The sequence below is a fragment of the Streptomyces sp. NPDC048196 genome, from assembly GCF_040652715.1.
Classification (GTDB): domain Bacteria; phylum Actinomycetota; class Actinomycetes; order Streptomycetales; family Streptomycetaceae; genus Streptomyces; species Streptomyces siderophoricus.
In genome coordinates, this window is sequence record NZ_JBEZMM010000001.1 from 619,501 (window position 1) to 676,382 (window position 56,882).

Annotated in this window: 49 protein-coding genes and 2 pseudogenes (2 of these 51 only partly in view); 22 read left to right on the forward strand and 29 right to left on the reverse strand. The window is 69.7% G+C overall.

Going from position 1 to position 56,882, the window contains the following annotated elements; translation table 11 throughout:
* The 11 genes from AB0E02_RS02910 to AB0E02_RS02960 form a co-directional block, all read right to left on the reverse strand.
* Positions 1-2,690, reverse strand: partial view of an Ig-like domain repeat protein gene (locus AB0E02_RS02910; protein ID WP_362135252.1) — the 5' end (the start) only. It extends 6,946 nt beyond the left edge of the window; 2,690 of the gene's 9,636 nt are visible here — the first part of the coding sequence; its start codon is at positions 2,688-2,690; the stop codon falls past the left edge of the window.
* A gap of 1,039 nt (positions 2,691-3,729) precedes the next feature.
* Entirely contained in the window at positions 3,730-4,038 is a 309-nt protein-coding gene (locus tag AB0E02_RS02915; RefSeq protein WP_362135254.1) for a hypothetical protein, read from the reverse strand.
* A gap of 167 nt (positions 4,039-4,205) precedes the next feature.
* On the reverse strand, positions 4,206-5,117 hold the full coding sequence (locus AB0E02_RS02920; protein ID WP_362135256.1) for a hypothetical protein: 912 nt from the start codon (positions 5,115-5,117) through the stop codon (positions 4,206-4,208).
* Between the two features lie 238 nt (positions 5,118-5,355).
* Positions 5,356-7,059: a cholesterol oxidase substrate-binding domain-containing protein gene (locus tag AB0E02_RS02925; protein WP_362135258.1), complete on the reverse strand. Its 1,704-nt coding sequence runs from the start codon at positions 7,057-7,059 to the stop codon at positions 5,356-5,358.
* Between the two features lie 227 nt (positions 7,060-7,286).
* On the reverse strand, positions 7,287-8,645 hold the full coding sequence (locus AB0E02_RS02930) for an MATE family efflux transporter (RefSeq protein WP_362135261.1): 1,359 nt from the start codon (positions 8,643-8,645) through the stop codon (positions 7,287-7,289).
* Positions 8,642-9,460 (reverse strand): alpha/beta fold hydrolase, encoded by an 819-nt coding sequence (locus AB0E02_RS02935; RefSeq protein WP_362135263.1) that lies wholly within the window; start codon positions 9,458-9,460, stop codon positions 8,642-8,644. The genes AB0E02_RS02930 and AB0E02_RS02935 overlap by 4 nt, the downstream gene beginning before the upstream one ends.
* Positions 9,454-10,977 (reverse strand): class I tRNA ligase family protein, encoded by a 1,524-nt coding sequence (locus tag AB0E02_RS02940; RefSeq protein WP_362135265.1) that lies wholly within the window; start codon positions 10,975-10,977, stop codon positions 9,454-9,456. The genes AB0E02_RS02935 and AB0E02_RS02940 overlap by 7 nt, the downstream gene beginning before the upstream one ends.
* The gene (locus tag AB0E02_RS02945) at positions 10,974-11,330 is read right to left on the reverse strand and encodes a cupin domain-containing protein (RefSeq protein ID WP_362135267.1); all 357 of its coding nucleotides are present in this window, start codon (positions 11,328-11,330) and stop codon (positions 10,974-10,976) included. Before AB0E02_RS02945 ends, AB0E02_RS02940 begins: the two co-directional genes overlap by 4 nt.
* Positions 11,327-12,697 carry a SidA/IucD/PvdA family monooxygenase gene (locus AB0E02_RS02950; protein ID WP_362135269.1) on the reverse strand — a complete coding sequence of 457 codons (1,371 nt, stop codon included), beginning with the start codon at positions 12,695-12,697 and terminating at the stop codon, positions 11,327-11,329. Before AB0E02_RS02950 ends, AB0E02_RS02945 begins: the two co-directional genes overlap by 4 nt.
* Positions 12,694-16,191, reverse strand: coding sequence for an amino acid adenylation domain-containing protein (locus AB0E02_RS02955; RefSeq protein WP_362135271.1), 3,498 nt, complete (start codon positions 16,189-16,191; stop codon positions 12,694-12,696). Before AB0E02_RS02955 ends, AB0E02_RS02950 begins: the two co-directional genes overlap by 4 nt.
* 678 nt (positions 16,192-16,869) lie before the next feature.
* Positions 16,870-17,739: a TIGR03619 family F420-dependent LLM class oxidoreductase gene (locus AB0E02_RS02960; RefSeq protein WP_362135273.1), complete on the reverse strand. Its 870-nt coding sequence runs from the start codon at positions 17,737-17,739 to the stop codon at positions 16,870-16,872.
* A gap of 238 nt (positions 17,740-17,977) precedes the next feature.
* On the opposite strand from AB0E02_RS02960, the gene AB0E02_RS02965 reads away from it, so the two are divergent.
* The gene (locus AB0E02_RS02965) at positions 17,978-18,901 is read left to right on the forward strand and encodes an NADP-dependent oxidoreductase (protein ID WP_362135275.1); all 924 of its coding nucleotides are present in this window, start codon (positions 17,978-17,980) and stop codon (positions 18,899-18,901) included.
* Between the two features lie 134 nt (positions 18,902-19,035).
* Positions 19,036-19,962, forward strand: coding sequence for an AraC family transcriptional regulator (locus AB0E02_RS02970; RefSeq protein ID WP_362135277.1), 927 nt, complete (start codon positions 19,036-19,038; stop codon positions 19,960-19,962).
* Between the two features lie 313 nt (positions 19,963-20,275).
* On the opposite strand, the gene AB0E02_RS02975 is transcribed toward AB0E02_RS02970, so the two are convergent.
* Positions 20,276-21,022 (reverse strand): aminoglycoside phosphotransferase family protein, encoded by a 747-nt coding sequence (locus tag AB0E02_RS02975; RefSeq protein WP_362135279.1) that lies wholly within the window; start codon positions 21,020-21,022, stop codon positions 20,276-20,278.
* Positions 21,023-21,215: 193 nt separating this feature from the next.
* Between AB0E02_RS02975 and AB0E02_RS02980 the strand changes: the two genes are divergently transcribed.
* Positions 21,216-21,995, forward strand: a complete 780-nt coding sequence (locus tag AB0E02_RS02980) for an SDR family oxidoreductase (RefSeq protein ID WP_362135281.1) — start codon at positions 21,216-21,218, stop codon at positions 21,993-21,995.
* Between the two features lie 213 nt (positions 21,996-22,208).
* Here AB0E02_RS02980 and AB0E02_RS02985 read toward each other — a convergent pair whose 3' ends face one another.
* The 3 genes from AB0E02_RS02985 to AB0E02_RS02995 form a co-directional block, all read right to left on the reverse strand.
* Entirely contained in the window at positions 22,209-22,664 is a 456-nt protein-coding gene (locus AB0E02_RS02985) for a DUF5946 family protein (protein ID WP_362135283.1), read from the reverse strand.
* A gap of 63 nt (positions 22,665-22,727) precedes the next feature.
* Positions 22,728-23,963: an MFS transporter gene (locus AB0E02_RS02990; RefSeq protein ID WP_362135285.1), complete on the reverse strand. Its 1,236-nt coding sequence runs from the start codon at positions 23,961-23,963 to the stop codon at positions 22,728-22,730.
* Positions 23,964-24,245: 282 nt separating this feature from the next.
* On the reverse strand, positions 24,246-25,289 hold the full coding sequence (locus AB0E02_RS02995; protein WP_362135287.1) for a hydroxymethylglutaryl-CoA reductase: 1,044 nt from the start codon (positions 25,287-25,289) through the stop codon (positions 24,246-24,248).
* 340 nt (positions 25,290-25,629) lie between these two features.
* Here AB0E02_RS02995 and AB0E02_RS03000 point away from each other — a divergent pair, with 340 nt between their 5' ends.
* Positions 25,630-26,673: an alpha/beta hydrolase gene (locus tag AB0E02_RS03000; protein WP_362135289.1), complete on the forward strand. Its 1,044-nt coding sequence runs from the start codon at positions 25,630-25,632 to the stop codon at positions 26,671-26,673.
* A 128-nt stretch (positions 26,674-26,801) separates the two neighbouring features.
* On the opposite strand, the gene AB0E02_RS03005 is transcribed toward AB0E02_RS03000, so the two are convergent.
* Both AB0E02_RS03005 and AB0E02_RS03010 read right to left on the reverse strand, forming a co-directional pair.
* Positions 26,802-27,449: a response regulator transcription factor gene (locus AB0E02_RS03005; protein WP_362135291.1), complete on the reverse strand. Its 648-nt coding sequence runs from the start codon at positions 27,447-27,449 to the stop codon at positions 26,802-26,804.
* Positions 27,446-28,549 carry a sensor histidine kinase gene (locus AB0E02_RS03010; protein WP_362135293.1) on the reverse strand — a complete coding sequence of 368 codons (1,104 nt, stop codon included), beginning with the start codon at positions 28,547-28,549 and terminating at the stop codon, positions 27,446-27,448. Before AB0E02_RS03010 ends, AB0E02_RS03005 begins: the two co-directional genes overlap by 4 nt.
* A gap of 291 nt (positions 28,550-28,840) precedes the next feature.
* On the opposite strand from AB0E02_RS03010, the gene AB0E02_RS03015 reads away from it, so the two are divergent.
* The 3 genes and pseudogenes from AB0E02_RS03015 (at position 28,841) to AB0E02_RS03025 (ending at position 30,452) form a co-directional block, all read left to right on the forward strand.
* The gene (locus AB0E02_RS03015) at positions 28,841-29,680 is read left to right on the forward strand and encodes a hypothetical protein (protein ID WP_362135295.1); all 840 of its coding nucleotides are present in this window, start codon (positions 28,841-28,843) and stop codon (positions 29,678-29,680) included.
* 120 nt (positions 29,681-29,800) lie between these two features.
* Positions 29,801-30,194, forward strand: a pseudogene (locus tag AB0E02_RS03020) (DUF6234 family protein).
* Between the two features lie 90 nt (positions 30,195-30,284).
* Positions 30,285-30,452, forward strand: a complete 168-nt coding sequence (locus AB0E02_RS03025; protein WP_362135297.1) for a hypothetical protein — start codon at positions 30,285-30,287, stop codon at positions 30,450-30,452.
* Here the strand turns inward: AB0E02_RS03025 and AB0E02_RS03030 are convergent, their stop codons facing one another.
* Together AB0E02_RS03030 and AB0E02_RS03035 are read right to left on the reverse strand one after the other, a co-directional pair.
* On the reverse strand, positions 30,453-31,142 hold the full coding sequence (locus AB0E02_RS03030; RefSeq protein WP_362135299.1) for an SDR family oxidoreductase: 690 nt from the start codon (positions 31,140-31,142) through the stop codon (positions 30,453-30,455).
* Positions 31,139-32,032 (reverse strand): NAD(P)H-binding protein, encoded by an 894-nt coding sequence (locus tag AB0E02_RS03035; RefSeq protein ID WP_362135301.1) that lies wholly within the window; start codon positions 32,030-32,032, stop codon positions 31,139-31,141. Before AB0E02_RS03035 ends, AB0E02_RS03030 begins: the two co-directional genes overlap by 4 nt.
* Positions 32,033-32,100: 68 nt before the next feature.
* On the opposite strand from AB0E02_RS03035, the gene AB0E02_RS03040 reads away from it, so the two are divergent.
* Positions 32,101-32,910 carry a LysR family transcriptional regulator gene (locus tag AB0E02_RS03040; protein ID WP_362135303.1) on the forward strand — a complete coding sequence of 270 codons (810 nt, stop codon included), beginning with the start codon at positions 32,101-32,103 and terminating at the stop codon, positions 32,908-32,910.
* A gap of 41 nt (positions 32,911-32,951) precedes the next feature.
* On the opposite strand, the gene AB0E02_RS03045 is transcribed toward AB0E02_RS03040, so the two are convergent.
* Complete coding sequence (locus AB0E02_RS03045; protein WP_362135305.1) at positions 32,952-34,055, reverse strand: Lrp/AsnC family transcriptional regulator; 1,104 nt, start codon at positions 34,053-34,055, stop codon at positions 32,952-32,954.
* A 174-nt stretch (positions 34,056-34,229) separates the two neighbouring features.
* Between AB0E02_RS03045 and AB0E02_RS03050 the strand changes: the two genes are divergently transcribed.
* Together AB0E02_RS03050 and AB0E02_RS03055 are read left to right on the forward strand one after the other, a co-directional pair.
* Positions 34,230-34,946, forward strand: a complete 717-nt coding sequence (locus tag AB0E02_RS03050; RefSeq protein ID WP_362135307.1) for an SDR family NAD(P)-dependent oxidoreductase — start codon at positions 34,230-34,232, stop codon at positions 34,944-34,946.
* Between the two features lie 127 nt (positions 34,947-35,073).
* Positions 35,074-36,054 carry an amidohydrolase family protein gene (locus tag AB0E02_RS03055; protein ID WP_362135309.1) on the forward strand — a complete coding sequence of 327 codons (981 nt, stop codon included), beginning with the start codon at positions 35,074-35,076 and terminating at the stop codon, positions 36,052-36,054.
* Positions 36,055-36,161: 107 nt separating this feature from the next.
* Here the strand turns inward: AB0E02_RS03055 and AB0E02_RS03060 are convergent, their stop codons facing one another.
* The 3 genes from AB0E02_RS03060 to AB0E02_RS03070 are packed head-to-tail and all read right to left on the reverse strand — an operon-like array spanning position 36,162 to position 38,786.
* Positions 36,162-36,977, reverse strand: coding sequence for a class I SAM-dependent methyltransferase (locus tag AB0E02_RS03060; RefSeq protein WP_362135311.1), 816 nt, complete (start codon positions 36,975-36,977; stop codon positions 36,162-36,164).
* Between the two features lie 8 nt (positions 36,978-36,985).
* The gene (locus AB0E02_RS03065; protein WP_362135313.1) at positions 36,986-38,221 is read right to left on the reverse strand and encodes an MAB_1171c family putative transporter; all 1,236 of its coding nucleotides are present in this window, start codon (positions 38,219-38,221) and stop codon (positions 36,986-36,988) included.
* 4 nt (positions 38,222-38,225) lie between these two features.
* Positions 38,226-38,786, reverse strand: coding sequence for an ImmA/IrrE family metallo-endopeptidase (locus tag AB0E02_RS03070; RefSeq protein WP_078865754.1), 561 nt, complete (start codon positions 38,784-38,786; stop codon positions 38,226-38,228).
* 723 nt (positions 38,787-39,509) lie between these two features.
* Here AB0E02_RS03070 and AB0E02_RS03075 point away from each other — a divergent pair.
* The 5 genes and pseudogenes from AB0E02_RS03075 (at position 39,510) to AB0E02_RS03095 (ending at position 43,447) form a co-directional block, all read left to right on the forward strand.
* Positions 39,510-39,803 (forward strand): chaplin, encoded by a 294-nt coding sequence (locus AB0E02_RS03075; protein ID WP_362135316.1) that lies wholly within the window; start codon positions 39,510-39,512, stop codon positions 39,801-39,803.
* A gap of 246 nt (positions 39,804-40,049) precedes the next feature.
* A pseudogene (locus AB0E02_RS03080) lies at positions 40,050-40,450 on the forward strand (tyrosine-type recombinase/integrase); the annotation flags it as partial.
* Between the two features lie 502 nt (positions 40,451-40,952).
* On the forward strand, positions 40,953-41,369 hold the full coding sequence (locus tag AB0E02_RS03085) for a hypothetical protein (RefSeq protein WP_362135318.1): 417 nt from the start codon (positions 40,953-40,955) through the stop codon (positions 41,367-41,369).
* 349 nt (positions 41,370-41,718) lie between these two features.
* Positions 41,719-42,036 carry a hypothetical protein gene (locus tag AB0E02_RS03090; protein ID WP_362135320.1) on the forward strand — a complete coding sequence of 106 codons (318 nt, stop codon included), beginning with the start codon at positions 41,719-41,721 and terminating at the stop codon, positions 42,034-42,036.
* A gap of 313 nt (positions 42,037-42,349) precedes the next feature.
* A complete protein-coding gene (locus AB0E02_RS03095; protein ID WP_362135322.1) occupies positions 42,350-43,447 on the forward strand; it encodes a chemotaxis protein in 1,098 nt (365 codons plus the stop codon).
* A gap of 181 nt (positions 43,448-43,628) precedes the next feature.
* Here AB0E02_RS03095 and AB0E02_RS03100 read toward each other — a convergent pair whose 3' ends face one another.
* Both AB0E02_RS03100 and AB0E02_RS03105 read right to left on the reverse strand, forming a co-directional pair.
* Positions 43,629-44,498, reverse strand: coding sequence for a hypothetical protein (locus AB0E02_RS03100; protein ID WP_362135324.1), 870 nt, complete (start codon positions 44,496-44,498; stop codon positions 43,629-43,631).
* 118 nt (positions 44,499-44,616) lie between these two features.
* Complete coding sequence (locus AB0E02_RS03105; protein ID WP_362135326.1) at positions 44,617-44,997, reverse strand: peptidase inhibitor family I36 protein; 381 nt, start codon at positions 44,995-44,997, stop codon at positions 44,617-44,619.
* 130 nt (positions 44,998-45,127) lie between these two features.
* Between AB0E02_RS03105 and AB0E02_RS03110 the strand changes: the two genes are divergently transcribed.
* Entirely contained in the window at positions 45,128-46,063 is a 936-nt protein-coding gene (locus AB0E02_RS03110; protein ID WP_362135328.1) for a MerR family transcriptional regulator, read from the forward strand.
* Positions 46,064-46,374: 311 nt separating this feature from the next.
* On the opposite strand, the gene AB0E02_RS03115 is transcribed toward AB0E02_RS03110, so the two are convergent.
* Entirely contained in the window at positions 46,375-47,481 is a 1,107-nt protein-coding gene (locus AB0E02_RS03115) for a DUF5954 family protein (RefSeq protein WP_362135330.1), read from the reverse strand.
* Positions 47,482-47,849: 368 nt separating this feature from the next.
* On the reverse strand, positions 47,850-48,752 hold the full coding sequence (locus AB0E02_RS03120; protein ID WP_362135332.1) for a helix-turn-helix domain-containing protein: 903 nt from the start codon (positions 48,750-48,752) through the stop codon (positions 47,850-47,852).
* Between the two features lie 77 nt (positions 48,753-48,829).
* On the opposite strand from AB0E02_RS03120, the gene AB0E02_RS03125 reads away from it, so the two are divergent.
* From AB0E02_RS03125 to AB0E02_RS03135, 3 genes are all read left to right on the forward strand, one after another.
* Positions 48,830-49,687, forward strand: a complete 858-nt coding sequence (locus AB0E02_RS03125) for an alpha/beta hydrolase (protein WP_362135334.1) — start codon at positions 48,830-48,832, stop codon at positions 49,685-49,687.
* On the forward strand, positions 49,688-50,944 hold the full coding sequence (locus AB0E02_RS03130; RefSeq protein ID WP_362135335.1) for an FAD-dependent monooxygenase: 1,257 nt from the start codon (positions 49,688-49,690) through the stop codon (positions 50,942-50,944).
* A gap of 133 nt (positions 50,945-51,077) precedes the next feature.
* Positions 51,078-51,740, forward strand: a complete 663-nt coding sequence (locus AB0E02_RS03135; protein WP_362135337.1) for a hypothetical protein — start codon at positions 51,078-51,080, stop codon at positions 51,738-51,740.
* 139 nt (positions 51,741-51,879) lie between these two features.
* On the opposite strand, the gene AB0E02_RS03140 is transcribed toward AB0E02_RS03135, so the two are convergent.
* Together AB0E02_RS03140 and AB0E02_RS03145 are read right to left on the reverse strand one after the other, a co-directional pair.
* A complete protein-coding gene (locus tag AB0E02_RS03140; RefSeq protein WP_362135339.1) occupies positions 51,880-53,322 on the reverse strand; it encodes a cellulase family glycosylhydrolase in 1,443 nt (480 codons plus the stop codon).
* A 446-nt stretch (positions 53,323-53,768) separates the two neighbouring features.
* Positions 53,769-54,941, reverse strand: coding sequence for an epoxide hydrolase (locus AB0E02_RS03145; protein ID WP_362135341.1), 1,173 nt, complete (start codon positions 54,939-54,941; stop codon positions 53,769-53,771).
* A 103-nt stretch (positions 54,942-55,044) separates the two neighbouring features.
* Here AB0E02_RS03145 and AB0E02_RS03150 point away from each other — a divergent pair, with 103 nt between their 5' ends.
* The 3 genes from AB0E02_RS03150 to AB0E02_RS03160 form a co-directional block, all read left to right on the forward strand.
* Positions 55,045-55,620, forward strand: a complete 576-nt coding sequence (locus AB0E02_RS03150; RefSeq protein WP_362135343.1) for a CGNR zinc finger domain-containing protein — start codon at positions 55,045-55,047, stop codon at positions 55,618-55,620.
* Positions 55,621-55,900: 280 nt separating this feature from the next.
* A complete protein-coding gene (locus tag AB0E02_RS03155; protein WP_362135345.1) occupies positions 55,901-56,443 on the forward strand; it encodes a DUF4232 domain-containing protein in 543 nt (180 codons plus the stop codon).
* A 272-nt stretch (positions 56,444-56,715) separates the two neighbouring features.
* Positions 56,716-56,882, forward strand: the 5' portion of a protein-coding gene (locus AB0E02_RS03160; protein WP_362135347.1) for a hypothetical protein. 1 nt of this gene lie beyond the right edge of the window; only the first 167 of its 168 coding nucleotides appear in the window; it begins with the start codon at positions 56,716-56,718; only part of the stop codon is in view: it crosses the right edge, with 2 bases visible at positions 56,881-56,882.

Below are 56,882 nucleotides of genomic sequence, written 5' to 3' on the forward strand. Positions count from 1 at the left end.
GCCGTGACCGGCGGGCTGTCGTCACTGAACTCGAAGGTCACGGTGCCCGTCGGCGAACCGGCCGCCGGCGCCTCGGGGATGATTTTGGCGACGAAGGTCGTCGCCTGGCCCACCGAGGAGGGGTCGGGCACCGATGTCAGGGCCGTGGTGGTGTCGGCCGGCTCGACGGTCTGGGCGTCGGTGCCGGTGGACGCGGTGAAGTCGGCATCGCCCTGGTAGGTGGCGGTGACCTGGTAGGGGATGTCCGCGGCGGCGCCGTAGACGTGGGTGGTCTGCGCGGTGCCGTCGGTGAGGTGGGTGGTGACGGTGGGGGTGCCGTCGCCGAAGTCGAAGGTGACCGTCCCGGTGGGGGTGCCCGCGCCGGGCGGAACGGTGGTGACCGCCGCGCTGAACGTCACCTCCTGCCCCACCGCGGAGGCGTCGGGCGCGGAGGCCACGGCGGTGGTGGTGCCGGCCGGCTGCACCGCGAGGATGACGGTCTGCACGGACGGGGTGACATCGGCGTCGCCGTTGTAGGTGACGGTGACGGTGTACGGGCTCTGCGCGGCACCGGTGTAGGTGTGCGAGGTGGCGGCGGAGCCGTCGGTGAGGGGAGCGGTGACGGTGGGGGTGCCGTCGCCGAAGTCGAAGGTGACCGTTCCGGTGGGGATGACCGCGCCGGGCGGGACGGCGGTGACCGTCGCCACGAATGTCACCGGCTCGCCCACCGTCGCGGGATCGGGCGTCACGGTGACGGCCGTCGTCGAGGAGGCCGGGCCCACGGTCTGGGTGGCCGTCCCCGTCGAGGGGGCGATGTCGCCGTCGCCGCTGTAGGTGACGGTGACGGTGTACGAGGTGGCGGACGCGTCGGCGTAGGCGTGGTCGACGGACGCCGCCCCGCCCGTCAGCGGGGTGGTGACGGTGGGGGTTCCGTCACCGAAGTCGAAGGTCACGGTGCCGGTGGGGGGGCCCGCGCCGGGCGGGACGGCGGTGACCGTCGCGGTGGCGGTGACCGGCTGGCCGGCCACGGTCGGGTTGGGGTCGAGGCTCACGCCGACGGCGGAGGCGGCCTGTTGGACGGTCTGGGTGTCGCTGCCCGTCGAGGCGCTGAAGTCGGGGTCCCCGCTGTAGGCGGCGGTGATCGCGTAGGGGGTCTCGGCGGCGTCGGTGTAGGTGTGGCCGACCGTGGCGACCCCGCCGACCAGCGGGGCGGTGACGGTGGGGGTCCCGTCACCGAAGTCGAAGGTCACCGTCCCGGTCGGGGCCCCGTCCCCCGGTGCTACGGGAGTCACCCGCGCGACGAGGGTCACGGACTGCCCGGCCACCGACGGATCGGGGGCGGCCCGCACGGAGGTGGTGGTCGAGGCCGCCCCGACCACCTGGGTGTCGGTGCCGGTGGACGCGGTGAAGAAGACGTCGCCGCCGTAGGAGGCGGTGACCTGGTAGGGGGTGGCGGCGGCGTCGGTGTAGACGTGGCTGACCGTTGCGGTGCCGTTGGTGAGGGCCGCCGGTACGGGTGCCGAGCCGTCGCCGAAGTCGAAGGTGACGGTGCCCGACGGGGTGCCGGTGGTGGGCGGAACTCCCGTCACCACGGCGGTGAAGGCGACCGCTTGCCCCACCACGGAGGGATCCGGCGCGGAGCTGACGGTGGTCCGGGTGGACGCCTGGTAGCCGTAGCCGCCGGACACGGTCACGCTGCCGCCCGGCGTGGTGATGACGAGGTCGGCCGGGCCCGGCGTGCCCGGCGGCGTCACCACCAGGAGCAGCGTGTCGGAGAACGCCCGGAAGGACACCGCGGGCACCCCGTCGACGGTGACCGCGGTGACCCGGCTGAGGCCGGTGCCGCTCACGACCAGGGTGGTGCCGCCCTCGATCGGCCCGGTGCTCGGGCTGATGCCGGTCACCGAGGGCGCCGCGACATAGGTGTAGAGCAGCCGGTTGCTCACCCCGCCGAGGGTGGTCACGGAGACCGGGACGGTGCCGGGACCGGCGACGGGCGGAGCGGTCACCAGCAGCTGACTGTCGGAGACCGCGGTGGGGAAGGCCACCGCGTCCCCGAACCGCACCAGCAGCGCGGTGCGCAGATTGACGCCCACCAGCTCCACCACATTGCCTCCGCCGACCGGGCCGGTGGTGGGGATCAGCCGCGAAATTCTGGGCCAGTACAGGTAGAAGAAGTACCCGATGCGGGCGCTGCCGCCGGGAGTGGTGACGGTGACCGGGACCGCGCCGGCGCCCGCGGGAGTCACTGCCACGATGGTCCGGTCGTCGAGCACGGCGAAGCTCGCCGCCCGTCGGGTGCCGAAGTACACCGCGGTGGCACCGGTGAAGCGGCGCCCGATGATGGTCACCAACGTGCCGCCGCTGTACGGGCCCTGGTCGGGGAAGACCCCGGACAGGTTCTGCAGGCCGGGCGCCGCGGTCCGGCCGGTGAGGTCGGTCCGCCGCAGCGACGCCAATGCGGCGGCCGGCCGCTTCAGCAGCCCGGGCAGGCCGTTCAGCAGGGTGCCGCTGTCGAGCGCCCGCGGCAGGTCGGCGCGGTCCGCGGAGGTGCGCAGCACCAACTGGTCGGCCGCGCCCCGCACGGCGAGCGGGACCGGTGCGTTCAGGGTGGGCACGATCTTGCGGGAGGCCGGGTCGATGACGGCGAGGCAGTTCCCGTCCCGGTCGGTGATCAGAAAGGTCCCGGTCGGGCGCTCCGGCGTCAGCATGTGACCGTCCTCGCCCGGGTGGTCACTCCGGCGACCGCATCGACGCCTCCCACTGGGCGTCCCTCCATGGGAGGCGCGGTGGTCAGCACCGGGAGCCGGCCGCCTCTGACGACCACGGCCACGCCCTCGTGGCGCAGGCCGGTGCGGGACACGGGGCGAACATGACGGACTGCATGCATGACGGCTCCAGGCCAGCTCGCGGGCCTGTCACACCGCTCGGCGCACGCGGGGCGCCGAACGGCCCTGACCTGCATGCCTCAACGGAGGAGCGCGCTCGGGATGCCTCGTCAGCATGAGGCAACGAAAAAGGGCAGGACGCCTTCCACTCCCCCGGAGAGGATGGGCGGCCCGCCGGAATCGGACGGTCTCAGTAATCCATTCCGGTGACGATGGTGGCAACATTCCGCATTCGATATCACCCGAAGGGAGTAGCGTGCGCTCCGGGCGGGCGACGTCGAACCCCGGTGCGCGGCCGAGGGCGCGGCCACGCGGGCGCACCGATCATTGCGAGTGGTGTGCACGAGGGTTGCTGTCGTGCCTGCCCTTGTAAGGTCGAGGTGGGTCAACGCCGTGGCGTGTCCGCACGGGTCGTGAAGCATGGGAGGGGCACAGATGGGCTTGTCGTTGCTTTTGCTGTTGGTGGTCTTGGCCGTGTTGGGCGCGCTCGTGGCCGTCGTCGTGGTGGCGGTGAGCAAGCGCGGCAGGAGCGCGCAGCCCCAGGTCCCTCCCGGGGGTTGGGGTGCGGGCCCGGGCATGCCGAACCAGGCGCCGTATCCGCCTGCCCAGTACCCTGGCCAGGGGTACCCGCCCGCCCAGCACCCCGGCCAGGGGTACCCGCCGGCGCAGCAGCCGGGCGCGCAGGCGTATCCGCCGGTCACCCCTCCCGGGCAGCCACCGCACCCCGGACCGTACGGCGCCCCACCGCCGCAACAGCCGCCCTACCAGGGGCAGTAACCCCCCGAAGAACGCCAATGACCGGCCGCGGAGCCTCCGCGGCCGGTCGACGCGTTTTGGGGCGTGCTGCTACAGCTTGAGCGCACTACTCCACCGCATAGAGCAGCCTGTACTCAGCGCCGTTCGCCTTGAAGCGCAGACTGCGCTCACCAGGCGTATCCGTGATCCAGTGCTTCCCGAGCTTGTCATCCTCGTCCGGGCCGTCGTCCTCCCAGAGGGAGACGGCGATCCTGCCCGTGAAGTCGCAGTCGTACTTGACGGTGTACATCCGGTCGCCCAGCACCGTTCCGTTCCACACGGTGCCGCGATCCTGGACCACAAGCCTCGGCTCGTCGAAGCCGCTCCAGCCCTCAGTAGTGACGCACTTGAGCTTCTCCAGATACAGCTTGGCCATACCGTCCCCTGTGAAGGATCCTTCCCGACCCTGCGCATCCTGCCGAACCTCAATAAACGATCACTAAACGAAATCGACGGTGTGCGATCCGGGCGGGACGTACGGGACAGGAGGGAACGGGCGATGAAGACGGGTCAGGCGGTCGGGGCGCCGGCCTGTGGTTCTTCTCATGTGAGGGGACTGCTTGGGGATCCCTCGATTTCGGCCACGGCGAGCTGGAAGATGCGGTGCTGATCCTCGGTGACCGGTACGTCCGACGTCCCAGCCTGCTCAGCGGCCTCCACCCACTCGCGAACGATCACCTCGATGATGTCCGGCACGCCTGTGCCCAACAGCATCTCGATCAACTGCCAGGCGTGATCCGGGTGGGGAAACTTCGCCGCCAGATAATGCGCTCTGGCTTCCTGCCATATCTTCCGTGCCGCCTCCGGTCCGTCATTATGGGCGGCGTCGTGCAGCAGACGGCACCAGCCGGCACCGATGCGGTCGGAACAACCGCTGAACTCACTCTCCCAGGGGCTGATTTCCGCGACCTCACGGAACAACGCCAGGGCCGCGGCACGCTCGCCGGCAGAGTAAAGGTCATGCGCCTGCCCCAACTTCGCGTCCAGCCGCCCCCACGGCGTCGTCCGGTGCTTGGTCACATGGGCGTGCATTTCCGCCTCGTATTCGCTGAGCTCGGCTGCACGGCTCCGCAGGTCTTCGGAGTACCACCACAGCTCGGAAGTCTCCTCCTCGTCGACGCCGTTGGCTTCGGCCTGCCGTAGCAGCTCGACGGCCCGTTCGCCGGCCTCTTCCATGTCGTCCGGGTCCATGAAGTCTTCCTGGGAGGCCAGGCAGCCGTACGCCCCGGCGAGCGCCACGGCACCTCGCACATCCTCGTCCACCCCACCGGACGCCAGATATTCGTCCACGGATGACGCGACATGGGACCAGGCCGTCTCGTCGGTCAGCTCTCCGGCAGGGGTGAAGAGCGCCCTGAATTCCGGCGGCAGCTTCCCGGAGGTGAGGAATGTGGTGACGCTGGCGGGCACTGGCGGCAGGTCCATGCTTTTTTCTTCCTCAATTCGGTCGATCAACTACCCGCCCTTTCCTACCACTTGGAGGTTGACGCAAGCGGGGTGATGTGAGGCTGACGTACCGCTGACAGCGCTGGAAGAGGCACATCGTTGTCCGGCCGCGAGATGGCGTTCGGACGAGCCGGGGCGGCGCTCGGAAGGGCCCCGGCTCGGACGTGGGGAGCTGCCCAGGCTCACGCGCGTAGGCGGGCGTGCGTACGCGTACGCATAGGCGTGCGCGCAGTGCGGCAGCCGTGGCTCAAGGCAGCAGCGTGTCGAGGAAGGCGTTGGAGAACACCCGCGCCGGATCGTAGGAGTTCAGTGTGTCCTGGGCAGTGCGCCAGCCGTTGAACGCGGCCGGCACCGTGGTGCCCAGCGTGGCAGGGTCCGTCCATGGACCGCTGTCCGTGTAGGCCCAGCCCTTGGACCACTCGGGACGTACGGTCGCGTAGGAGCCGGTGTAGGTCTGCCAGATCCGTTGCTCCATTTCGCGGAAGAAGGGAGCCGCGCCGGGAGTGCCGGGGTAGGTGGCGAAGTCGAGCCACACCACGGTGTCCCACTCAGGGTGGTCGGGACGGGCGAGGGCCGGCGAGAGGAGGGGGCCGTCGTGCGGATCGGTGCCGGTGATGCGGAGCTCGATCGGGCCGTTGACGGGGTAGGAGCCACGACTCTGGTGCGCTGCCAGCACGCTCCTGTAGTGACCGTAGAAGTCGCTCACCACTCGCTGCACATTCGCCCGGGAGGTCAGTACCGCCCAGCCGGCCTCGACGATGCGCAGTGTCGTGGGTTCGACGTACAGCAGACTGTTCTTCGACCAGCCCCAGACGTCCCACGTGCCGGTGACGATCAGCCCGGAGCCGACGATGGACATGGCGAGCTTGGTGAAGTCGGGTGTCTTGTCGCCCCCGCCGGCGGCGATCTCTCCGAGCAACTTCGACATGTCCTCGGTGACACGGTTGGCGAAGGAGTAGGGGTAGGGCGCGTCGAGCTGTTTGGCCAGCCAGGGTTTGGCCGGTGCCACACTCCACACCTTCAGCCACGGCACATCGGTGAACGGGAACCAGATCGCCTCGACGCGTCCGGTGCCCTCCAGATAGGAGCTGATCGTCCGGCCGCCGGTGCCGGGAGGACCGAAGACGGTGGCGACGTTGACGTCGTACCAGTTGCGGCAGCGCAGACGGGTGTTGGCGGCGGCGGTCATGGTCACTTCGGTGAGGAAGGCGCGGCCCAGGTGGACGAGGAAGGCACGGATGTCGGGGTCGGAGCGGGTGAAGGTCCTGAGTGCGTAGCGGCCTTCCGCCGCGTTCCACACCACGGCAGTGAGAGAGGTGACCAGCGAGCTCAGGGTGCCGAAGCCGGAGCCGGCGGGTGGGTGTTCGCCGGCGGTGGGCAGCCCGGTGCCGTGACCACCGATGGCGAGCACCCCGCCGATGGTGAGGTCGCCGGGCGCAGTGGTCGCGGCGAGGCCGAGTCCCACCTCCTCCAGGCGGGTGAGGATGGTGTCGAGGGTCGCCCCGGCCTGCGCGGTGACGCTTCCGGGGTTGCCGCCGCGGACGCTGACCGCGGTGAGGTGGGAGGTGGTGTCGACGATGAGGGTGCGGGAGGTGTCGGCGCCGGCGGGTACCACCAGCGGCGACCAGGTGTGGCCCTTGCCCCGGGCGCGGAGACGGTAACCGTGCTCGTGGGCCCAGTTGGCGAGGGTCACCACGTCGTCGGGGGTACGGGCCGAAGCGGTCCAGAGGTCCTCGACCACGATCTCCAACGACCAGTTGCGAAAGGCCTGTTGGGAGAGCGGGATCCCGGCGGGGAAGCCGGGCGGTGGGGTGAGGGTGGCCGCGGCGCTGCCCACGGGGATGCGATGCGAGGGTGATAAACCGGCTGCCGCGGCGAGCCCGGCAGCGGCGGTCGCGGTCAGGAGTGTGCGGCGGGTGAGGGAAGTTCTTCGAGCGCTGTCATCGGACATGGCTGTCCCTCCGGCACGCGGCGCGCCGCCCCGCTGCACCGCGCACGGGATCGTAGGGGTGAGACCGTACGAGCGCCCCGGTGCGGTGGGGGTGCGGGGAGTGTAGGGTGACGGCCCGTCAGACGCAATGGCCGTGCCATGCCGTGCCGTGTCGTGTCGCGTGCCATGTCGCGCCGTGCCGTGCCTTGCCGTGACCGGCGGGTGCGCTGCCGTGGGGCGGCAGTCCGTCAGCTTCGTACCGCCCCCGTCACCAGCCAGGCCTCGCCGTGGGCGCGCCAGGCGAGTGTGGCGAGGCGGGCGAGCATCCATACGCCGATCGCGAGCCACAGGGCCACGAGTCCGCCGCCCGCCAGGTGGACCGCGCCGGCCGCCGGGAGGAAGACGAGGGTGGTAAGGACGCCGGCCACGGCGAGGAAGCGCATGTCGCCGGCGCCGATCAGTACCCCGTCGAGGACGAACACGGGTCCTGCCACGACTTGGATGACGGCCACCACGACGAGCGCGCTCAGCAGGAGGGACCGCACGTGCGGCGCCATGCCGAACAGTGCGGGCAGCCAGGGGCGGACGGCCAGGAGCAGGAGGCCGAGGCCCGTGCCGGCGACGAGGCCCCACTGGGTCATCCGCCAGGTCACCGCACGGGCCGCGGGCGCGTCGCCGGCGCCCAGGCAGCGGCCGGTGATCGCCTGCCCGGCGATGGCGATGGCGTCGAGGGCCAGTGCGAGGAACCACCACACCTGGAAGGCCACCTGGTAGGCGGCGATCTCGTCGTCGCCCATCGACGTGGCGACGACCGTACCGGCGACCAGGACGACGCGCAGGGTGAGCGTACGGACGACGAGGTTCACCCCGGCCGTCGCTGCGGCGCGGAGCCCCGCCAGGTCGGGGCGCAGCGGGGCCCCGTGGCGGTGTGCGGCGCGCAGCACCGTGGCCACGTAGACGGCGCCGCCGGCGGTCTGGGCGGCCACGGTGCCCCATGCGGAGCCGGCGATGCCCCAGTGGAGGCCGTAGACGAAGGCTGCGTTCAGCGCGGCGTTGCCCGCGAAGGTGGCCACGGAGACGGCCAGGGGCGTGCGGGTGTCCTGCAGTCCGCGCAGTACGCCGGTGCTGGCCAGGGCCACCAGCATGCCGGGTACGCCGAAGAGGCTGATGCGCAGGTAGGTCTCGGCGTGCGGGGTGACGGCCGCGGAGGCGCCGAAGGCGTCGACGATCGCGGGAGCCAGGGGCCAGCCGGCGAGGATGACCAGCAGGCCGATGCCGACGGCCAGCCAGATGCCGTCGAGGCCTTGGCGGATGGCCTGGTCGAGTCGGCCGGCGCCGACCAGTCGGGCCACGGCGGCCGTGGTGCCGTAGGCGAGGAAGATGCAGATGTTCACCAGGGTGCCGATCGCCTGCCCGGCGACACCGAGGCCGCCGAGGGGAGCGGTGCCCAGGTGCCCGACGATGGCGGAGTCGGTGAGCAGGAAGAGGGGTTCGGCCACGAGTGCGCCGAACGCGGGCAGGGCAAGGCGCCAGATCTCCCGGTCGTGGGCGCGCGCGGCGATCCTCCCGGAGGCGGGGGTGGGGGCCTGGTCGGGCGATGCGGTCATCCGTGCTCCGGGGTGTCGGGCCGGTCGGGGGCCGTGTCGGGGCGGCGGTCCAGTGCGTTCGCGAGGATGCGCAGGAGGTCGGCGCGGGCCGGTCGGTCCGAGAACGGGAAGAAGTGGCCGCCGGGTACGCGGTGGGCGGTGAAGCGGCCGCGGGTGCAAGCCCCCCAGGCCTGGACCGAGGCCCAGGCCACCACGGTGTCGTCCGCGCCGGCGAAGGCGGTGACCGGGCAGTTGAGGCGGCTTCCGGGGCGGTGCCGGTAGGTGTCGGTGAGGGCGAAGTCGGCCCGTACGGCGGGCAGGAGGAGTTGCAGCAGTTCGTCGCTGTCCAGGACGGGAGCCGGGGTGCCGCCGAGGGCGCGCAGCCGGGCCTTGAGTTCCGCGTCGGTGGGCTCGCGCCCCGGTGGTGATCCGGCCCGCCCGGCCGCAGCTCGGGCGGCTATGGGAAAGAGGTGGCTCACGGGTGTGCCCTCGCGTTCCAGGCGGAGGGCGAGCTCGAAGGCGAGGACGGCGCCGAAGCTGTGGCCGAGCAGTGCCAGGGGTCGTGCGGTGTGGGGACGGACGGCGTCCATGAGGTCGGCGAGGAGGGCGTCCAGGTCGGTGTGCGGTTTCTCGTCGGTGCGCAGGCCGTGGCCCGGTGGTTCGTAGGCGAACGTTTCGATGGTGGCGGGCAGGTCCTCCTCCCAGCCGGTGAACAGGCCGGCCGAGGCGCCGACACCGGGCAGGCACACCAGGGCCGTGGCCCCGGCGTGCCTGGCGCCCGGCGGCGACGGCGGAGGCAGACGGGAAAGCGCGGGAGAGGGGAGGATCGTCACCACGAGGCGGGCCCCTCCCCGCGCCCGGTGTCCTGGCCGGTGGTGCCGTAGCGCTCCCGGAGCTCGCCGGCGAGGCCGGGCAGCAGGGGCGCTGCCCAGGTGGCGAGGGCCCGCAGGCCGTGCAGGGCCAGGGCGGGGTCGGTGGTGGCGCGGCCGGCGAGCAGGGCCAGCAGATGGGCGGTGGTCTCGGCGGCCTGGCGCAGGCTGAAGGATTCCAGGGCGTAGGCGCGTTGCATGCGGTCGCGGTAGCGGCCGAGGACCTCGGTGGCGGTCGGGTCGGGTGGGGCGGGCCGGTCGTAGGCGGTCAGGGCGGTGTGCAGTGTGGCGAGGGGGCGTTGCAGCCGGGTGTCGAGGGTGGTGAGGAAGTCCTTCTCCGAGAAGTCGGCGGGTTGGTGTTCGGGGTTGGACAGGGCGAGGTGGAAGCGGACGGCGTCGGCGCCGTGCTTGGTGACGAGGTCGCGGGCCCAGATGAGGTGGCCCCGGCTGGTGGAGAACTTCGCGCCCTCCAGGTGCAGGAACTCGTTGGTGAGGATCGCGGCCGGTTCGGTCAGGCCGCCGTGGGCGAAGCCCAGGCCGAGGTGGGCGAAGGCGAAGTAGAAGGTGTTGTCGTAGCCGAGGAACTGCACCACTTCGTATCCGGAGTCACGGGCCCAGACATCCGGTGCCGGCCGGCCCGGGGCGAGTTCGGCACGGGCGGTGGCGGCCATGTGGGTCAGGCCGGGCAGCATCTCGGCCCAGACGTTGAGGACCTGGCCGGGGAAGCCGTCGACCGGGACGGGGATGCCCCAGTCGGCGGGGTAGCTGACGGGGAAGTCGGGCAGCGGCCGGGCCAGCATCTCCTCGACGAAACGCAACACGTGCGGCCGCATGGTGGACCGGCGCCGGGTGTAGTAGGCCTCGAACCGGTCCCGGTAGTCCTCCAGGGGCAGGACGAGGATGTCGGCCTGGCGGTGTTCGGTGGCGGCGTGCTCGGCGGCGCCGCTGGGCGTCTGGTACAGCAGCGTGGCGGGCTCGTTGGGATGCCCGCAGGTCTCGCAGATCGCGCCGCAGGTCTCGGCCAGGCATTCGGGGCAGTGCCCGGCGGCGAACCCTTCGAGGAGGTGGTGCCCGGTCGCCGGGTCGTAGGGGAAGGTCCAGGTGCGCCGGGCGAGGCGGCCGGCTCGGTGGAGTTGGGCGAAGAAGTCGCGGACATGGGCGCGGTGCGCCTGGTCCGGGGTGGTGAAGGCGTCGACGGCGATGTCGGCGAGGCGGAGCGTTTCACGGATGTCGCGGTTGCAGCGTGCGGCGAGTTCGGTGGGTTCGACGCCCAGCCGCCGCGCCGTGGTGACCACGTAGCTCTGGTGGTCGTCGCCGCCGGTGACGTACAGGGCGGTGTGGCCCAGCATGCGCTGGGCCCGGCAGAAGACGTCGGCGGCGAGGTAGGGGCCCGAGAGATGGCCGAGGTGCAGGTCGCCGTTGGTGGTCGGGGGCGTGGCGGTGACGAGGAAGGAGCGGGGACGCTTTGTGCGCTCGGCGGTCATCGGGCCGCTCCGAAGGGGCCCATGGACCATACGGACACCATCTCCAGTTCCTCCTCGGCGGAGGTGTTCTCGAAGTGGTGGCGCCGGTGGGAGTCGACGACGAAGGCGTCGCCGGGGCCGATGGCCGTGCTCTCACCGTCGAGGTGGAGCAGGCCGGTGCCGCGCACGACGTAGAAGTGCTCGTGATCGGCGTGGGAATGGGGAGTGGTGGTGGCGGCCGGGGCGACGGTGCACACGCCCATGCCGGCCTCGGACGGGCCCGTCGAGCCCCAGGGCAGGATCCGGCGGAAGTCGCAGCCGTACTCCGGTGTCGTTGCGGCGTCGGCCCGCCGCTCAATGGGGGTGCTGCTCACGCGTCGGCTCCTTCGAGGGCGTCGGAGAGGGGAAGTTGTCCGGGGCCGGCCGGATCCGGGCGGGGTCCGAAGACGGAGTCGAGGATGCGGGCGGACCGGTGGGCGAGGACGGACAGCAGGGTGCTGCTCAGACCGTGGGAGTGCTCGGCGGCGCCGTGCAGGAAGATGCGGGGCCGGCAGTTGGCGGTCGTTTCCACTGAGTAGTCACGCCGGATGCGCAGGGTGCCGTCGGGGGCGCGCAGGAGCAGGGGTTCGAGGCCGGTCAGCAGGTCACCGGCCTCGCGGAAGTCGTAGCCGGTGGCCAGGACGACGGCGTCGAACCGGCTGGTGAGGGCCTGCCCGCTGGAGGGCGCGCGCAGGGTGACGAGGGCGGTCGGGCCGTCGGCCCGGCAGGCCGCCAGTTCCGTGAAACGGCACAGGCGCAGCCGGTCCTCGCCGCGGACGCGCTGGTCGTAGAGGAGCTCGGCGATGGCGCGGATGTCCTCGTCGTCGACGGCCGCATAGTTGGTGGTCCGCAGCTCGGCCAGGATGGTGTGGCGGCGGGTGGCGTCGGCGGCGTGGAAGAGGTCGACGGACGCCGGGTCGAAGATCTCGTTGGCCAGCGGGCTGCTGTTGGCCGGAACGAGCGCGAACCCGCGGTGGGCCAAGCTGACGTCGGCGTACGGGAATTCGCGGGCCAGGTAGCGGAAGACCTCGGCGGCGCTCTGGCCGGCCCCGACGACGAGGAAGCGGTGGGGCAGGTCGCGGCCGCGCTGGTGGAAGCGCTCGATGCTGGGCAGGAAAGTGCTGCTGTGGAAGGTGACACCGCTGTCCAGGGCGTCGCGCTCGACCCCGGCCGGAACGACGGGCCGGCCGCCGGGTGCCAGGGACACATGGTCGGCGGCGATGGTGTGCTTGTCCCCGGTGATGTCGCGGTAGTCGACCTCCAGGTGGGTGACGCCGCCGTCGGTACCGGTGACCGGCCGGACCCCTTCCACGAGGTAGCCGTAGGAGACGTGGTGGGCGAGCCGGTCCGCGGCCCAGCCGAAGTAGTCGGCGTATTCGCGGCGGGTGGGGTGCAGGGTGCCGAGGTTGAGGAACTGTTCGAGCCGCCCCTTGCCGACCAGGTAGTTGGTGAAGGAGAACGGGCTGGTGGGGTCCTGGGGGCTGACGAGGTCCTTGAGGAAGGCGATCTGCATCCGGGTGCCGTCCAGGAGCATGTCGGGATGCCAGCTGAAGGCGGGCCGGGCTTCCAGGCAGTGCAGGCGGGCCCGTACGGACGAGGCGCGGGTGGAGTCGCACACGGCGGCGAGCGACAGGTGGGACGGGCCGAAGCCCACGCCGAGCAGCCCGTAGTGCGGGTACTGCCGCGAGGAGGTGCCGGTCACGCGGATCGGCCCTCCTCGTCGGCGCGGAAGGAGGCGAGGTGATGGACGGTGCCCTTGCGGCTGAACAGGTCGCGCAGCGCGAAGGAGAACCCTTGCGCGCGGGCGAGCGAGCTGACCTTGAGCGCCGCCAGGGAACTGCCGCCCAGTTCCAGGAACGGGGTGTGCACGTCCACCGCGTCGCTGCCGGTGCGCAGCACGGTGGCCCAGATGTCGGCCAGGGCGGCCTCGTTCGGGGTACCGGGTGGGGTGGTGGGCCCACCGGGGAGGGGCTGCGGGGCCGTGGCCGCGGGCGCCGTCTCTTGCGCGGTGCGGGGCGGCAGGCAGCGGGCGACGCGGTCGAGGAGTTTGCCCAGGGGTTCGCCACCGCCGTCGGCGATGGCCTCCAGGACGTCGCGGAAGGCGCCCATCACGCGGTCGACGGTCTCCCGGTCGAAGTGGGCGAGGTCGTACTCGGCCTGGAAGGTCAGCTCACCCTCGGCCATCACCCCGATGGTGAAGGGGTAGTTGGTCCAGCCGAGGTTGCGCTCGTGCCGTACGGAGACGCCGTCGCGGCCGGCCCACCCGATGCCGTGGGGGATGTTCTCGAAGATCAGCAGCGATTCGAAGAGGGGGCGGCCGCTGGGGACGTCGGGATGTTCCTGGATCAGGGGCAGGGGGTAGTGCTCGTGGGCCCGGGCGGTGACCTGGGTGCGCTGGACCTCGTGCAGCCAGCCGGCTATGGGCCGCGCCGGGTCGAGGATGAGCCGCATCGGCAGGATGTTGACGAAGATGCCGGCCATGTCCTCGATGTGGGACAGGCCGACGGGCCGGTGGGTGATGGTCATCCCGAAGCACACGTCGTGCTGTGCGCTGAGCCCGGCAATCACCGTCGCCCAGGCGCCCTGGATCAGGGAGTTGAGGGTGAGCCGGTGGGCCCGTGCGTAGGCGGTCAGCCTGTCGGTCAGGTCGGCGCCGACGGGGTAGGCGGCGCCCGCGTGCATCTCCTGGGGGCTGGCGGACAGGCCGGGCCGGGCCGTCCGGCCGATCGTGGTCGGCCCCTCGAAGCCCGCGAGGTGCCCGGTCCAGTAGTCCCGTGAGGCACGGCCGTCCTGGGCGCGGACGAAGGCGACGTAATCCCTGAAGGGGCGGGTGGCCGGCAGATGGGGCGGGGCGCCGCGACGGCGGGCGTGGTAGATCTCCAGGGAGTCGCGCAGGAGCAGGAAGAGCGACCAGACATCCAGGATGAGGTGGTGGTAGCTCATGACGAGCCGGTGCCGGTCGGCGCCGGTGCGGATGACGGCCAGACGGAACAGCGGAGCCTGTTCGTAGACGAAGCCGCGACGCCGGTCCTCCGCGAGGTGGGCGTCCAACAGGCCGCGTTGCCGCCCCTCAGGCATGCTCGACCAGTCGAGAACGGTCCACTCCAGCGCAGCCTGCCGCTGGACGACCTGCAAGGGTTCCGCCAAACCCTGCACCGCGAGCCACGACCGCAGGATCTCGTGCCGGCCGACGACCTCCTGCCAGGCCCGGTGGTAGGCGTCGAGATCGAGCTCGCCTTCGAGGGTGTAGAGGAACTGCTCGACGTAGACGCCCGAGTCGGGGTCGAGCAACGAGTGGAAGAGCATGCCCTTCTGCATCTCGGTGACGGGGTGCACCGTGGCGATGCCGTCGGGCTCGGCGGCGATCCGCCGTACGACCTCCAGGTCCTCGTCGGCCACCGCGAAGGGCGCGGCGACGAATGCGCCCTCGGCGTCGCCGCGGTCACGGCGCCGTTCCTCGACGACGGCCGCGGTCTCCGCGATCGTAGGCGTGGCGAAGAACTGGGTGGAGCTCAGCCCCAGTCCCTTCGTATTGGCCTTCGCGCTGATGAGGAAGCCTTGGATGGAGTCGCCGCCGAGTGCGAGGAAGTCGTCGTGGATGCCGACCCGCGGCAGGGACAGCACCTCCTCCCACAGCCCGCACAGGTACCGTTCGAGCTCGTTACGCGGTGGGTGGTACTCCTCCGACAGCTCCAGCCGGACCCCGTCCCGGTCGGCCAGCGCCCGGCGGTCCACCTTGCCGTTGTGCGTGAGCGGGATGGCGTCGACGACGGTGAACGCGGCGGGGATCATGTAGTCGGGCAGCAGTCCCGCGAGGCGGGTGCGGATGTCGGCCGCGGTCGGCGGTGTCCCGTCGCAGGTGAGGTAGGCGACCAGGCGCTGGTGGCCGCCCGCGCCCCGGCGACCCACGGCAACGGCCGCGGTCACACCCGGGACCTCGCGTAATCGGGCCTCCACCTCACCCAGCTCCACCCGGTAGCCGGCAATCTTGACCTGGTCGTCCAGGCGGCCGAGGAGCTCCAGACGCCCGTCGGCCGCCAGTCGGCCCAGGTCGCCGGTGCGGAACAGCCGGCCGTGCGGGCTGTCGGTGAACTTCGCCCGGGTCAGCTCAGACAAGCGGTCGTAGCCCACGGCCATACCGGTGCCCGTGAGGCACAGTTCCCCGGTCTCGCCGTCAGGGACCGGGCGCAGGTCCTCGTCCAGGATCAGCGGGGTGAGCTCGGCCGGCCTGCCGACCGGCACAAAACCGTCGTACGTGACGCCGGGCCGGCATTCCCAATAACCGGCATACAACGCTTCGGTCAGGCCGTAGACGTTGAACAGCCGGGCCGACAGACCGACGGAGAAGAACGCCTCCGGCAGCGCTCCGGGCATCGCATCACTGCTGCAGAAGACGTACTTCAGCGAGGAGAGGGACGCGAAGCGGGGGTTGTCCAACATGCCGGAGAGCAGCGCCGGCACCACCATCAGCGTCGTCACCCGGCCCGCTTCGAGCCATTCGACGAGGCGGTCCGGATCCTTGTGCTCACCGGGCGGCACGACCACGGCGGTGCCGCCGGAGAGCATGGGCCAGAAGACCTCCCGCACCAGGTTGGTGATGCTGAGGGTGGTCCGCAGCAGGTGCCGGTCACCGCGCTCCAGGGGGAACGTCCGCTGCAGCCACTGCTGTCCGCTGAGCAGGGCGCGGTGGGTGAGCATGACGCCCTTGGGCACGCCCGTGGAGCCGGAGGTGTAGAAGATGAACGCGAGGGCGTCGTCGGCCAGTTGCACAGGTCCGGCGAGCGGTGCCGCGGCCTCGTGCAGCAGGTCCTCGACGGCGACGGCACGCACACCGGACGGCCAGGGCGCACCGATCAGGGCGCGTTCGGTGAGCACGACGCGGGCCCGGGAGAACTCCAGGATCGTCCGGCGCCGCTCGGCCGGATCCTCCGGGTCGACGGGCACACAGACCGCGCCGGCGCGCAGCAGACCGAACAGGGCCGGCCACAACTGCAGGGACCGCGTCAGATGCAGGCCCACGCGGTCACCGGGCCGCACGCCCAGGGACGCCAGTCCGGCCGCGACCCGGTCGGCACCGGTCTCGGCCTGCCCGAAGGTCACGGTGTCATCGGACCGGGTTCCATCGCCGAGGAGCGCGGCGATCCCTTCCCCGTCCGTCCGTGCCTGGGTGGTCAGCAGATCGTGCAGAAACGGCATGGAGAAACCACCGATCTCCGCCAGTCGCGGAAAGGTCTGAGTGGGACTGCGCTGCACACGTGAGGGACTGCACTGCATACGTGAGGCACTGTGCTGATACGTGAGGAAGTGTGGGGACGGCGCCATGGTCCAGTGCCACAGGCATGTTTAATTGACCCGCAAGAAACGCGGAAGGGCAGGAATCGGACGTCTGCCTGCCCACCGATCCCAGGCAGCATCCGACCCGCGCCCGGGTGGACCCCACGAGCTTGTACACCCTCGAAAACCCTTGAACCCCATGGCCAGCGCGGGAGTGCAGGAGCCAGGGCCGCCGCCGACCTCCACCACGGCCCGCAGCTCGACGGTATGGAAGGCCGACGACTCCATGGGGACCGTGGTGCGCAAGGGGACCCAGAGCACGGCCGGAACGTCCCAGAACACCATCAACTCGCCCTGGCCACCGGTGATTTCCTAGCCGGCCCGGGTGAGCCCTGCGCCGTAGACCTGGGCGAATGTGGTGAACGCTGCCTGGGCGCGGCCGCGGTCCTCGGCGTCGCAGCTCTACGACGATGGCCTTCTTCCGGCCCGGCTGGGCCGGCTGCGGCGCGGAAGCAGAGACATTGGCCGTTTTGTGCACACAACCCTTCGCCCGCAGGTCTCGCCCTGGCTGCCAGGCCGCTGACGTTCCGCCGGCCCTGGCTATTTCTCCGGGTGAATCCAGGTCCGGGCAAGTTCCGCGACCCAGGCAGCCGCCGCATCCGGACCGGGCGGCGGCGCACCGACGACGACGAGTTCGGTGACACCTGCCGCCCTGAGCGCCGGCAGGTGCTCGGGAACGCCGTCGCTCAGTGCCGCGGCGACCGTCAGATCCTCCACAGCGCGACCATGGCGGGCGCACTCCTCGGCAAGAACGGCGACGCGCCCCGGCACATCGGCCGCCGCAACGTTGAAGCCGTACCAGCCGTCGGCGAGCGAGGCCGCACGGCGCAAGGCGGCATCGCTGTTGCCGCCGACCACGACCGGGAGCCGGCCGCCGCGCAACGGCTTGGGGTTGACCCGGATCCCCTCGAAACGCGTGAACTCCCCTGCGAAGGAAGCCGGATCCTCCGCCCACAGGACGCGCATCGCGGCGAGGTACTCCTCGGTGCGCCGCCCGCGCCCGGCGAACGGGACCCCCAGCGCCGCGAATTCCTCGGCCGACCAGCCGACCCCGACCCCGAGGCTGAACCGCCCCGCGCTGAGCACGTCGAGGGTGGCGGCCTGTTTGGCGACCAGGACCGGGTTGTGCTCAGGCAGCAGCAGTACCCCGGAGGCAAGCTCGATCCGGTGGGTGACCGCCGCCGCGAAGGCCAGGGCAAGCAGCGGATCCAGCCAGTCGGCGTCCGCCGGCACAGCGATCCGGCCGTCCGCGGAATAGGGGTAGCGCGAGGCGGGCGCGTCCACGAGCGCCACGTGCTCACCGCACCACAGCCTCGCGAAACCGTGTGTCTCCGCGGCCGTGGCCACCGCACGGATCACCTCCGGACGGGCACCCTCGCCGATACCCAGCGCGTGCAACCCCACTCGCATCCTCCACCTCCGGGCGCCACCTTAAGTACCCCGCGCGGACGCGCCCGGGCGACATGGCTGGCGCCGGTTGAAGAAGGCTCGTTGAAAACTCCCACCCTGAAGGCTCCCCACCCTCCCGGCCGTGAGGCGCTCGCCACGCGAGACGATCAGACATGCGAGTGAGACTGTGAGCCATTCAGACGCTCATTGGATCTCCCTACAGTGGACAGCACCACACCGAATCAACAGGGAGATCCCGATGCGAGCAGTCATCCAGAACACCTTCGGCGGCCCGGAGGTCCTCAAGGTCACCGAGGTCGAACGCCCCCGCCCGCTCTCCGGCGAGGTACTCATCCGGGTCCACGCCAGCGCGGTCAACCCCGTCGACGCCGCGGTCAGATCCGGCGCGTTCCCGCTCCTGGGCGAACCGCCGTTCGGCGTCGGCTGGGACATCTCCGGTGTCGTGGAAGAGGCGGGACCCGGCGCCCGGTTCGCGGTGGGCGACGAGGTGTACGGAATGCCGTTCTTCCCCCGCGCCGCCACCGGATACGCCGAATACGTCGCCGCACCGTCGCGGCAGGTCGCCCGCAAGCCCACCACCCTCGACCACGTACACGCCGCGGCCCTGCCGCTCGCCGTACTCACCGCCTGGCAGGGACTGGTGGACGCGGCACACGTCAAGGAAGGCGACCGGGTGCTGATCCACCGCGCAGCCGGCGGCGTCGGCCACCTCGCCGTGCAGATCGCCAAGGCGCACGGCGCACACGTCACCGCGCTCGCCAGTGCCGCCAGGCACGAGTTCGTGACCAGCCTGGGCGCGGACGAGGTGATCGACTACCGCACCACCGACTTCACCCAAGCGGTACAGGACGCGGACGTGGTCTTCGACTCCACCGCCCAAGGCGCACTTTCGCTGCGCGCACTGCGCCCGGGAGGCGTGCTGGTCAGCATCCTCGAACACGGCGACACCGACCTCGCGGCCACCGTCGCGGCGGCCGGGCGGCGCTTCGCCGGAATCTCCGTGGAGCCGGACTACGCAAGCCTGGAGGCGATCGCCGCGCTTGTGGACGCCGGCCGGATCCGTCCCCACGTCGAGCAGACCTTCCCACTGGCCGAGGCCGGCAAGGCGCACGAGCTGATCGAGTCGGGGCGGGTACAGGGCAAGGTCGTACTGACGGTCTGATACCGATACCGGCCGCTCGGTCTGATACCGATACCGGCCGCCCTCTCCCTGGAGGGCGGCCGTATCCTTCGTCATCGTTCGTCATTCATCGTTCGTCACCGAAGAAGGCGTCATCGTAGAAGGGGGGAGCGGCGATGGACATCCTTACCGAAGCACTGGCCTCCATGCGCACCGGCAGCCCGGCGTCCGTCCGCACCGACGGCCGCGCACCATGGGGACTGCGACTGCCGCCGGTCGCGGGAGCGGGATTCCACGTGGTGCTCCACGGAACCTGCTGGCTCGTCCCACTGGACGACACCCCGCCGATCCCGCTCGCCCCCGGCGACGTGATCTTCGTACGCGACGGCCGCGGCCACATCCTCGCCGATCACCCCTCGACACCGGCCGAGGAGCCGCGCCCCGAGCAGTTCAGCGACTCCATGCCGATCGGCTCCGTCTCGCTGGGCGGCGACGGCCCGCTCACCAGCTTGCTGTGCGGCAACTACCATCTGGATCAGGGCCGTCCACATCCCCTGGTCGCGCGGCTGCCTGAGATCATCCACCTGCCCACGAGACACGGCCACCACCCCGAACTCAGCGCCGCCGTCCAGCTGTTGGGCGCCGAGCTGGACAACCCGCGCCTCGGCTCCGAAGGCATCGTGCCCAGCCTGATCGACTCCCTGCTGCTCTACATCCTGCGTGCCTGGCTGGACGACCAACCCACCGATACCACCCAGGGCTGGGCCGCCGCCCTGCGCGACGCCGCGGTCGCCCCCGCCCTGGCAGCCATCCACCAAACACCCGCGACGCAGTGGACCGTCGAGTCCCTGGCCACCCGCTCCGGCCTGTCCCGCGCGGCCTTCGCCCGCCGCTTCACCGCACTGGTCGGCGAGCCGCCGATGGCCTACCTGACCCGCTGGCGCATGACAACGGCCGCCCAACTGCTGCAGCAGTCCGACGCACCACTGACGACCGTGGCGGCACGGACCGGATACGGATCGGAATTCGCCTTCGCCAAGGCATTCAAGCGGGAATTCGGCCTCGCCCCCGGAATCTATCGACGCCAGACACGCGCCGCATGACACCACCTCCGTAGGGCCGAAAGAAAGCCGCTGGAGGGACAGTTGGACCTTGCTTGCTGGACCTTGCTGGGCTCCCCGATCCCGTACCGGCACGACTGCTTCCCCGACCGCCCAGGAGCCGTTCTTCGCCGGCTCAGCTGAAGGTCGCCAGCGGACGCACCTGCAGGCCCGCATCCGCCGGGCCCGGGAAAAGATCCGTCGGTTCCAGATCACCCCGCACACCGACGGGCGCGGCACCGGACACGGCTCCGGGCCTGGGCGCGTACTGCTGGGTCGGGGAAGGAACCACTGGTAGCAGTGGGGCCCAGGCTCCTCACATCCGGGATCTCAGCACGTCGACCTCACAGCCCGGCGCGGACGGGTCGAAGCCGTGCTCGACCAGCCAGCGAACCCCCAGCAGGCTTCGCAACGACCACCACGCGCGGATCACGTCGAGGTCGACGTCGGTGCCGTAGCCGGCGATGACGTCGCTGAGGTGCGCCTCATGGCCGAGCGTGAGGGTGGCGAGGTCGTACAGGGCATCGCCCTGGCCCGCCTCGGACCAGTCGATGATGCCCGTGATCTCGTCGCCGTCGACGAAGACATGAGCGATCTGCAGGTCGCCGTGCGTGAACGCCGGGGTCCACGGCCGGAGCGCGGCCTCGGCGACCTGGCGGTTGCGGGTGACCAGGTCGGCGGGCAGGAGGCCGTTCGCCACGAGCAGTTCGCACTCGCCGTCGAGTTCCGCCGCCAGCTCGTCGAGGTCCCGGCCGGCCCGGCCTGTCCGGGCCGGCAACGGCGCGTCGTGCAACTTCCGGATGGCGGCGCCCGCCGCGGCCCAGGCCGCCGGGGACGCGGTCGACGGCTCGCCGAGGCGGCCGAGCGCCTTCCCCGGGACCGCGGCGATCGCGAGCACCGGTGGCTTGCGCCACAGGACCTGCGGGGTCGGGACCGGCGCCAGGGCCATCGCCTCGATCTCGACGTCGATGCGCGTCTGATCGGCGTTCACCTTCAGGAACACGTCGCCGACGCGCAGGGTCGCGCGCTCGGAGTGGGCGACGATGACCTTGACCTCATCCATGACGCCCAGTATCCGGGGGATGACCGTCGACGTCGCGGGCTTTTCTCGTATGCGATTGCGCGGTCGACCGCGTCCCCTACCCGGCGGCCTCGTGCACGACACCGACAGCTGACCGGGGTAAGCCCACCAGGCCGATCTCCCCATCCCATGCGTTCGGCCCCGGGCCGGTGGACGCGCCTTCTAGGGTGCGGGCATGGTCTCGCAAAGCTACCTCTCCGAACTGTTCTCGCTGGACGGCCGGGTCGCCGTGGTGACGGGCGGCAGTTCCGGTATCGGCCGAGCGATCGCCGAGGCTCTCGCACGAGCGGGGGCGAGCGTGGTGATCGTGGCACGCAAGGAGTCGGAACTGGCCGCCACGGTAGATGAGCTCACGGCGAACGGCTGCCGGGCGGCCTGGGTGAGCGCCGACCTGAGCACCCGCGACGGAGCGCGCGCGGCGGCGGAGCGGGCAGCCGAGGTGTTCGGTGAGCCCGACATTCTCGTCAACAGCGCCGGGATCAACCTGCGGCCGCCGATGGGCGAGCTGGGCGAGGAGGTGTGGGACGCCACGATGGCCGTGAACCTGGATGCCCCCTATTTGTTGGGCCAGCGGTTCGGGCCTGGCATGGCCGAGCGGGGCTTCGGGCGCATCATCCACATCACCTCCCAGCAGGCGCACCGGGCGTTCGTGCAGAGCGGCGCCTACGGGGTCTCCAAGGGGGCACTGGAGTCGCTGGCCCGCTCTCAGGCTGAGGCGTGGTCGCCACACGGCGTCACCTGCAACACGCTGGTGCCCGGCTTCGTCATGACCCCGCTCAACGCACGCTTGTCGTCCGACCCGGAGAAGGTGGCGGCGCTGGCCGCACGCACGATGGTCGGACGCAACGGCCTGGCCGAGGACTTCGCCGGAGCGGCGGTTTTCCTGGCCAGCCAGGCATCCGGTTACGTCACCGGGCAGGCGATCTTCGTCGACGGTGGGCTCTCCGTTCACTGAGCCCTACGCCGTACGAAGTCCGAACCGACTGGGGGCCACGAGCAGGGCCGGGGATTTTCGGAGATCGGCCTCACCGTTCGGTGGCCGGGCCACGGACGGGGCAGCCTTGGCCCGCCCCGTCCCGCCCCGCCCGGCCGCTCGCCTCGCCCTCCGCCCCCGCTACCGGTCAGGCATGCCGTGGGCCCGTCCTCCGTGGGGCCCACGGTCTTCCGGTCACATGTTGCGGCTCCATGCGTCGACCGTGGCGGCAGCCCATGCCTTGACGCGTTCCGCGAACTCTTCGGCCGGGAACGTCCCGTCGACAGCGACATCTTCGATCGTGACAGCGAAACGGGATGGCGGCGCGTCCCGGGGCGGCAGCGCCGCGTCGTGGGCAACTCGTGCAGGGGTGTTCTTCCCGCGATGGGAGTTGCCACGACGAGCCTGACCGACAAGTCGGTTCACCCCATCGAGGCCGCCTTGGAGATAGGCGTGCAGGAGCGTCCAGGCCATCGCACCATTGTCGGCGGGAAGCCGACTGGGGTGCTGCAAGAGGAAGCAAGAGACTGAGACGCCGTGCAACGGCCCCCACGGTGCCTGACGTGCATGGTCCAACGCGAGCAAGACATGGAACAGGTCGTCACAGGATCGCGCCTCCATGGACGCACCGCACTCCGCACAGCGTTCCACGCCTTCTCCTTGATCGTCGATTTCAAGTTCAGTGGTCAGGGGATAGGGGGTACGGGCGGCGGCTCAGCGCTGCGCGCGCTGCAGGCCGCGCACGGCTGGAATTGCCAGCAGCAGGGCGCAGGCGACGAGCGCCATGGACGCGGACACGCACAGCAGCGGCACCGTCCCTGCAACGACCGCCAACGGACCTGCCACCGCCTGCCCCACCGGCTTCATCACCAGCGAGCCGGCCGCGTCGTACGCGTGCACCCTGCCGAGGACGGCCTGCGGGACATGCGTCTGCACACTCGTGTGGAACATGACGATCCAGAACGCCATGCCCACGCCGCTCACCCCGTAGCACCCGGCGATGAGCGGCGCGGGAAGACCGAGAGCGACCCCCAACGGCATGAGCGCCCACAGGGGCATGGAGAGGGCGCCGGCCCGGAGTGGATACCGCGGACGGAGCCTGATCGCGACGATGCCGCCCACCACGCTTCCCGCGCCGAGGGACGACATGACCAGGCCGAACGTCGGTGCTCCGTAGTCGGTGACCAACGTGCTGTTGCCGAGGGTCATGGTGGGGCCGGCGCCCGCCAGCTGCCAGAGCATGAAGACGAGGATGACGCTCCACAACCAGGTTCTGGCCCGGAACTCCCGCCATCCCTCGACGAGATCGGCCCGGAACGACGAGGCGCCGTCCCGCGCGGCCGGGCCCATCGGGACCGAGCGGAGCAGGAGCAGGCAGGTGCCGCTGACCGCATAGGTCAGGGCGTCGAGGGCGACCACCGTTGCCGGTGAGGAGACCACCAGCAGCAGGCCGGCCAGCGAGGGGCCGATGACGGCGGTGACGGACTCGGAGATGCGCAGGGTGGCGTTGGCCTTCAGCACGTCCCGGGCGATGCGCGGGGTGATGCTGGCGACTCCCGGCTGGAAGAGTGCGCTGCCTGCCCCGACCAGGGCCAGCAGCACCAGGATCTGCCACAGCTGCGGCGTTCCCAGCAGGAACAGCAGTGCAAGCACCGCCTGGAAGCACAGCCGGGCCGTGTCCGAGACGACCATCAGCCGTCGGGCGCCGAAGCGGTCGGACAGCACCCCACCGAAGATGATCAGCGCTGCGAACGGGGCTACGAGCGCGGCCAGCGCATAGCCCACCCCACTCGTCCCGTATCCCGCCCGGATCACGGCGGCCGTGATCGCGACGGGGAGCATCGCGTCGCCCAGCAGAGAGGTGGTGCGGGCGGCGAAGAACAGCCGGAAGTCCGTCGTCCATAACGGAAGTTCAGACGAGGACTTCTTGACTTGCAGGTCATGGGCCATGCCCGAGCCAGCCACCGCTCACCGTCCCCCGTATGCCATTGGACCCGACCAGGGCGACACTTTCCTGCCTGGGACGTCCCCCGGTCAACGGAATATCTTCGACAGGCTCAGCAGGCACGCGCGTTCGTCCGACGGGCCCAGCCGGGTGCCGGTGGGAACCTCGGACCACCAGCGGCTCGGCGCCTGCGAGCACCAGACCCACGATCCGGCCGTCGAAGACCTCCGAAGTGACCTGCCGGAGCGTCAGAAGACCAGCTCAGGACACGAACCGTTGCTGGAGTACTAACCCTGCTTGCGTTCCAAGTCGATGTGCGCGCGCATGAGTTCGCCCGGGTTCGTCAGCGCTGCCATGGTGGAGAGTTCGCCGCACAGCACCGTGGCGGCCGCGATGACGGCGAGTCGGCGTGCGTTCTCTCCCGGCTCGCGTTCGGCCCGGCAGCCGAGCCGCGTCAGATTGGCCTCGACGAAGTCAAGATCCTTGCCGTTGCCGACCGTGCCCACGATCAGGTTCGGCAACGTGCACGAGAAATAGAGGTCGCCCTCCCGGTCTTCGGCCACGGTCACACCCTGTGAGCCCTCGACGATATTTGCCGCGTCCTGGCCGGTCGCCAGGTAGAAGGCGAGCAGCATGTTCGCGTAGTGCGAGTTGGCCGAGCGTATTCCGCCGGCCAGCAGTGTCCCGATCAGATTCTTGCGGACGTTCAGCTCGGCTATCTTGGCGGCCGTGGTGTGCAGCATTTCGGTCACCACGGAGCGCGGCACGAGCAGTTCGGTTACCACATTCTTTCCACGGCCCAGGATTCCGTTGACGGCGGTCGCTTTCTTGTCCGTGCAGTAGTTTCCGGAAATCGATCCGTAAGAAACCCCTGGAATGTTGTCCAGGATGTGCCCCAAGAGTGCCTCGGCCGCGAGCGTCGCCATGTTGTGCCCGGACGCGTCGCCGGTGGTGAACTCGAACCGGAGGAACAAAAGGTTGGCCGCGATCTCATGCCGGATGCCGACCAGTTCGGCGAATCCGCTGCAGGCGCGCACGACCTTGTTCAAGTCGTCGAACTGCGCGTCGATCCGGCGCGCGGCCGCGTACGCGGTCTGCGCGTCTTCGGCTTCGACGAGCACCGAGCGGGTCATCCGTTCGTCGACGAGGGTGGCGACGATACCGCGCTCGGTCTGCCGGGATATCTTCGCGCCGCGCCCCACGGAAGGCCACAGAGGCGACTCGTAGGTGGCGAGCGGGACTTCGGTCTCCGTGGCGGCTACATTCCCCGAAATCTTCAGTGGCCCCACCCACCTCATGGGGACCCCGGCAACTCCGTGCAGGTCGTTCATCGTGCACTTCCCGTCATCTGGCGGATGGTGCGAAGGCGCCGGTCGGTGCCGGAACACGGGTCCGGTCGCCCGCGCCTCGACTCCGCGGTTGGTCCGCAGCAGCGTAGAGCGCCGTTGATCATCCGGGCACACCGGTCCCCGGCCGGTGTGAATCCCCCTCGGGTGTATGCCAGTTGCCTGCGGTTCACCCAAGGCGGTGCGGTACGGCGAATCAGGAGAAGTGGCCGCACCGACGTGGTCGGGCCGGGCCCGCTGGGGTGTGCCGTCCGCCTGTGAGGGGACGCGCGGGTCCGCTCTGGAGGTGACGTCAGACAGCGTGCTCGCGACCTAGCGTCCTCGCATGAACGGTATCCGACGCAAAGCTGCAGCCGCTGCGCTCACGCTCCTGCTGCCGTTGCCCATCGCCCAGTCAGCATTCGCCGCTCCGGGACCCGCCGCCCACACGAGCTCCGACGCCTACGGTCCGCTCGCGCTTCCCCGTCCCACCGGCCCCCATGCCGTCGGCCGCACCGTGTTGCACCTGGTCGACAAGCACCGTCCGGACCCCTGGGTGCCGGCGGCGGGAGCACGTCAGTTGATGGTGTCGATGTACTACCCCGCCCACGCCGGCACGGGGGACCCGGCTCCCTACATGACCGTGGGGGAGGCCCGGTTGCTGCTGGCGGCCAAGGTTCCGGGCGGGTCCCTCCCGGCGGAAACGGTCAGCTCGACCCGTACCTGGGCGCGTACCGACGCCCGGCCGGTCGCCGGCAGGTACCCCCTGGTGGTGCTCTCACCCGGACTCGATCTTCAGCGCTCCAGCCTGACCGGTCTTGCCGAGGACCTGGCCAGTCGTGGCTATGTGGTGGCGCTGGTCGACCACACCTATGAGGCGCTCGGTGTCACCTTTCCCGATGGCCGTACGCTCGCCTGCGCCATCTGCGACCGGCGGGACATCACCCCCAAGGCCGTGGGCGTCAGCAGGGTCAGGGACCTCTCCTTCGTTCTGGACCGGTTGACGTCCCACCACCCTGCCTGGCGGGACGCCCGCCTGATCGACGCCCGGCGCATCGGTATGGCAGGTCACTCCTTCGGTGGTGACGCCACTGCCCTGGCCATGGCTGCCGACCAGCGGATACGGGCCGGCGCCAACCTGGACGGCACCTTCTTCGCGCCCTTCCCGGCAGCCGGGCTGAACCACCGCCCCTTCCTCCTGCTCGGCAACCAGCAGGACATGGTCCCGGGCAAGGAGAGCAGCTGGGACGACGCCTGGCAGCACATGAACGGCTGGAAGCGCTGGCTGACCGTGGCTGGCGCGGATCACAGCAGCTTCCGACCTGGATCTGCTCTACGCGGAGCTGGGCAAGCCCACACCCGCCGGGAAGATCCCCGGGCTACGTGGTGAAGAGATCACCCGTGCCTACCTCGGCTCCTACTTCGACCAGACCCTCAAGGGCCTCCACCAGCGCCTGCTGGACGGGCCCTCGACAGCGAACCCGGAAGTCACCTTCCAGCGCCCGTGATCCGGTCCGCTCAGGACACCAGGCCCGCCTGATAGGCGGCAATAACCAGCTGAACGCGGTCACGGGCCGCCAGCTTGTTCAGCAGACGAGCCACGTGTGTCTTGACCGTGGCGTGACCGATGAAGAGCTGCGTTGCGATCTCCCCGTTGGACAGGCCCCGACCGATCAGGGTCAGCACCTCCCGTTCCCGGTCCGTGATGCGGGGCAACTCCTGCCGGACCGGGGCGGGACGGGGCCGTTCGGCGAACTCACGGATCAGCCGACGGGTCACCCCCGGCGCGATCAATGCGTCACCACCGGCCACCACCCGGATCGCCGCGATGATGTCCGACAGCGCCATGTCCTTGACCAGGAACCCGCTGGCCCCGGCCCGCAGCGCGGCATACACGTTGTCGTCGTCATCGAAGGTGGTGAGGATGAGCACGCGGGGCGCACCGTTACCGGCCGCGACGGCCCGAGTCGCCTCAATGCCGTCCGTGCCAGGCATCCGGATGTCCATCACCACGACATCGGGCCGTAGCTCGCGAGCCAGTCGGACCGCTTCGGCACCCGTCGCGGCTTCGGCGACGATCTCCAGGTCGGGCAGATCGTCGATGACCATCGTCAACCCCGCGCGTACCAACGGCTGGTCGTCCGCCAGCAGGACACGGATGCTCATACCGGTATCCTCGCCGCCACCTGGAATCCGCCTTCGGGCCGGACACCCGCGCTGAACTGCCCGTTCAGCAGGGCAGCCCGCTCCCGCATCCCGGAAATTCCGAAACCGGGGCCACCCGCCGTCCCGCCCCGCCCGTCGTCGACGACCTCGATGGCCAGAGCCTCGGCCCGGTACTCCACCGAAACCCGGCAGCCGCGGCCGCCGGAGTGGCGCACCGCGTTGGTGACCGACTCCTGAATGATCCGGAAGGCGGCAAGGTCGACCTCGGGGGGCAGCGGTCGCCGCTCTCCCCGCCACTCGACCTCGACCGGGAGTCCCGCCTCGGCGGCCCTCTTGACCAGCCGGTCGACACCCTCCAGCCCCTCCGTAGGAGCTTCGGCTCCGGCCTGGCGGAGCGAGACCAGCATCCGTCGCAGCCCGGTCAATACCTCCCGGCTGCTGTCCTCGATGGCAGCCAGCGCTTGCCGTACCCGTTCGGGCCGGGTGTCGAGCACAAGGCCGGCCGCTCCCGACTGGATGGCGATCGCACCGATGCTGTGCGCGACCATGTCGTGCAGCTCCCGTGCGATGCGCAGGCGTTCCGCCATCACTGCCTGGGCCGCGGCATGGTCGCGGAGCGCCTGGCCGTACAGACGCTGCTGGCGTACCGAGTTGCCGATCATCCACGGAACTGCCGTGGTCGCCACCATGCCCAGAACGATGCTGGCCGCATCCCCGAATGTCTCGCCGTGATGGTCACCCGCCGACCACTGTCCGATCCACAGGGCCAGTTCGCCGCCGGCCGCGGTCAGAGCGGTCCGGCGAGGCCGGTTGGCCGCGAGATGGCCGACCAAGCAGTCCATCGCTGCGAACAGGGGCCAGGTTTTCTCACCGAGCGCGTACGTCAGCATCGACTCGGCGGCGACCAACCCGAAGACCGGTACCGGCCAACGCCGTGCCCAGCCGACGGGCAGCGCAAGAAGGACGGCCATGGCAGCCCGAAGCCAGAGCGCCGTGAAGAAATCCCCACGGTGGCCGGCCCACGCGAGTTGATAGGTCGTCGACCCGAACAACAGCAGCGCGAACAAGGCGGCGGCGCACCAGGACACCGCCGTCCACACGCCGGAAGGCAACCGTCTCAGCCACGGAGCACGCGGCGATGCTTGATCCACCGGTGGATGGTAGCCAGCTCCTGCACCACCCGACGTCCGCCCGGAGGCTTACGTCTGCCAGCGGACCGACGCCGAGCATGCCGCCCGATCCGATCCGCCGTCCAACGACCGCGTACCGGTAGGACGAGGGACATTGCTGGTTCATGGTGGCCATGCTGCGGCTGCCGGGCCGTCCGGTGCGCCGGGCGCCGCGTGGGCAGTCAGGATGCGTTCAGGTGGCCGGTGGCAGGGTCGCTGTCCATGACCTTTGAGACATCCGAGACCTCCACCCTCCACGAGACCGGCGGGCCTGTCGCTCCCGCGGGGCACCGGCTGCGCTGGAACAAGGTGCCTGAAGTCACCGCCTACTTCTGGTTCATCAAGGTGCTGTGCACGACGGTCGGGGAGACCGCGGCCGATCTGCTGAACGAGAAGGCCGGCCTCGGCCTGACCGGCGTGTCGGTGCTGATGAGTGCGCTGCTGGCGGTGGTGTTGGTGGTGCAGTTCCGTACGAGGGCCTACCGGGCGGGCGTGTACTGGCTCGCCGTGGCCCTGATCAGCGTCGTCGGCACCTTGATCAGCGACAACCTCACCGACAACATGGGCGTCCCGCTGGAGACGAGTACGACGGTCTTCGCCCTCGTTCTCGCGGTGGTGTTCGTCGTCTGGTACCGGCGCGAGCGGACGCTTTCCATCCACCACATCGACACCACGAGCCGCGAGTCCTTCTACTGGCCGGCGGTGCTGTTCACCTTCGCGTTGGGCACCGCCGCCGGTGACCTGGTCTCCGAACGCATGGACCTCGGGTACTGGCTGTCCGCCGTACTGTTCGCGGCGGCCATCGCCGCCGTGGCCATCGCACACTTCGCCCTCGGCCTGGACGCGGTGTGGAGCTTCTGGATCGCCTACGTCCTCACCCGCCCCCTCGGCGCGTCGATCGGCGACTTCCTCTCCCAGCCGACGGGCGACGGCGGCGTCGGGCTGGGCACCGTGGTGACCAGCGCGCTGTTCCTGACCGTCATCCTCGGTCTGGTCGTCTACCTGGGTGTGACGCGCAAGGACGTCACCGAGCTGGAGCGGACCTCCCGACACGCAGCCTGACCTGCCGAACGGTCCGCCTTCCGCTGGGATCGCCAGTCGCCAGTCGCCAGTCGCTCCGCCAGCTCAGAGCTGAGTACAGCTACTCATGCGCATCACTCCCGCACTCGGCACCCTGCAACCATGACGAACCCCCTTCCGGCGCCGAAAGGTTGGCGTCCTTGGTCCCACCGAACCCGTCGGGGTGTGGACCTCGCCCTCGCGATCCCGCTGTTCCTGCTGGAGACCGCGTGGCTCGTGCTGGACTGGATGTTCGGCCTCGGTATGGGTGTGGGCGGCGCAGGGTGACCGGGAGCGGATCGATGCGGCGAGCCTCGCGCACATGGACCGGGTGTGGGTGCTGCTGGTCGCCGTAGTCGTCGTGGCAGTTATCGCGGGAATCTTCCGTGCGCGCTGGACGGTGATCGCGCACCTGCTGGTGGCTCTCCTGGCCGGCGGGGTGCTGATGATCACGCAGCACCAGTGGGACGACAACCACACCCCGCCAGGGTGTGTCCGCTACAGCGCGAACTGCTGAGCAGGTGCCGTTGCTTCCTCCCCTCTCCTGTCCGGTCGAGAACGTGCGCGCCGTACTCGCGCGGACGGTCGTGCCCGCAACGAGCAGTCCGTGAAGGTCTCCCGCCCGCCCGACGCACTGGCGGCGAAGGCGCCGCCGCCGACCAGGGCCTCGCCAACCGCCATGGCGCAGGACTGGGCGGTCGTCGTGTTCCTGGGGTTACTCGGCGGCGGCATGATCGTCACCCTGCTCAACGGCGCCCTGGCCGGCCTCTGGTAATTACCAGGGCACGGGATGGTCCTGGTAGTTGAGGAACTGCAGACCCGGTTCGCCGCTGTGGCGGTCGATCGTGTCCGCCACACCAGGGACGGACTGGTCGATGGTCAACGGCGCGGCGGGGCCGCCGAGTTGGGTACGGACATGGCCGGGACACATGAGCAGCAGGGTATGCGCGGCATCGGCGTACCGGGCGGCGTAGCTGCGCATCAGCTGGTTCAGGGCGGATTTGCTGGCGCGGTAGACGTCGTGGCCGCCGTTGGTGTTGAGGGTGAGGCTGCCTTGGCGTGAGGACATGATGCCGATGGTCCCGGTCGGCGCCACCAGCGGGCGCAGGGACTCGACCACGCGCATCGGACTGAGAGCATTGGTGACCATGACCTCGACGAACATCTCCGTCGGGACCTCACCTCCGGGGATGTTGTCCCGCGCGATGGCGGCGTTGACGAACAGCAGGTCCAGAGTGCGGCCCGCCAGGCGTTCGCGTAACGCGGCGATCTGCTCCGGCTCGGTCATGTCCAGCGACTCGACGGTGACGCGGCCCTGGGAGGTCTCGGCCAGGTCGTGGAGGCCGGTGCGTCGATCGCCCCGGACGGTGCCGATGACGCTCCAGCCCCGGTGGGCGTACTCGGTGGCCAGGCCGAGCCCGAGGGCCCGGGACGCCCCGACGATGAGGGCGGTCTTGGTGCTCATGCCTGGACCGCCGGCCTGAGGACCTGCTCGCACCACTCGCGGAAGGAGGTGGGGCTCGCGGTCTGCGCGGTGCGCGGCACTGCGTCGTCGAGGCCGTCGGCCTTGGCCCGCATCATGTCGAGGTAGCCCTGCACGAGCGCATCGCTCATGCCTCGTCCCGCCAGTGCCTTGTGCAAGTCGTCGAACGTCTGCCGTTCGTAGCGGATCGGGCGGCCGAGCACGTCGGACATGGTGCGTGCCAGGTCATTGGGCGAAAGGTCTTCGGGGCCCAGTACCGGGACTTCGCCGGTCCCTGTCCACGTGCGGTCGAGCAGGAGGTCGGCGGCGGCCGCGGCGATGTCGCGGGTGGCGACCATCGGTGTCTTGCGGTCGGCGGCGGCGGTGTCGGTGAACACGCCGTGGTCGCGGATCGAGGGCACCTGCCACAGCAGGTTGTCGAGGAACGTGGGGTTGGTGAGCGCCCGGTAGGCCACGCCCGTACTCGCGATGAGGTCGTCCATGGCCAGCGACGCCGTCACGTGCCCGGCGCGGCCGGCGACGGGGGTGCCCCGGCCGAGCGCCGAGACGCCGACGACGTGTCCGACCCCATGGGTGGTGAACGCCTTGGTGGCAGCGTGGGTGAATCCGGAGTACATGGCGGTCAGGCTCGGCGCCTGGGTGTTTGAGGGGACCAGCCAGAAGACGGCGTCCGCGCCGGTGAAGGCCCGGTCGACGACGGCTGCGTCGTCGTGCGAGCCGGTGACCACGTCGACCCGGGCGCGGATCGCGTCGGGGAGTTTGCCGGGGTCACGCACGATGACGCGCAGCTCTTCGCCGTGTGTGCGGTCGTTGAGCAGGATGTCCAGGAGCCGGCCGCCGATCTGGCCGGTGGGAGTGGTGATGACGATCATGCGTCGAGTCTCGGGCCGGTCCGTTCGTGGCGTCCAATACCCTTCCCGACGATTGATACCTTCAGGGCATGGATCTCGATCTACGCAAACTCCGCTACTTCGCCGCGCTGGCCGAGCACCGGCACTTCGGCCGTGCGGCGGAACAGCTCTTCATCGCCCAGCCGGTGCTCAGCCGCCAAATCAAGTCCCTGGAGCAGGAGTTGGGGTGCACACTGCTCTTACGGACCACCCGCAGCGTGGAGCTGACCGCCGCCGGAAAACAGCTCTACGAGGAGGCGCAGCAGCTCCTTTCGTCGGCCGCCGCGGCGGTCCGCCGCGTCCACGACGTCGATCAAGGCGTGCAACGGCTCGTGGTCGCCTTCTCACCGGGGCTGCCGGTGTCGGAGGCGATACGGGCGTTCACGTCGCGCCATGCGGACGTCGAGATCGACGTCGTCCCGTCGAGCTGGTGGGAGCCGGACCGGCCGCTGCGGGACGGGCGGGCCCAAGCCGGCTATCTGCGGCGGCAGTTCGACGAATCGGGCTTGCGCATCATTCCCATCGGCCACGATCCCAGGGTCGCCTGCATGCCCGCGACGCATCCCCTGGCGGGTCGCCCGGTGCTCACTTCCGCAGACCTCGAAGGCGAGCGGATGCTCGACGTACCCAGGCGGCGGACGTCGTCGCTTGAGGAGAAGTTCGAGCTCATCGCCTCCGGGCACGTCATCGCCCTCATCCCGCTGAGCGTCGCGCGGTCCTACGCCCGCCCCGACCTGGTGCATCTCCCCGTCACGGACGCCCCCGGGATCGAGACCTGTCTGGCGGTCGCCGCGGACCGGCGCGACAGGCTGCTGCGCGACTTCCTGGAGATCGCCACCGCGACACTGCGGCGTGCCTGAACGGTGACGCTTGCCGCTGCCGTGCTCGGCCTGCCTGGGTCTCACGGACGTTTGCCTGTCCGGCCGCGCGTCGGTGAGCGGTCCGAACCGGCCCGTGGCCCCTCGGGAGGATTCTCGGGCGCGACGAGGCGATCGCCGGACAGTAGCGTGCCCGCCTGTTTGATGTGTTGCAGGACAGGTGAGACCTCCATGCTCTGCAGGCCGGGCAGGGACCCGATGCGGTCCGACGTGAATTCGAAGAGTTCGTCGAAGTCTCGGCAGTGTGCGACGGCGTGGAGGTTGTAGGGCCCGGAGATGGCCGCGGCGAAGGCGATCTCGGGTTCTTGCGCAAGCGTGCGTCCGACGTTCTTCACCGCTGACGGATGCACCCGCAGCCACAGGTTCGCCCGTGCGCGATAGCCCAAGGCGGCTGCGGCGATCTCGACGTCGAGGTGGACGACGCGTTGTTGGAGCAGGGCGTGGAGGCGGCGGGAGACGCGGCCCGGTGTGGAGTCCGCCGCCGTGGCGAGGTCGACGAGACTGGCGCGACCGTCTGCGGCGAGCGCGTCGAGAATCTGCTCGTCCTCGGCGGTGAGGCGTACGGGGTCGCCAGTGACGACCGGGGACTCCGTGAAAGGGGGGCCGTCGCTCCCGAGCATGGCTTCCTGCTCCGGCGACAGCACGCCGTGCAGTGCAGCCCAGTAGTGGCCGCGGCCTCCCATGAACTGGCGGAGCATGGCGAAGGCGTTGATGTCGAGCACCGCCGCGGTGCGCGGAAGCCGTTGACCGAGCAGTTCTTCGCGCTGCGCGTCCGTCCGTGACTGGGTCGCGCAGGTGACTTCGCAACCCGCTGCACCCACGGCTACCCAGTTGACATCGTCGCGCTTGGCGAGTGCGCCGGCGATCGCTGCGACGCTGCCGGGCCGGCAACGTAGCCGTACCAGCCATCTGCTCTGTCCCAACGCTCCCGGGTTGACCACGCCGGCGACGCGGATGACGCCGTCGGCGCACAGGCGCCGGTACCGGCGGTTGACGGCGCTTTCGGTGAGGCCGAGCGCGACCGCCATCGAGGCGAATGTGGCCCGGGGAGCGACCTGCAGGGCTCGAATGATGCGCACATCGTCGGGCTGCATTTCGAAGGATTCAGACATCGATGCACCAGCCATAGGGGGAATCCTATGAAGGGGCCTGCTTGACTCGCGCCTGCGGCAGCACGGCAAACAGACTCGTCCCGTACCGATGAGGAGCCACCGCAGCGTCACAACCCGACGCCCCCGAGGCGGTTTCGGCGAGGGACGCACCAGGTGAGCTCACGACGTAAGGAACGGAGATGACGCTGGATGTCATCGACTGTCATAGGGCAGCGAACGCCGATCGCCCTCATCGTGGGGGCCTCGCGCGGCCTCGGCCACGCGATGGCGGCCGAATTCCTCGATAGGGGCTGGAGCGTCATCGGCACGGTCCGCGACACTTCTGCGCGAACGCCCCTGCACGAGCTCGCCGACCGGGCCGAGGGGCGCGTCACCATCGAGCATCTCGACATCAACGAGCCTGACCACCTTGCGCCCCTGCACGAGCGTCTTGCGGAACGCGAGCTCGACCTGCTCTTCGTCAACGCGGGCACCACGAACAATGAGCGGACCCCCATCGGCGCGGTGACGACAGCCGATTTCGTCGAGGTGATGATCACCAACGCTCTCAGCCCGATGCGCGTCATCGAGGCGCTCGAAGACCTCGTATCCCCTACCGGACTCGTCGGAGCGATGTCGTCCGGGCAGGGCAGCATCACGAACAACACGACCGCAGGCCGCGAGGTCTACCGGGGCAGCAAAGCGGCGTTGAACATGTTCATGCGCAGCTTCGCGATCCGGCAGGCCGAGACGCAGCGCGCCGTCGTCCTCATGGCGCCGGGCTGGATCCGCACCGCGCTCGGTGGGCCGGACGCACCGTTCACCGTCGAGGAGAGCGTCCCGTTGCTGGTGGACGTCCTGCTGTCCCAACGGGGCACGCCCGGTCTGGCATACCTGGACCGCTCGGGTCGGACAGTGCCCTGGTAAGCCCTGTCGGCGGCCCTCGCGGAGGGCCTGACGAACAGCAGGCACCTCAGCGGCCTTTTCACTCGAAATCCCCACCGCCCTCATTGCCCTTCAGCGCACGTGGCCGACGCACAGGAGATTGCCAAGGATGACGACGACCACGCCTCTCATCGCTGTCGAAGAACACTGGGTCATGCCGGACGTGACGGCCGCCCTACGTGCTGTGCCGCACCCTGATGAAAGCCTTGGCCTGAGCGAGTTGGGCGACCATCAGGAACGTCTGGAGGACCTGGGAGCCGGCCGCATCGCGGCCATGGACGCGCAGGGCATCGACGTGTCGATCCTCGCCCTGACGCCGCCGGGAGTTCAGCCGCTGCTGCCCAAAGACGCACTGGCGCTGAGCCGCGCCGCGAACGACAGGGCTGCCGCGGCCGTCGCCCGGAATCCGACCCGTTTCCGGTCGTTGTCCACTCTTCCCATGTCGTCACCGAAGGACGTCGCGGGCGAGCTGGAAGGAGCTGCGGGCATGGGGCATGTGGGCACCATGGTCTACGGCCGATCAGGCGACCTTTTTCTCGACGACCTCGTCTATGACGACTTCTTCGCCGCCGCATCAGCACTCGGCCAGCCCGTCTTCATCCACCCGCAGCTACCCTCCAACGCGGTACGGGACGCCTCCTATCGCGGATTCGACCCCATGACGGACCTCGCCCTCGCCACTTTCGGGTGGGGGTGGCACATGGACGCTGCAATCGCGGCGCTCCGGCTGATCCTGCGCGGAACGTTCGACCGTCATCCCGACCTTCAGGTCGTGCTCGGCCACTGGGGAGAGATGCTGCTGTTCTGGCTCGACCGGGCCGACGGCCTTTCCCGCATCGCCGGCTTGCAGCGATCCGTATCGGACTACGTCCGGTCGAATTTCCACATCACCACCTCCGGCATGCTCAACCCGGCCCTCCTGCAGCACGCGCTGTCCGTCACCTCCGTCGGCCGATTGATCTTCTCGACCGACTACCCCTTCCAACGGCCCACCAGAGAAGAAATCGATTCCTTCCTGAAGCACTTCCCCTCAGACGCGGAACGCCGGCAGTTCTCGTCGGCCAACGCCGCTTCCCTGTACGGCATTTGACTTCCAGGTACGGCATTGACTTCTGGATGTCGGTTGAGGGCGGCGTTCCGGCACGCCTTGGCCTGCCGGTGTCGCAGGGGGAAGGCCAAGGCAGGTCGGCGGTCGGCTCAGTGCGTGCTCGCGGCCTTTTCGGGGCGCCGGCCCCATGCGGCGATGGTGACTTGGGGGATGTCGATGAACGTGGGGTCTTCGAGGAGGGTGGTGAATTCCGTCAGATCTGCTTCGGTGATGAGGCCGTCGGCGAGCATGGCGGGGGCTGCCTGGGTGATCAGGGGGAGCCAGCGGTCCTTGGTGCTGCCGCCGCCCATGCAGCCGAGGTTTCCGGCGAAGGACACCTGGCTCAGAGCGTTGCGGGCGAGCAGGGAGGGAAGGCTCCGTGCCCACGTCATGTCGGCGCCGTTGTCGCGGTACGTGCGCTGATAGGCGGCCAGGACGCGCTGGACGAGAGGAGAAGGCGAGGTGTCGGCCGGCAGGTGGTAGGGCTCTTCGATGACGAGCCATCCGCCTGGGGCGAGCCAGCGGGTGGCCCGCGCGATGACCTCGTCGCGCTGGGGGAGGTGGCAGAAGAGGTAGCGGGCGTGGATGAGGTCGAAGCTGCCGGGCGCGTAGCCCTCAGAGGTGATGTCGGCTTCCTGGACCTCCAGGTTCGTGGCGTGGTGGGCGTCGAGGTGTCGGGTGTCGAGGTCGACGGCGACCACCCGTCCCTGGGGGCAGCGTGCGGCGAGCCAGTAGGCGATGGAGCCGGCGCCCGCGCCCAGTTCCAGGCAGTTGGAGGAGGCCTCGATGGGAAGTTCCTGGAGGACTTCGATGGTGAACGCATCGACGCTGTTCTGGATGGACTGAAGGCGTTCACGTTCGTGGGGGGCCTGGTTGCTCAGCCAGCCGGTGCGGTAGGGGGCCGTGGTGGTGGGGTGCTGTGTCATGAAATCGCCTAGGTGGTGGTTTTGGTCGGGGTGGGGTGATCGCGTCCCTCCGGCATGGCGGCGGCGGGCGCGGACGAGGGCGGGGGTGCGGCGGTGGAGTGGACGAAAGAGCGGACGGCGGGAAGTGTGCGAGCTCGCAGGACGGCGAGCAGGAAGTCGCTCTCGCTGCGGAGCCCGTCGTCCTTGAGGTTGACCGGCGTGAGCGGATTCGGTTGGGCAGCGCCCGCGGCCGCCACGGCTTGCAGGGCGCTCTGCAGCCAGCACGCGGTGACGGCCGGTTCGAGGTGTTCTCCGGCAACACCCTGCTCGGTGACGTGGCGTCGGGCGCGCTCCACCACCTCGGGCCGCACGTAATCCTGCAGGACGAGCAGGACGTCGAGGATCTCGATGACCTGGCGGTAGAGCCTGAGCCGGATGGCCTGCGGACTGCCCACCACCGCACGGATCCGCCGGTGGGGCCTCTCCAGGGTGACGTGCGGGACGGCCTCGGTCAGGTCACGCCACAGGGGACTCAGGCACCACAGGGCGCGTGCGTCGCGGGCCGCGCGGCGGATGGTCAGCGCCAGGGGCAGGCAGACCCCTGCGGTCATCAGCCAGGCGGTGACGCCGATGTTCAACGGGAACAGTGCGCCCAGCCAGGCGGGGCGGGCCAGGAGGAAGGCCAGCACGACGCACCAGAACAGGGAGGACGAGGTGAAGCCGGCGGCGAGCAGCAACAGGCCGGTGCGCAAAGGCCGGTCGTCATGGGCCTGGCGGCCGTAGCGCACACACAGCACCGCGCAGGGGACCGTGCCGACAAGATGGGCTGCCACCAGAATCCACCAGAAGGGGCTGTACCACGGGACGGCCTGCGTCGTGACGCAGCCGGCGTGCGGCGCGATGGTGAAGTTCAGTGTGATCAGCGCGACGATGGTGATGATCATGGGGCCGTAGATGAGCCAGGGACGGCGCCGGGACATCGCCGCGAGGACGAAATCGAGGATGAGGGCCGAGCTGAGGACTCCCCAGGCGTTCATGAACAACCCGCAGCTCTGGGCGAAGGTGAGGGATCGGTTCACCAACGCGGTGACGGGGTCGAGGTAGACGGTGATCGACCCGGCGATCCCGACCACGGCGAGCAGCAACATCTTCTGCTGATGGGAGTGACGGGCGGCAGGCAGTCGGAGAATGATCACCAGCCACAGCGCGGCCGCGCCGAACAACTCGATGCGGGAGCCGAGTTCGTAGAGGGAAAGTGTGCTCATGGCCCTACTCCCGGATCCCGAGTGCGGCCTCCAGCTTGCCCCGCACCCCCGTCGACGGTGAGGGCGTGAGGATCCCCGCGGCCGAGTAGATCAGGCTGGCGACGAGCTCGGCTTCCTGCTCCTGCTCATTGGTGTAGTTGCTACGCCCCAGCAGCCGGCTGATCATCTCGGGCCGGATGCTGGGCAACAGCATGGCGAGCACCTCGTGGAACTCCTGGTCGCTGCGGCCGTGTTCGCACAGGATGTGCCCGATTTCATGGAGAATGATGTGCTCCTGGTGGAACTTGGTGGTCTTCTCCTCGACATAGATGTTGTCGTCGGCAGCGGTGGCGATCCACAATCCGCAGGCGTTGATGGCGGCTCCGATCGGCACCGTGTGGATCCGGATCGGCCGACCTCGCCGCACCGACAGCCCCTTGACGAAGGCCTCGACGGAGAACGGCCGGGGTAGGTCGAGCGTCTTGACGAGCGCCTGACACCGTTTGCGTACCTGTCGTGTGGTCATGGTGTCGCCTTGCCCTTCGATCGGACACCGGTGGAAGTAGACGTCATGTTCGTAGCGCATGGCCAACTTCCTTAGCAGTTTGCCAAACGGCTTAGAGGACGGTTGCAGCAAGTCGGCTGCTTCCTGCCGGCGGTCGGCGTCACACGACGCAGCGGGCCGGCCTAGGATCCGCCGAGGCGCCGGCGGAACCGCTGGACATGAGCCGGGTCGCACGTCCGCACAGCTGGCTGACGCGATCCCACGATGCTGCGAGGGGCAAGGTCTGCGGGGCCGGCAGTCCGAGACCTAGAGTCTGCCGGTCGACAGGGAGGCGGCGCCAGCGTGTCCCCTGGTCCGGCCGGCGGCCGGCCGGCAGGCGGAAGAGGTACCGCGGGAGGCTGCGGGGCGGGAAGCGCCGCTTGGTCTTCACCGGTTCCCACCCCTGGGCGACGCCGGCCTCTCGGACAGCACTTCCACGATCTACGGCACCCGCAGCAACACGCTCGCCGCGACCGGCGGCGCGACCACCCGTGAGCTGATGCACCGCATGGCGGACTCGTCCGCGCGGACGGCGCTGATCTACCGGCACCTGAGCAACGGCCATGATCAAGCGATTGCCGATCATGCGGGTGATCAGGTGGACGGCAGGCGGCCGATCAGGTGGACGAGCACAGCACCCCGCGCATTAAGCCGTTCGGAGGGGCATTACGTCATATATCGGTCAGTCGTGCGTTGATCAGAACCCCAGCCGTATCTCATGGGTGGGAGCGTGATCTGACGTCATACGTGGAAGGACTAGAGAGCATGTCGTATATCGCGAAGGCACTCGTGGCGACCGTCGCTGCCGGGGTGGCCGTCACAGGAATGGCCGGCGTGGCCTCGGCCAACTCCGAGGGACAAGGCCAAGCGGTGGGCTCCCCGGGCTTCATCTCCGGCAACGTCATTCAGGTGCCGATCAACATCCCGATCAACCTCTGCGGGAACACCATCAACGTGATCGGTCTGCTGAACCCGGCCGTCGGGAACACGTGCATCAACGGCGACATCCGCTCCGAGCACTACGAGCACCACCACCACGCCGAGTTCCACAGGCGCTGACAGCGGCCCCCGCGAGCGTCTTTGGGCGGAGGGTCGTTCTCGTACCTGCTGTCCGTGAGTGACCGAAGGAGAGCGGGGCCCGTACGCGAGCCCGCGGATCGGGTCGGCTCCTCGCCTGCCCACGGTTGCCCGGTTGGGTCCCGGTATCCGAGGCGCAACCCATTCAGAGGCGCAACCCATGGTGGTGGCTGCCCAACGCCTCGACGCGCCGCCCGCCGACGGCGGGCGGCGCGTGCTTGTTGCGCTCGTCAGACTCTGCCGCTGCCGGCCATCTGCCTCGCGCCGCTCCGGTGGCAGGAATGAGGCAGGCCGCCATGCGTGGTCAGGCCGGTGCCAAGGGGGAGGAGGCGGTCCACGTGTTCACGACCCGCACGGGGAAGCCGATCGAGCCGCGGAACCTGTACCGCTCCCACACCCGGGTCGCGAAGAACGCCGATCTGCGGATGATCCGGCTGCACGATGCCCGGCACGGCTGCGCCAGCCTGCTCACCGCGGCCAGTACCGCTCCGGGCGTGGTGAGGGAGATCCTCGGCCACAGCCGGATCGCGATCACGAGGGACACGTACACGCACGTCGCGCAGGACACGCAACGGGAGGCCGTGAGCCCCATGGACCGTCTGCTGAACCAGCGGCCCGGGCCCGGGTGATCAAGCGCCGCCCGGTGGCGGGCCGTTGTCAGTGGTGCTTGCTAGTTTGTCCGGTGGAGTGAGACCGGTCAGAGAACCTTCGAGGTCCGCGGTCAAGGGGGGTGGGCACAAAGGTCCCCGGGAGCCACCTCGGGACTATGTTTGCAGGCCGTGGATCCCCACCCCCCTCATCCTCCTTGAGGCGAGCGGTCGGTACCGCCTGGTGCCGAACACGCCCTCCAGGGCTGTTGGTGGCGTGAGGGGTGCGCCCAGGGCTGTTCACCTGCGTTCATGGGCGGCGGAGCGCCGGGGCGGTCTCTGCCGATGGCTCCGTCTGTACGGCAGTGAACGTAGCTGAATGAGCTGTATGAGACGGAAGCTGAGACGACCTGGCACTGAGCCAGAACCGTCTCCGTCTGGCGCTCCCTTTCAGGCCCGCGTGTCAGTGGCTGCTGTTAGGGTCCGGCCGTTCCGGAAGGTTGGAGAGAGGGACCGCATGGGCGCGTCAGGGTGGAACTATTCCGTGCAGTATCAGGAGGATCTCGTCGGGGCATTCGAGGGACTGCGACAGAAGGTCTTTGAGGAGCGGGAGTACTACTGGGGTCCTGGTGCCGACTGGAGGCCGGAGGAAGAGCGGCTGCCGTGGCCGAAGACCATGGACAACCTGTGGGAGCACGAACTCGTCCAGCACGAGGGGACGCACTCGATACTCGACATCTTCCGGATCATCGGGCCGGACGAGGAGCCGGACTACTGCACCCTGAAGCAGGTGACCGAGGAGGAGGCGCTGCGCGTCTTGGGCACGCGGAGGCTCACCCGGGCTCACGTGCCACGATTCGAGGAATTCGACTTCTGGCGTTGGTACGGCCGGTGCGCCGTGCTCCACGACGATGAGGGTGAACCGCAGGAAATTTACTTCTGGGGTTACTCCGGCGACTGAGCCGACCCAGCGACCAGGTGTGGACCGTCGACGGGCGGTTACATGAGGGCCCTTAATTGTTCTGACAGTGGATTGCCGTCCCAAGTCTCGACTTGGCCTTGCTGACGTGGGGGTAGCGGGCTGAAGATCGCCCGCCTCGCTTGGAGGAGGCCAAGTCCACGTCCACCCGCTCGCTGACGCCACGTTCACGGGCAGTGGTGAGCCGGCGCGCGGGTGCGACGTGGTACTCGCGGTGTGTACGTCCCCGGCGAAACGCAGAGAGGACAACGGAGTCCGTACGGACCCTGAACCGCTGGAACGTCGGTTCGCCGCGCTCGGCCCGCTCTCCGACACACATTGGCTTGGTGTCGTGCTGGGCACCGATTCGAAGGTGTCCGTTCCGGCCCCCACTGATGTCCGTGTGGTGGGCTTCGCCCGGCTGAGAGCGGGTGGCGTCGCGGCCATTGTGGGGGCATCGGAGCGGGGTTTTCAGCCTGCGTTGCCGCGCCAACTGCCGGAAGAGTTCGTGCGGTTCATGCCCAGGAGCGCCAGGTGGGTCCGGAGCGAGTCCTTCGACCGTCAGGTGACGGGCGGGACGTATTCCGGCGCCTTCTACTTCGACCCGGGTGCGGACTGGGTCTCCTTCGACACGACCAATCCGAGCGCTGCCGCCAGCTCCGGACCGTGATCGGGTCTCCTGGTTTCCCCGGCGATGATGCGAGCCATGCTCGGGTGCGCCTCCGAGGCGCGATGGCTGCGGTACGCCCGCACCCAACTGGAGCACGTGTTCCCCTACCTGCCGCAGCAGCCCGGCTGCGACAAGCGGCTGCGCGAGGCCGCCCAGCTCATCCGGCGGACCTTCCTGACCTGCCCCTTTTGGCGGGCGCAGGACCTCCCGTGTGTGCTCTTACGGCAGCAGTCGCATTTGCGGCATTCAAGACAAGTGGCAGACTTCGTGGGTACACACAGAGAAGGCGGGACCGCCTTCGGGAAGGGTCTCCGTGCGCCACGCCCTCAGCCCCACCGTCCTCGCCGAGCTGCGTCGGCCTCGGCGCTATCCGGCGGTCTCCATCCTGATGCCCACGCACCGCCGGGAGCCGGACAACGCCAACGATCCGGTCCGGCTGCGCAAACTGCTGGCCGAGGCGAAGGAAAGAATCCAGGCCGACCCCGCGGTCTCCCGCGCCGATCGGATCGACGTGCTGGAGCAGCTCGACCGGGGCCTGTCTGAGGTCGACCTGGTGCACGCCGAGGACGGCCTGGCGATCCTCGCCGCACCCGGCGAGCACCAGGTCTGGTCATTCGGGCGTACTGCCCCCGCGCGGGTGGTCCTGTCCGACACCTTCCTCACCCGCAACCTGGTCGCCGCCCAGGCTGCCGAGCGCCCCTGTTGGGTGCTCGCGATCGCCGCCGACCGGGTCGTGCTGTGGGGCGGCAACCAGGAGCGAGTCACCGAAGAGGCCGGCCATGGCTTCCCACTGGTGCGCACCCCCGACGCGCCGGACCCCCAACGGCAGGAACGCACCGGCGGCACGCCCAGCACCTTCAGCGACGAGGAGACCAAGACCTTCCTGCGCCAGGCCGACACCGAGATCGGCAAGGTCCTCGCCACCGACCGCCGCCCGCTCTACGTGGTCGGCGAGGCCAGCGCGCTCGCCCTGCTGGACGCCGTCGGATCCATCGCCAAGGAGGCGACCGAGCAGATCCGGCACGGCGGCCTCGCCGGGGCCGATGCCGAGACCGTCCGCCAGGTGGTCGCGCCTGCCCTGCGCGCCCAAGCCGACCGCGAGATCGACGATGCCCTCGCCCGGCTCGACGCAGCCCGTGGCCGCCAGGAGTACGCCGCCGGTCTGGACGAGGTCTGGCAGGCCGCGGGGGACGGCCGGATCACCCACCTGGTCGTCGAGGAGCAGTTCCGCGCCATCGTCCGCGCCGATGGTGAGCACCTCGTCCCCGCCGAGGCCGACGAGCCCGGAGCCCGCGAGGACATCGTCGACGAGGTGATCGAGCGTTCCCTCGACACCGGCGCTCAGGTCACCTTCGTCCCCGACGACACCCTCTCCCAGACCGGCCACGTCGCCGCCGCCCTTCGCTACTGACCAACCGGCAGGGGCGCCGAAAGCCCGCCTGGACCTGATCGCTCGACGCGGGAACGCCCGCCGACGCCGGCGAAAGCCTGCTTCTCTTTCGGTGTCTGGCGTGTGGGGTGTTTCAGGTGGGTGGGGGGTCTTGGTGGCCCGCGGGCGGCGGGGGTGCCGGCGACGGGCCTTGGCCCCTGCCTCAGTCGCCCGCACGCTCCAGGACGCGGCGGGCGGCTGCCAGCCAGCGGTCCTTGCGGGCTTTCGCCTCGTGCAGGCGGTCGGAGTTCTGCTGAATCAGACGGTGTTGGATGTGGGTTTCGGCCGCTGCCCATACCGTCACCAGCTTGGCCGACTTCTGGCAGGCCACGTCCGTGCGGGCGGTGGCGCGTTCGGCCACCGTGGGCTCGGTCGTCTCCCAGCGCTCGCTGTCGGCGGCGGCAAAGGGGTCCGGGTAGTCGAAGCCCGCCTTCGCCATGCATGCGTGCCAGGTGCGCAGGGCGTCGCGTACTTCGGGGGTCCGCCGGGAGGCTTCCAGGGCGGTGCCGGTCAGCTGGTTGAAGGCGTGATAGTCGGGTGGCGGTCTGGCGCCGACGAGTTGGTGCTGGGCGGTCTTGAGGCAGCCGCCCTTGCCGGCGGTCCCGTAGGCCGCGCGCCGCACCTCGGCGGGGAGAGCCTCGCGCTCGTCCCACGCCCGGTTGCGCCGTACCACCGACGGCGGATCGGGGCGCGGGTGGTATCCGTAGCGGGCAGCTGCCGACTCGTCGGCTCCGTATCGGCCGACGTTCTGCGACTCGATGTCCCGGGCGGCTACCGGGGGCAGGAGCTTCCACTCCATGCCCCGGTCGTTCATGCACCGGCGCATGAGGAGGTCCTGTGCGTCTTCCATGACATGGGTCTCGGCCACGGTCGATGCATAGGCGTCCAGTGGCAGCTGGAGCTGCTTGGCCTGCCGGGCCACCGGCAGTGGGTGCGAGGCGGGCGTGGATTCGTGCTCCGCGGCGGTGCAGGCGGTGGTGGCCAGGAGCAGCAGTGCGAGCGCGGTGGTGGCCCGGGCGCGGGAGGGCGACATGGTGGCCTCTCGTCGTGCGGTGCGCGGTGCGCGTTGAGCGGGGTGACAGGCGGGGCGGGGTGCGGCCCCCCGTAGCCGCACCCCGCCCGTCAGCAGGGCGTTGCTGACGGACTCGCTGTCAGCGGAACTTGACGGAGCTCGTCGCGTCGCTCATGCCGGGGTGGTCGCCGAAGTGGGGCTCCTTCTCGCCCGGTGCCAGGGAGAAGCGGGCGCCCTCGTAGTTCTTGTGCTGGTAGAACGTGACCGTGCGGTTGCCCAGGTTCTTGGCGGAGCTGATGGTGTCGTTCCAGCCGTCCTTCTTCAGGTTCCGCATGTTTTCGGTGAAGGTCGTGTTCCTGTTCTTGTACTTGGCGTCCTGGTAGACCTTGACCTTCCGCTTCGCGGCGGCCGCCTGGTCGGCGGCGACCGGGGCGTGACCGTCGGCGAAGGCCGGCAGCGCGGCACCGAGCGAGAGTGCGGTCGCGGCGGCACCCGCGGCGACGATGTGACGCATACGCATGAGGTGTTCTCCTCTGGTCAGTTCTCAGGTGAAGCACCTGAGATGGCTGAGCGTTGGCCGGTTCCGGCGGTCGTGCCCGACCGGCACTTCGTACGCTAAGAGCTCCCGTGCACTGGAGGTTCAAGTAGCTGTGAGTGAGGTCACATGGACCATTGGGCAGCTGGCGGCGCACACCGGGCTGCCGGTGAAGACGGTCCGGTACTACTCCGACGTCGGCCTGTTGCCCGTCGCTGAGCGAAGCGCTGGGGGCCACCGCCGCTACGGACCGGAGGCGTTGGAACAACTGCGCCTGGTCCAGCGGCTGCGCACGCTGGACACCCCCATCTCCACCATCACCCAGCTGGCATCCGGCGAACGCAGCCTCGGCGACCTCATCGCCGACGAGATGGGCCTGGTGCGGAGCCGATTAACCGAACTCCACTGGCGCCAGGCGACCTTGGAGGCACTGGACAACTGCTCCGCACAGGAGCGGCTCCGTCGATTGGAGGTGTTGTCCCAGGTTCAGCGTCTGCCGGAAGCCCAAGACCGGCTCGCAGGGGCATGGGGGCAGACGATCCCCACCGCCGTGCCGGCGCGCCTTGCCGATGCCATCACCGCGCAGGCCGTTCCGGACCCGCCGGAGAACCCCACCGCGGATGTGGTCCTGGCCTACGCCGAACTCCACACACTCACCCGGCACCAGGACTTCCCCACCTACTGGGCCTGCCCCAACGTGCGCGACAAGGCGTCGCTGTACGCAGAACTCCTCGACACCTCCGAGCTCGCCGCCGACACGGTCGCCGACGGCCTGCCACCCCAGCCCGGAGAGGCCCTGGACCACTTCTCCCGAGCCTGTGCCCGCTCCCGTGGCGAGGACGACACACCCGGATTCCGCACCTTCATGGGCGCGCAGCTGCACAGCACCATCCCCCTCTTTCGCCGTTACTGGCAACACGTCGCCACGATCTCGGCCGCTCGGCGACCCAACCTGGGGATCACGCATTGCTGGCTGGTCGAAGCCCTCGCATCGCGGCAACAAGCCGCACCGGCACCAGCGCGACAACGCCGCCCCACCACGTCTTCGTAGTCTTCGTAGTGCCACCGGGCGGACAGCTACAGCGGCGCAACTGAGCGGGTCGAAGATGCATGTCACCGGTGGCTGACCGGGCTGCTGAGCGGGCGGGCACAGCACGCACGGACGACAGCCCTGCCGCAAAGTGGCGGCACTTGGGACTGGCGGCGGCCGACAGTGCGGAAGACCGTGAGGTCCGAGCGCCTCCCGCACAGCCGAACGCCACAGTCACCCGGGCGGCAGCGGGTAGCCACCCGTTACCCCGAGGCCAACTACGCCTGCGCCGCGCCGGGTGTCCGTTCGCTGTCAGGCAGGCGGTGGACGTGTTAGATCGAAGACTCGGCCTCGTCGTCTTCGTCCTCGGGAAGGATGTTGCCGTCCTCGTCGAGCACCGGGTGGATGCGCTCAGGGCCGTGCCTGTTGATGTCGGACGGGCGGGGCCCTTCGGGGCCGTCGGGACCCCAGCGCAGCAGGCGGCGGGTGCGGCCGATCCGGTAGACGGTGCCCTCGACCTCAAGCTCGTTGACCCGGCCGGCGCGGAGCTGGTCGGCGGCCTCGGCGTAGGGGGCCAGCTCCGAGGCCGCAGGGTCGACACCTTCGGCGACCAGGGTACGTGCGTCGACATCCCTGTGAGCGCCCACCGGGACGAAACCCCGTCTGCGTGGCTCCCACCATGTCAGGGAAAAGTCCAGTGTCTTACGGGCCTCGTGCGCACTGCCGTGCAGGGCGCTGGCCGACATCCACCCACCACCCGCGGCCTGCTCCACCACCGCGAACGTCGCAGGCAGCAGTAAGACGTCGGGATGGGTGTCCACCGCCCGCTGCGAGTCACTGCGTACGTCGTGGGGGAACCGGGAACCGGTGTAGGCCAAGGTGCGCAGCGCCAGGCGCTCCGCGGCTTGTGCTGGGGTGATGGGGGCGTCGGGGTCCAGGAGCAGCCCGTCATCGATCGGCGCCTCGATGGTGCTGCGTGCCCAGTCGGGCCTGACCGGCTCCGGATCCGTCGGGCGCGGCTGCTCGATGCCGTCCGCGTCCATGCCTGCGTACTCCTCGGCACGCACGATCCGATAGCGGGTCCCGAGCACGGTGAGTTCGTCGACGCGTTCGCGCTCCAACCGGGCGACCGCCGCCAGCAGAGCACGCCGTTCCGTCCTGTCCTGGGCATCGTCCTTCGCCCGGAACCACAGCAGCGAGTTCAGACTGTCACGCGCCGTCTGCGGACAGCCGGCAGTCACTGCGATCACCACCTGCCACTGCGGTCGCTGCTCCACACTCTGCGCTGCCACCCCGAACAGCGGGCCGCGCACCGCCAGCGTGTCGACCTGCACCACGGCGTCCATCGCGTCCGCCTCCACAGCGGCCTCCACCGGTTCTACAGGAAACCGCACCACCACCGGCCACGCCCCGCCCGACCCCATCTCTTCCTGGTCCATGCCCCTATCCTGCCGACCACGGCACATCGCCCTCCTGCATTTCCTGATTCCTGCCTTTTCGCGGACTTCACACGCTATGGGGGCGCGAGCGGGGAGGGGTGGCAAGAGCAACTCGCGGCGTCGGGACGGACTTTCGCGATCGTCTCCACCGCGCCGACAGCGGTCGGAATGGACGTCATCGCACCTCCAGCGGCCGGAATGGACGTGCCCGCACCTCAATCCGCCACGAGCACCAACCCGGCCAACCCATATGGTCACAGCACTGGACGAGTCTTCGCGGTCGGTACGTCGCGGTGCGACCGGTACGGTCGGCGCCCTTTACCGCTGAGCGCCACCGGACCGCCCAGCGCAGGCGACCGCGGCGACGTTCACAGCGGTAGCCGTCGCACCTCCGGCCGGCGACCGAGCCGGGCACCGCTGGGGACGTGCGGCCCGGTGAGCGTTCCACGGTCGGGCCACGCGAGGTCGTCAACCGCGAGAAACGGCTCGCCGGCCACCGTCGCGGGGGTTGCCCCGGTGAACGCCATGATGTCCCGATGCAGGTGGGGCTGGTCGGCGTAGCCGGCGTCGGCCGCGACGTGGGCCGCGCCTTGACCCGCGACCAGGCGGTGGGCGGCATGGTCGAAGCGGACCAGCTTCACAGCACGCTTGGGCGGCACACCGAGCTGCGACCGGAACCGGGACCACAGGCGCTTACGGCTCCATCCGACCTCGGCCGCGAGTCCGTCGACCCGGGCCAGGCCACGGCTGCCGACGATCCGGCGCCAGGCCCAGGCCACCTCCGGGTCCACCAGCGGCCCCGCCTCATGCCGGCGGGCGAGCAGCGCATCCGTCAACGCGAAGCGCGCCTGCCACGACGAGACCTCGCCCAGTTGCTCGCAGATCCGGGACACCTCCCGGCCCCACAGGTCGCCCAGGGAGACGACGGCGCCGTCGAGGTCGGTGGGGGAGACGCCCAGAACCGCGCGTGCGATCACCGGGGACAGGCGCACCTGCACGCATTCGAGGTTCTCTCCCCGGGCCCGGACCGCGCCTCCGGCTCCCAGCCCGGGCCCGGCGACGAGGCTTCCCTGCTGCTGCCCGGCGGCACAGTCAAGGACGGGCGAGCCGGCGCCGAACTCCAGGAGCAGCGTCACGGCCGGGTGCGGGATCATCCGGAGCGCCGGCAGGTTACGGACACGGAACCCGGCCATGGTGAGACCGGCCACCCTGCTGGGCCGCTGCGGGCAGGCGACGTCCCACACAGCCGCACCGTGCATGAAAGTCCGCACCGCGCCATGCTACGTGAGCCGGATGAGGGGAACATTTATCCAATCCGCCGACGGGGGTCCGCGGCGACAGTGGGCTCATGACTGTTTCTGATGGCGGACCGCACGTGAAGGGCGGCGCCGAGGCCACCGAGAGCTCCACCCTGTCGCTGGACGTCGGCGACCTCCACGTGTGCCAGGACGGCCCCCGCGACGCCCCCGCACTCCTGCTCATCCACGGGTCCGCATCCTCGACCCGCTCATGGGAGCCACTGGTTCCACTGCTGACCACGTCTCACCGCGTCATCCGGATCGACCTGCTCGGGCACGGCCGGTCGGCCAAACCGGCCGACCGCAGCTACGCGCTTCCGGACCAGGCACGCCGGGCCGGCGTGGTACTGGACCGGCTCGGCGTCGAACGCGCCGTGGTCGTCGGTCATTCCAGCGGCGGCGTGGTCGCCACCGCCGTCGCCGAACAGCGACCAGACCTGGTGACCGCGCTCGCGCTCCTCAACACCGGACCCAGCCTGGACGCCTTCATCGCCCCGCAGTCCGCCCCCGCCGGACTCGCGCAGTGGCCGCCGACCGACGAGCAGATCCGCCGCTTCGCGAGCACCGCTTTCAGCCGCGCGGGCTACCAGATGCCGCCAGAACTCCTGGACGACGTACGCCGCATGACCCACCACACGTTCACCGCAACGATGCGGGCCACCCGCGACTACCTGGAGCAGCAGGCACTCCCGGACCGTCTGAAGGCCCTCGGCAAGCCGCTACTGGTGCTCTTCGGCGAGGACGACCGCAGGTGGCGATCCTCATCCGCCGCCGACTACCGCGCCGTTCCGGGTGCGGAAGTCGAGTTGCTGCCCGGTCTCGGACACTCACCCATACTCGAGGATCCCCCGCGGACCGCCACGCCCCTGCTGGCCTTCACCACGCTCCACGCCGTACGGGTGGACTGAATGACAAGGAGGAGTGCCCTGCGGATCCTCGTCTCGGGCGCCAGCGTCGCCGGTCCGGTGCTGGCGTACTGGCTCACCAGGCACGGTTTCTGTGTCACCGTCGTCGAGCGCGCGCCGACCCCGCGCAAGACCGGCGGCCACGCGGTCGACCTGTTCCGGCCCGCGATCAACGTCTCGGAGAAAATGGGCGTGCTCCGGCGCGTCGAGGAGCGAGCCACCGGCACCAGCCGAATGACCGTCTATCAGGAGGGGGCACGGCGACCCGTCCAGGTGGACCTCTCCAAGATCTTCGGTGCCACCTCCGAGCGGCACGTCGAGATCATGCGCGACGACCTGAGCGAGATCTACTACGACGCCGCACGCGACGACGCCGAGTACCTCTTCGGCGACTCGATCACCGCGATCTCGCCCGACGGCGAGGTGCGGTTCGAGAACGCCGCGCCGCGCCGCTTCGACCTCGTCGTCGGCGCGGACGGGCTGCACTCCAACGTGCGCCGTCTCGTCTTCGGCGACGAGTCCCGTTTCAGCGCCTCCATCGGGGCCTACTTCGGGGTGTTGACCCTGCCGAATGTCTCCGGGCTCGACGGCGAGCTCCTCATGCACGTCGGCGTCGGCCGCACTGCGGGCATGTACGGCGTGCGGCACCTCGACGACGCGCGGGCGTTGTTCCTGTTCCGGAGCGAGCGTGAGCTCGACCACCACGCCCACGACGTGTCCCGGCAGAAGGAGTTGCTGCGCCGTGCGTTCGACGGCATGCACCCTGACGTGGACCGCTGGCTGGACGAGCTCGACCGCACCCCGGCGTTCTACTTCGACTCGATCGCCCAGCTCCGCATGGACACCTGGTCGCGGGGGAGGGTGACGCTCGTCGGCGACGCGGGCTACAGCCCCGGCCCGGTCGTCGGCGGTAGCACCAGCCTGGCCGTCGTCGGCGCGTACGTCCTCGCCGGGGAGCTGGCGCGGGCGGGCGGTGACCACGAGCTCGCCTTTCCCGCCTACGAGCGCGCGATGGCGGAGCACGTGCGCGGCAGCCGCGCGGCCGCGCTGAGCGCGGCGAAGACCCTGATCCCCACCTCACGCCTCGGCGTGCGTGGACTGGCCCAGGGCGCCCGCCTGATCTCGGCCCTGCCCGCGGGACCCAGCCGCGCCCTGCTCCGCCTCACCACCAAGAGCGCACGCCTCCACAATTCCATGACCGTCGACGACTACCCGCCGTCGCCCACCGCATCACGAGGCGGGGCCGACTTCGCGGGTTGAACCGGAGGTGAGCTCGGGGGGAGTGAGGAGGGCCCGCCGCCCTGGTGCGGGGCCGGCTTGCGGAATTGGGCCGCCCGGCTGGCAAGACGATGGCAAGGGGCGCACGTGAGGGCCGACCGATAGCGTGCCGGACATGTCTGAGGGGATCGCCTGGATAGGCACACACAGCACCACAGGAAAGTCCGCCGCCCTGCCTGGAATGCTCGGCGGGATATCGCTGACCTGCGCCCGCGGCGTCGACGCGGACGAGTTCCTCATCGCACTGGGCGCCGACCTCGACGAGCTTGCCGAGCGCACCCCGTACAAGGATCTCGCCGTGCCGGTGGGACGGCCAGGCAGGCCGTCGCCCCACGCCAACGCCGTCATGTACGGGACGAGCGGCGCCTGGGTGTACGTGCTGGAGGACTGGGGCATGGCGACGTGGGCCACCGGCTACCGAAAGGTGGAGTCGATGCGGCCCGGCCCGGACGAGGAGATCGTCTGCGTGACGCTGAACTGGTGGAGCCCCCCGAGGACGGTCATCCACGCACCGGGTGACGGCCGCGCCTGGCGGGCCGCATTCGGAGAGGACACCGGCCAGGCATCCGCCCTGGACGCGGCACTCCACGCAGCGGGCGCAGTGTTCCCGAACATGGGGGACACGGACGAAGCCACAGTGGCGGTGTACTACGAGGAGCACGGGGAACGGCTCCCTGCGGCTGTGTTCACCGCAGTGGGCGCCTACTGCGCACTGTCCGTCGACCCGGCGGCTGTCCGGGCCGGCGAGCTGCCGTCGCTCCTGATCCCCAGGGCCTGACGGACGCACAGGACCGCCCCCACCCCAGGTCGCGGGGTGGGGGCTGGGGTCCATGTGCGTCCGACTGCTACTGGCCTTCAGTTGAGTTGATGCGGGGGCCGCGGGCCGCAGCTCCCGAGCGAATCGGGTGGGCGGTGGGCTACTTCGGGCTGATCGTGACCCTGTAGGTGGCGCCGGCCCTGCCGTGGGTGCTCACGGTGACGGTCTGGCCGTGGTGTCCCCAACTGGCCTTGCTGCCTTGAATATTGACACGGTAGCCGCGCGGATACGTGTCCCTGGGCACGGTGATCCAGGTGGGCCCCTCTGCGGTGTCGCGAGTGCGGAAGGTGAGCGTGTAGGTGCGTGCGGCCGGGTCGTAGGCGAACGTGAGCGGGTCGCCCGCGACGGCCCGCGCGTAGGGCTGGACGAGCAGCTGGGCGCTGGGCTTCGCGGCGCCCGACTGGTCGAGGAAGCAGTAGCCGCCGCCCCGGCACCACTGCCACCACGTCCAGCCACTGGAGAAGCGGTCCAGGGAGGCCGTCATGTCGGTGACGAACTGGCTCGCGTGCGGAACGTAGGGGTTGCCGCCCCATTCCCCCACGATCACCGGCATGCGGTGACGGGTCGGGTAGTCGCTGATGGCGGCCTCGTAGGCGGGAATGAAGGTGCCGTTGGGGTCGTAGTCGGCGCCGGATTCCATCGCGGTCTCGTAGAAGTGCGGCGCGTAGCCGGCGTGCGGGTCGTTGATGTGGCCCAGCTGGGTGGGGACGCCGGTGCCGACGATGACGGTTGGTTCGACGAAGACCCACGACCTGTGGTCGACCAGGCGGATCGCCTGGGCAAGGCGGTTCCACAGCTCGGTGAGCTCGGTGGCCTCGAAGCGGGCCGCGGCGGCGGGGAGGTCTTCGCCTTCGAGGAACTTCGCGAACGGCTCATTCATCAGGTCGTAGCCGAGCAGCGCCGGGTGTCTGCCCAGGGCGGAGGCGACCGTCATCCACATGCGAGCGTGCGCGGCGCGGAGGTCGGCGTCCTTGTACAGGTGGTCAAAGGAGGCCTGTACGGATGGCTCGAAGTACTCGGAGAACCAGTCGTCGGGTATCGGCTCGAACGGTAGCCCCTCGTCGCGGGTGGCCCAGTCGGGGACGCCGCGGGAGCCGAAGTGGGGGCCGTATACGTCCTGGTGGGCGTCGAGGATGACCTTGATGTGGTAGTGGTTGGCCCAGTCGAGGATGCGGCGCATCTTGGTGAGGTAGCTGCGGTCGTAGTGCCCGGGGGCGGGTTCGAGGTCGTCCCAGAAGAACGCGAGGCGCGCGAGGTTGAAGCCCCGGGCGGCCATGTCCTTGAGGTCGCTCTCGTGGATGTCGGCGAACGCGTTGGTGCCTCGGCTGCTCTTGTCGGCGAGGTTGAAGCCGCGCCACTGGAGCGCGCGGCCTTGGCCGTCGGCGATGAAGGTGCGGTCACCGACCGTGACCCGGTCGGGGGAGCGGCCGGGGGAGTGGTCGGTAGAGCGGTCGGGGTGGGCCTGGGCCTGCGCGGGGAGGACGCCGAGCAGGAGGGCGGCCACGGCGAGGGCGGCGGGGACGACGCGGGAGGTCAAGCGCATGCCGGAGCCCCTTTCGAGGGTGGCTGCTTGGGCGGCGTGCTACTGGCCGGCCGGATGCTACTGGCGGGAGGGTGAAGTTCCCAGGGGGTCACGGGAAGTTGGCGGAAGCTGGCGGGGCTTCCTTCTTCAAGGATTCCCCGGCGTCATTACCGGCCTTTCCCCAGGGCCTGGGCCAGAGCCAGGGCCAGGGCCTGGGCGTTCGCTGGGGGGTTTCCTCGAACTCTTCGCGGCACCCGGCTCGCGCCAACCACCTCAAACCACCTAGCTGCACGTCCTCCTCACCCACCTACCTGCACGCCCTCCTCACCGGCTCGCCGAACTGGTTCGGCAAAACCCCACCTCGGACGTCTTGCGCTCCTGACCAGATACCCGCCAGAACTCCTGCAACGAGTCCTGGCCGATACGCGTTCGTCTTACCGTGATCGAGTGCCGGCACCCGGCCGCGTTTACCGATGAGCGGCCAGCACTGCCGCGAGGCCCTCTTGTAGATCTTTGACGAAATACTCGGGAACCTCCAGCGACGGGAAATGTCCCCCGGTTTCGGGCTCCCTCCATCGGACGATCTGCCGGTACCGCTCCTGTGCCCAGGCGCGCGGACACTTCTCGACGTCGCGGGGATAGATAGTGATTGCTGACGGGACGTCGACCCGAAGTTCGGGGTCGAGCGAGTTGTGGCTTTCGTAGTAGATGCGGGCCGCCGAGGCGCCGGTCCGCGTCAGCCAGTACAGGGTGACGTCGTCGAGAATGCGGTCTCTGGAAATCCTCTCGAACGGGCTGTCTTCGGTGTCCGACCACTCGGCGAACTTGTCGAGGATCCAGGCAAGAAGCCCGACCGGTGAGTCGACGAGCGAGTAGCCGATGGTCTGCGGTCGGGTCGCCTGCTGCTTCGCGTACGCCGCGCGGTGGCGCCAGAAATGGCGGGTTTCCTCGGCCCATTTGCGTTCGACCGCCGTCAGCCCGTCCGTCGTCAACCCGGGCGGGCCCTCCGCGAACGTGGTGTGGATGCCGAGAACCTGCGCCGGGAACCTGCCACCGATGACCGTGGTGATATTGCCTCCCCAGTCGCCGCCGTGGGCTACGAACTTGCTGTAGCCGAGCCGTTCCATGAGTTCCACCCATGCGGCCGCGATCTTTTCGGTTCCCCACCCGGTGGTGGCCGGCTTGTCGCTGTAACCGAAGCCTGGAAGCGACGGGGCCACGACGTGGAACGCCGGCGCGTCTGTGTCCTTCGGATCTGCCAGCTCGTCCACTACATCGACGAACTCGGCAATGCTGCCTGGCCAGCCGTGCGTCAAGATCAGAGGAGTGGCGTCCGCGCGCGCGGACCGGCGGTGCAGGAAGTGGATTCCCAGATCATCAATGGTCGTGCGGAACTGGCCGATCTGGTTGAGCCGCGCTTCGAACGACCGCCAGTTGTACCCGGTGCGCCAGTAGTCCACGACATCGACGAGGTCGGCGAGAGGAACGCCCTGCTCCCATCGGCGGGGGCCGGGCGCGGCGCGATGGACGGTCTCGGCCTCGGGCAGTCGCGCCGCGGCCAGTCGCGCCCGCAGATCGTCGAGGTCAGCGTCAGTTGTGTGCGCTTCAAATGCTTGTACGTCGCCGGTTGGACGGGGCATGAGACCTCCTGGCCATCGCGGAACCGGCTACGACCTGTTGTGAACCGGCTAAGACGGTTCTAGCAGTTCTTCGAGCCGCACCGCAACCGGCTAAGCTGGTTCCATGCGTGCTGAATTCCCTGACTTCCGCCTCGGTACCGTGCTGGCGACCAGCTTCACGGGGACTCACTCGGAGCGGCATGGCAACGCTGTGGAGCGCATTCCCACGCCGCAGCGACTCGTCGACTGGCTGACAGTCAGCGGCCTCGCTGTGGACTCCTGCACCGCTGCCCAGCTCGACCTCGCTCGGGAACTGAGGGAGTCGATTCACGCCGCCGCGACAGCGGCCGCGGTCCAGGACGCTCTCCCTGCAGCTGCTGTCCAAGTCATCAATGACTGCAGCGCTCAGGGTCGGGCGGCAGCGATCCTGACGCCCGAGGGCAAGCGGCAGTGGCGGCTCAGCTCGGCTTCCCGCGTGGAAGATGCCCTCGGCGTGATCGCCGCCGACGCGATCAGCATCATCGCGGGCGAACGAGACGGAAAATTGGCCTTGTGTGCGTCACCAACCTGCCGAGCCGCCTTCTTCGACACCAGTCAAAGTCGCACCCGCAAGTGGTGTGACATGAACACGTGCGGGAATCGTCAGAAGAAAGCGCGCTTCAACGCCAACCAGCGCAAAGACCCTAGATCAGCGGAGTGATCGTCACCTCGGTACACGTCGACGTTTACTGATCGGCGACCCACGAGAAGCACGCCGAGCCTCCCGCCGCATGGGCCGCAAGTCCGCCCAGGTCGCCAACTCACAGTCGACAACAGTCGACAACTCCGCCTGTCAAGGACACGAACTGGCTTGGCCGGACCGCTCCCTGACCGTCGGGAAAGGGTCCGGCACACTGAACCTTCCCCGGGCATTGCACCTCTTCAGGTGTGTAGGCGCGCGCTGACCTCGCGTGCCGATTCGCCTTCGAGGGGAACCCGATATGAAGAGCAAGCTGACCGCCGTGGCCCTCGCGACCGTCGTCGTCGCCGGCGCTGCCGTTACCGCCACCCCGGCCTCGGCCGCCCCCGCCAAAGCCGAGCCGACCCGCTGCCACACCTCCGACCTGAAGGCCGGCTTCGCCACGGGGGAGGACGCGAGGCCGGAGATGGAGCAGACCGAGAAGCAGACCCAGGCGTACATCTGGTTCACCAACCAGAGCAAGCGCACCTGCACCCTGTCCGGCTTCGCCGGTGTCGACATGATCGGCGCTCAGGGGACCGACGGCACCTGGTCGCTGGCGCGCTCCTCCAAGAAGCCCGAAAAGATGATCATGGAGCAGGGGGACACTGTGGACTTCAGCATCACCCTGCTCCCGGTGGCCAGGTCCACGCCGCAGAAGGAGAAGTTCGTTCCGGCGAAGTTCCTGGTCACACCGCCGAACGAGACCGCGCACTTCACCCTGAAGTGGCCGTTCGGCGGCCAGATCCTCAAGCAGGACGGCGCCACCCACCCGGGCACCTACCTCAACCCGGTCGGGCGGTAAGCGACTGGACAGCCTTTGAGCTTCCCTTCAGCTGATGGCTATTGCAGTACTCCCGGAATGAGTTGAAGCATCCGGCAAATGCGGTGGCCACCTCGGACATGCGGCAGGTCCCCGGCCTTCTCGCCAGGGCCCTGGATGTTGTGTTTCCGGCACCCCGAGCGACAACGTTCGCTGTCAATCGCCTCGATTTGGATGGCGCGGGACAGGAGGACTGCGCAACGCTGCGGCAGCGGCGTGGGATTGCGGCCCGCCAAGGGGCGAGGAGATGTGGGGTGCTGAGGGCCGCCGCCGGCGAGGTGCTGGGCGCACTGGCCGAGCCGGGCAACCGCAATGACTGCGCTGCCTTCGCCGAGTCAGGCATCGCGGATGCCTGCGGCCAGGTAACTGTCCGTGCCAGCAGCGTCGCCCCCATGCACAACCTCGCCCTCACTCAAGGCTG

Coding starts and splice junctions, on each gene's coding strand:
- AB0E02_RS03105 (WP_362135326.1), bottom strand. CDS start 44,997: ATGCGTATGCGTCACATCGTCGCCGCGGGTGCCGCCGCGACCGCACTC.
- AB0E02_RS03125 (WP_362135334.1), top strand. CDS start 48,830: ATGACTGTTTCTGATGGCGGACCGCACGTGAAGGGCGGCGCCGAGGCC.
- AB0E02_RS03045 (WP_362135305.1), bottom strand. CDS start 34,055: ATGGCTGGTGCATCGATGTCTGAATCCTTCGAAATGCAGCCCGACGAT.
- AB0E02_RS03040 (WP_362135303.1), top strand. CDS start 32,101: ATGGATCTCGATCTACGCAAACTCCGCTACTTCGCCGCGCTGGCCGAG.
- AB0E02_RS03100 (WP_362135324.1), bottom strand. CDS start 44,498: ATGTCGCCCTCCCGCGCCCGGGCCACCACCGCGCTCGCACTGCTGCTC.
- AB0E02_RS03155 (WP_362135345.1), top strand. CDS start 55,901: ATGAAGAGCAAGCTGACCGCCGTGGCCCTCGCGACCGTCGTCGTCGCC.
- AB0E02_RS03065 (WP_362135313.1), bottom strand. CDS start 38,221: ATGAGCACACTTTCCCTCTACGAACTCGGCTCCCGCATCGAGTTGTTC.
- AB0E02_RS03000 (WP_362135289.1), top strand. CDS start 25,630: ATGAACGGTATCCGACGCAAAGCTGCAGCCGCTGCGCTCACGCTCCTG.
- AB0E02_RS02980 (WP_362135281.1), top strand. CDS start 21,216: ATGGTCTCGCAAAGCTACCTCTCCGAACTGTTCTCGCTGGACGGCCGG.
- AB0E02_RS03005 (WP_362135291.1), bottom strand. CDS start 27,449: ATGAGCATCCGTGTCCTGCTGGCGGACGACCAGCCGTTGGTACGCGCG.
- AB0E02_RS03075 (WP_362135316.1), top strand. CDS start 39,510: ATGTCGTATATCGCGAAGGCACTCGTGGCGACCGTCGCTGCCGGGGTG.
- AB0E02_RS02955 (WP_362135271.1), bottom strand. CDS start 16,191: ATGCCGTTTCTGCACGATCTGCTGACCACCCAGGCACGGACGGACGGG.
- AB0E02_RS03130 (WP_362135335.1), top strand. CDS start 49,688: ATGACAAGGAGGAGTGCCCTGCGGATCCTCGTCTCGGGCGCCAGCGTC.
- AB0E02_RS02940 (WP_362135265.1), bottom strand. CDS start 10,977: ATGACCGCCGAGCGCACAAAGCGTCCCCGCTCCTTCCTCGTCACCGCC.
- AB0E02_RS03115 (WP_362135330.1), bottom strand. CDS start 47,481: ATGGACCAGGAAGAGATGGGGTCGGGCGGGGCGTGGCCGGTGGTGGTG.
- AB0E02_RS02915 (WP_362135254.1), bottom strand. CDS start 4,038: ATGGCCAAGCTGTATCTGGAGAAGCTCAAGTGCGTCACTACTGAGGGC.
- AB0E02_RS03140 (WP_362135339.1), bottom strand. CDS start 53,322: ATGCGCTTGACCTCCCGCGTCGTCCCCGCCGCCCTCGCCGTGGCCGCC.
- AB0E02_RS03055 (WP_362135309.1), top strand. CDS start 35,074: ATGACGACGACCACGCCTCTCATCGCTGTCGAAGAACACTGGGTCATG.
- AB0E02_RS02990 (WP_362135285.1), bottom strand. CDS start 23,963: ATGGCCCATGACCTGCAAGTCAAGAAGTCCTCGTCTGAACTTCCGTTA.
- AB0E02_RS02970 (WP_362135277.1), top strand. CDS start 19,036: ATGGACATCCTTACCGAAGCACTGGCCTCCATGCGCACCGGCAGCCCG.
- AB0E02_RS03030 (WP_362135299.1), bottom strand. CDS start 31,142: ATGAGCACCAAGACCGCCCTCATCGTCGGGGCGTCCCGGGCCCTCGGG.
- AB0E02_RS03050 (WP_362135307.1), top strand. CDS start 34,230: ATGTCATCGACTGTCATAGGGCAGCGAACGCCGATCGCCCTCATCGTG.
- AB0E02_RS02960 (WP_362135273.1), bottom strand. CDS start 17,739: ATGCGAGTGGGGTTGCACGCGCTGGGTATCGGCGAGGGTGCCCGTCCG.
- AB0E02_RS02995 (WP_362135287.1), bottom strand. CDS start 25,289: ATGAACGACCTGCACGGAGTTGCCGGGGTCCCCATGAGGTGGGTGGGG.
- AB0E02_RS02975 (WP_362135279.1), bottom strand. CDS start 21,022: ATGGATGAGGTCAAGGTCATCGTCGCCCACTCCGAGCGCGCGACCCTG.
- AB0E02_RS03070 (WP_078865754.1), bottom strand. CDS start 38,786: ATGCGCTACGAACATGACGTCTACTTCCACCGGTGTCCGATCGAAGGG.
- AB0E02_RS03015 (WP_362135295.1), top strand. CDS start 28,841: ATGACCTTTGAGACATCCGAGACCTCCACCCTCCACGAGACCGGCGGG.
- AB0E02_RS03060 (WP_362135311.1), bottom strand. CDS start 36,977: ATGACACAGCACCCCACCACCACGGCCCCCTACCGCACCGGCTGGCTG.
- AB0E02_RS02925 (WP_362135258.1), bottom strand. CDS start 7,059: ATGTCCGATGACAGCGCTCGAAGAACTTCCCTCACCCGCCGCACACTC.
- AB0E02_RS03145 (WP_362135341.1), bottom strand. CDS start 54,941: ATGCCCCGTCCAACCGGCGACGTACAAGCATTTGAAGCGCACACAACT.
- AB0E02_RS03035 (WP_362135301.1), bottom strand. CDS start 32,032: ATGATCGTCATCACCACTCCCACCGGCCAGATCGGCGGCCGGCTCCTG.
- AB0E02_RS02965 (WP_362135275.1), top strand. CDS start 17,978: ATGCGAGCAGTCATCCAGAACACCTTCGGCGGCCCGGAGGTCCTCAAG.
- AB0E02_RS03150 (WP_362135343.1), top strand. CDS start 55,045: ATGCGTGCTGAATTCCCTGACTTCCGCCTCGGTACCGTGCTGGCGACC.
- AB0E02_RS03135 (WP_362135337.1), top strand. CDS start 51,078: ATGTCTGAGGGGATCGCCTGGATAGGCACACACAGCACCACAGGAAAG.
- AB0E02_RS02930 (WP_362135261.1), bottom strand. CDS start 8,645: ATGACCGCATCGCCCGACCAGGCCCCCACCCCCGCCTCCGGGAGGATC.